Source organism: Flavobacterium sp. J27, assembly GCF_004303025.1.
In the GTDB taxonomy this organism is placed as follows: Bacteria; Bacteroidota; Bacteroidia; order Flavobacteriales; family Flavobacteriaceae; genus Flavobacterium.
On the sequence record NZ_PJQW01000002.1, the window covers coordinates 189,416 to 231,136 of the forward strand.

Genomic DNA, 41,721 nt, shown 5'->3' on the forward strand with positions numbered 1-41,721 from the left:
ATATTGAAAACAATAGTCCTACGACACAAGAAGAATTGGATTTATGGAAAAATGCAGCTCGTTTTAATCCAGATTATTATCCTAAATTCTATAGAGATATTTGGCCTATTTTAAGAAGACCATACGAACAAACTACTTTTACTATGGTTTTTGACCCCAGTGATGGAGGTGATCCCCACAATAGAGGTACTGGTGGTAATTTAAGTCAAACTGCACTATCACAACCTCCACAAAATGGAGAAGATCCTAATTTTAGATTGCGTCAATTTGTATTGGGAATTATGAGAAGAAGTTCGCAAACCAATGAATATGCAGTGGAAGGCAATGCTAAATCGGCAAACAAACCTCGTTTAATGCCTATGCTTTGTGGAAATAATCCGTTAACCAATGTTTCTCCAGATAAGTTTTTAGCCATGCGCCCAACACAGTTGTTTTTCTTAAAACAATGGGCAGCAGGGAAATTTGTTAATGAATGTCAGGAATGGGAAGAAGGAAACCCTACATGTTCTAATCCTTGGGCGTTCCCACCTACAACCGGAATCGGTATCGATAGAGGTGTTTTAGGTAATGCCGTTGGAGGTGCTTTTTGTCCGGGTGCAGAAATGACATGGATTATGAAAAATCCAGCTATTTATAGTGAACCGTATCGCATTAAACATGCGACCTATGTTCCAGGAGCATTAAGTATACCCAAACCAATTGCAGATAAAGATGGAAGTACAGCTCCCAATCTTAAAGCAGGTTTAGAGCCAGGTGATTTAACCAAATATATTGGAGTGCCTTGGCAAGCAGATTTCCATGAATGTACCGATCAAAATGTGGATGTAACCTTTGAAAACTGGAATAATATCTATCCAGATTCAACGGGAGATCCTGTACAACAGCAAATAGCCTATAATATTCCTTGGTGGCCAGCACACAGACCTATGGTTGTATTTGAATCATTAAACGGACCACAAGTGTATTGGGCTTCAGGCATTCCAGATAATAATGCGGGTGATTTACAAATGGTTCAAGCTTGGAAAGACTTAGGCTTCATCGTATCAAGTGGAGAAGGCAATAACAAACAATTTTATCAAGTAGAACGTAATAATGAGGCTTTAGGAGAACCAGTGCAACCTGGAAACCGCATTTTAGGTCTTGATGATACCCGTTCAAAATCAAAAAAATAAACAATATGAGCACAACAAGAAATGGCGTACCAGAAGTTCTTACCGGACTATGGACGTATAGAAGTTTTTTAAGTAATCCAGACGTAACAGCTGATTTTGACAGTTTAGAATTCGGTCGCGGCACCATAAAAATTAATGAAGGTCCCATGCAAACCTTTGATGGATTGATATTTGGTCGGGGTTGGGAATTGAAATTAACCGGTTCCATTGGATACGGTAATCCGTTTACGGTTCAATTTCAAGGAAAAGGAGTAGTAGGAGGAGCGGAATGGATTTATAATTATGTGGGTTATTTTGTACCCAATTGGGTTAATGGAGTAGATCAGAGACCTGCAATAGTTGGTACGATTGTTAGGGTTATACCACATCCAACAGGAGCTGATGGAAATTCAACTGCACCAGCTGGGGTGGTAGCCCAATGGATAGCTGTTAAACAAGATGAAGTTTAAGTAACGATGAGGTATGATGTAATCATAATAGGAGCAGGAGTGGCAGGTTGTGCTACCGCATTGGCTTTAAAAAAAGTGAATAAAGGACTTACAATAGCTATTATGGAACGTAGTACATCATCCGAAAATGTTTTAAAAATAGGGGAAACATTGCCTCCTCAAGCTTCAAAGCAATTGCAAAATTTAGGCGTTTGGGAGGCATTTTTACAATGCAACTTTTCTTTGTCTTATGGAACTTCTTCTTTTTGGGGTTCTCCAGAGGTGTATACTAATGAATATATTTTTTCTCCTTATGGTTATGGCTGGAATTTAGATAGAAATGCGTTTGATCAATTTATGATTGGTCAAGCTAAAGAAAAAGGAATCGTATTTTATTGGAATGCTAGTTGCAGTAATTCGTTACGTCAAAACAATCATTGGACTTTACAATGTGAACACTATCGCGATAAATTGACTTTAAATGCGTCTTTTGTGGTTGATGCAAGTGGCAAAAAAGCCGCTTTTTCTATACTACAAGGCTCGCAAAAAATAAAAGAAGATAAACAAGTAGGAGTATACCGTTTTTATGATATGAAACCAGCTAATAGCTCAAAAATAAAACAAGGTATTGTTGTGGAGACAGATATTAATGGTTGGTGGTATAGTGCTACCTTACCGAATCAGAAATTAGTTTTGGGTTATATGACTGATTCTGATCTTGCTATTGATTTAAAAATGAAGTCAGAAATTAACTTTGAGGCCCAATTAATGCAATGCAATAGTACAGCAAATAGAGTAGCAAATTTATCTCCAAAAATGGCACCTTTTTTAGTAGCCGCGCAAACTCAATACTTGGATTCATCTGTAGGAGAAGGGTGGTTAGCTGTAGGTGATGCGGCTTCTAGTTATGATCCCATTTCTTCTTTAGGTATCTATAAGGCTTTGGTAATGAGCCAATGGGCTAGTTTTGCTATCGTCGATTATTTAAATAATGAAGCTATTGGATTGAAAAAATACAATACATTAGTAAAGCATGATTTTCAAATGTACAGAGAGAAAAGAAAAACCTTCTATTTACAAGAAAAACGTTTTTCTGATGCTGTTTTTTGGAAAAGAAGACATGAAAATAAATTATAAACTAAAAACTAACTAACATGAAACAAAAAAAACATTTATTTAAGATTTCAATCTTATTTGTTACGGTTTTTTTTATCTCTTGCGATAAAAAAACTGATAGATATGATAAAATTGAACAACCATTTGAATTAACAGCTACTATTCCAGTTGATGTAAACCCAGAATTACAGGAAAAATTAAAGAAACAAGGAGATATTTATCAATTGAATGAAGCATTTAATGAGTATAGTTGGAAAGCTATTGTAGCCATTTTTTGGCCACGAGATAAAGAAGGAAATCCAAAACCAAATTTTACTGATGAAGGGAAAGCAACCTGGTTAGGTTGGAAAGAAGCATCACAAGTATACAGAAAGGATGGAGGTACACCTGCACCTTGGGAAAGTCCTAGGGTAAAAGCGGGCTACAATCTAACGGCTAATATGTTAGAAGAAAGTACAGTAAGAGTCTTTTTATCTTCTGAAACACCAACTCATAAAATTAAATCTAAAAATGTAGCAGATGAGACAGATCAGGCTTTTGCGGGAGAATTATTTGATCAAAATGGGAATGTAGTATATTATGAAGTTTTGATGAATAAAGAAGAGTTTGATTATGTTGTTGCAAATAAATTATACAACATTAACGGTCAAATTGCATTTTCTCAAAATGGAACGATAGCAAATTTTCCTGCGGGGGATTATGCAACGACCACTTTAGGAGCTGTAGAGATTAAATTTGCTTGGAAAATTTTAACTGATACAGATCATAAAGAGCGTTATTATAAAAATTTTGGGTATGTTTTTGATACTTCAGGAAATTTAGTAAAGAAAGAGTTAGGAATGATAGGATTTCATATTAGTCAAAAAACACCTACAGGAAAACAATGGGTTTGGTCTACGTTTGAGCATATTGATAATTTAGATCAAAATGTGATGGAAAAAGAAGGAAAAAGAACTGTAATTCATCCTTCTTTAACCAATCCAGAATGTGAAATATGCCCAGTAAATGTTGATGTTACCAATGGTGGAACGACTTATAAACACAATACAGGTAAACACGGTGATTATTGGACTATTTCTGGAGATTCTACTGATAAATATTTTGCCAATAGTGATATTATGAAAACACAGGCAAAAAGAATGGTTGATATTCCTGTACGTGTACAACAGATTAATCAAAAAATTCAAAAGTATTTTAAATCCATAAATAGTGTGTTCCAATATTATCAATTAATTGATACACAATACCCTTTAAATCAAAATATACCACCTAATTCACATACAGAAGAAGGCTATAGATTACCAGGATCTGTTACCAATAAATCGGGAGGAGAACCTAATATTGCACTACTGACAAATATTACGATGGAAACCTTTTTTCAAGGAGGAAATCAGTCTGCTTCAAATTTAATGGAAGCCAATCCATCTAGTGATATTACTATTTTCGGGACAGAAAGTTGTGTTGGATGTCACTCTAGCGCAGGAATTTATGATGGAATTAGTAATGGTCAATTTACAACAGGAGATCAGTTGTCGGGAGATTTTAGTTGGTTACTATCACAAAGAGCAGAATGGGATGAAAAAGTACCAAGACCCATAACACCTGCTAAAAAGTAAGAAAATTTAGTTATTGTCTGTTTATACTAACTTAATTAGTTAGCTATGTTTTCTCAAAAAAGGGTACTTTACATTTAAACTGCTAAAGTACCCTTGAGAAATATAGAAATAAGGAATTTTTATTACGAATGTTGGTCTTTAATAGATAGTTTTTGCAAAATTTTTATCACTTCAATAGAAGAATCAGATGAAGCACCATTTACAAAAACACCTTTTCGACCCGATTTAGATTGAATACCGTACACCCACGATTCATCATCTGGATTGGTATTTCCTTCATATCTATAAATATGATGAATTTCAAAATGGTCAGGGTTTTGTTCTATTTCATGCTCGTTAATATTAAAATCATATTCATACCCCTTTTCTTTTAATAAATTTAGTGCTTCTGCAACTGAAGCATAATGATATCTTTCTGACATAATAGTTTGATTTATACTGTTTGTATCATAAAGTTACCAATTTTACACTCATATATCTATAAAGTAATGTTAAAGTAAGTTTTAATTTATAATTTTAAAATATAAAAAATGTTGTAAGTTTGCACCGCAGACCGCCTTATCGTTCCTGTAATCAGGAGAGGAAAGTCCGGACACCACAGAGTAGCATAATGGGTAACGCCCATCCATCGAAAGGTGAGGACAAGTGCAACAGAAAGTATGTACAGGTAATGCTGTAGTGAAACCAGGTAAACTCTATGCGGTGAAATGCCAAGTATATCAACAACTCTAGCTTCGGTTAGATAAGAGCTACTCGTTCGATGTTGAAGGGTAGGCAGCTTGATTCCTTTAGTAATATTGGAACTAGATAAATGATAAGGCTCCTTTTTGGAGACAGAATCCGGCTTATAGGTCTGCTTTTTTCTTAAATTGTAGCTTTCTTTTTAAAAAATGTTATTTATACGTTAAATAATTAATTTATCATTTTTTAAGGTCTTTTTTTAATTAAATTTATAAAACCAATGTTATAAAGTAAATTATTGGAACTAAAAAGACTATAAAAAATAGACCTATGAAAACTGAAAATTTAAAAATTGAATTAATGAAACGTATTTTAGCCATCGATGATTTAGAAACTATCGAAAGCATCGCTACATTTGTTGATGAAAAATTAGAAAATACGGGAGATAAATTCTATTTTGAAGATGAAGATGAAACACAAAAAGGAATAGAAACTATTCTAAAGATGGTTGAAGAATTTAAATAATTAGAAATTTTCTTCCACATCTTCTTCATCGTATTCTTCTTCGTCAAAATCAAATTCAAAAAAAGAAAATACAGTACCACCATAACTTTTTGAAAAAGAAAAGTTTATTAGATGGTCTAGTTTAGTATGTTTAGAGTGTTCTATAATAAGCATACCTTCTTCGTCTAGAATTTTATTTTCGAAAATCTGTAAGGCAATTTTTTCAAATTCTTCTTGAGATAAGTCATAAGGAGGGTCGGCAAAAATAATATCAAATGAGGTATTACATCTTTCCAAATATTTAAAAGTATCCGATTTAATTGTTGCAATATCTAAATCTAATTCTTGAGATGTTTTTTTTATAAAAGTAATACATCCCATATCAGCATCAATGGCAACAATAGAATTACTACCTCTTGAAGCAAATTCATATGCAATATTTCCAGTTCCAGCAAACAATTCTAAAACTTTTAATCCATTGAAATTGAAGTAGTTGTTAAGGATGTTAAATAAAGCTTCTTTTGCCATATCTGTGGTAGGACGCACGGGCAATTTTTTTGGAGCTTGAATTCTTTTTCCTTTATGTTTTCCAGAAATTATTCTCATGAATGAAAAAGTATAAAGTTATTTCTAATTTCTTCTTCGGATTGATCTAATATGGACACCCAATTAGTTGTATTTAATAATTGACAATTTCTAATAAATTTATATACCATTTTATAATAATCATCAGTTTTAGTAATATTTCCAAACAAATGTAAGGTTATCGTTTCTGGACTAAGTTGTAATTGTTCGTAAGTAAAAAGTATATAATAAATAAAATCTTCAGGAGTGGTATATTCAAAAGAATTAAAAAGCAGTAATTGTTGATTTTTAACTACAACAATTTCAAAATGCCCTTTTTGAATATGTACAAAAACTTCCTTTTCATTATTACCTATTGAAATATCAAGCACTTTTTTAACTAAAATCGAATTTACGTTTTTATAATCAAAAGAAGTATATTGATCTAATAAGAAATTGTTAATATTTACATATGGTACATGTATATTATTAATATTATAATTCTCTATTTTATCAAACATAAAGAAGTCATTATCAAATACTTTTACATTATACTGAAGATAACTTCCTAAGAAGTTAGCATCAAAAAGAACATCTGGCACAAAGGTATTTAAGGTATTATCATGTAATACTACAATTTCATCATAAGCATTAGTTAAAATGGTATAATCAACAAACACTTTCCATAATTGTTCTTCAATAACATTGCTATTAATGTAGCTTACATTATTATAGGCAATTACCTTTTTTGTAATTAAATCGAAGACACAAAAAGAAAGTCCACTCAGAGAAACCTGAATGGACAACTTTTTATAATTTTTTGTTGTAATATCGTTACTCGTTATTACCATATCTTTTTGGCCAATTTCCTGTTAGTGTAACGTCCACTAAAGAACCTAGGATTACTTTGTCACCATTAATTTCGTTAATATCTTCTACTTTGTTTTCTTGAGCTAATAATTCTTGATCAAGATCAGCTAAAAGAGCGTTTTTGTCTATAGTAGCTTCTAAAACTGGTAATTTTGTTTCATTTCTGTAAACAAAACCAGTTTTCATCTCTACAGGAACTTCAAAATCTTTAAATTTTACTGAACTTAAATTTTTATATCTCTCATTACCTTTAAAAAGAGAATCTTTAACAGTTACTGTACCTATTTTATTAATGATTACTGTATCTTTAAAGAAACCACCTGAACCAGTTTGATCCACTATAATGTTAAAAGCTTTATTTTTTTTACGGTCTATGATGGTAGTATCTTTTCTGGTAATAATATCAAAAGTACCATTATCTATAAAAGAAACTAATTTATCGAATGAATCTGCATATTCTCCATTCACTTTTTTGTAACCTAATTGCGCTTTCTTAAGATCAATTAATGTTTGTACAGCTACTCTGTAACGCTCATTTTTAGCTTCATCGAAACGAATTGGTTTCATTACTGAATTATAAATAAGATATGCTAGAAAAAAACTTGCAGCCCAAAGAAGTATTGAAACAACTGGTCTGGCACCACTTGGTAAAAATTTATCTATCAATTTAACCAAGGCAAAAGCGACAAGGCAAGTGCCAATAATTACGGAAAGGATTAGTAACATTTATATTTAATTTTTTAGTTATATGGTACGCAAATCTACAATTTTTTTTTCTTCTCGAAAGAATTTCTTAAAAAAATCATCAGTATATTTGAAAAATTATATAGGCCTATATTAAGAAATGATGAATTCTTCCCTGTTTTACAAAACATTACGTACAAATTTTCCATTCGAACCAACCTTAAAACAAGATGTTTTTTTTCAAAAAGTTGCTGATTTTGTATTAAATAATAATACCGATGAGATTTTTATTCTAAAAGGATATGCTGGAACAGGAAAAACAACAGTTATTTCTACTTTAGTAAATTGTTTAAAAGAAGTTAATAAAAAGTATGTTTTATTAGCTCCTACAGGAAGAGCTGCCAAAGTAATTAGCAATTATGCACAAAAATCGGCATTTACAATACACAAACGCATTTATTTTCCAAAAAAGAGTCAGTCTGGTGGTGTTTCTTTTACGTTACAACAAAATAAGTTTAAAAACACAGTTTTTATTGTTGATGAATCATCTATGATTTCAGATACTTCTCAAGAATCAAAATTATATGAAAATGGATCTCTATTAGACGATTTAATATATTATGTGGATCAAGGTGTAAATTGTAAACTTATATTTATAGGAGATACCGCTCAGCTGCCACCTATTAATTTAGAGGTTAGTCCTGCACTAGATAGTGATAATTTGTCTTTGCATTTTAGAAAAGAAGTGCAACAAATAGAATTAGATGAAGTTATGCGTCAGGCAATTGCTTCGGGTATTTTATTTAATGCTACCGAATTAAGAGAGGAATTAAAATCGCATTTTGTAGAACGATTTGCCTTTCAATTGCAAAATTTTAAAGATATCATTCGATTACAAGATGGTTATGAAATTGAAGACGCTATTTATCAGTCTTTCGAAAAAAATGGTGTAGAGGAGACTGCATTTATTGTACGTTCTAATAAGCGGGCTAATCAATACAACCAACAAATTAGAGCTAAAATTTTAAATAGAGAAGGAGAATTAGCAACAGGTGATTTACTAATGGTGGTAAAAAATAATTATTTTTGGCTGAAAGAAAACTCTGATGCTGGATTTATTGCCAATGGCGATATTATTGAAGTATTAAAAATTAATACTATTCAAGAATTGTATGGTTTTAAATTTGCTAAGGTGACTATTAGAATGATTGATTACCCAAACCAACCTTCTTTTGAAACCATGTTGCTTTTAGATACAATAACTAGCGAATCTCCTTCTTTAACATATGAAGAATCTAATCAACTTTACCAAGAAGTAATGAAAGATTATGAAGAAGAAAAACAACAATACAGAAAATTTTTAAAGGTGAAAAATAATCCTCATTTTAATGCATTACAGGTTAAATTCTCTTATGCAATGACTTGCCATAAATCGCAAGGGGGACAATGGAATACTGTTTTTGTAGAACAACCTTATTTACCAAATGGGATAGACAGAGATTATTTAAGATGGTTGTATACAGCTGTTACTAGAGCAAAAGAAAAATTATATTTGATAGGTTTTAAAGAAGAAAGTTTTGAAAATTAAATTAGAAATGAATTCATTATTTTTTTAAATTAAACTGTATTTTTGAACTATATTTAAAGTAAATGAAAATAATAGCTGTTATTCCTGCACGTTACGCATCTACTCGTTTCCCTGCCAAATTAATGCAAGATTTAGGAGGAAAGACGGTCATTTTAAGAACTTACGAAGCTGCTTTACAAACTCAATTGTTTGATGATGTATTTGTAGTGACTGACTCTGAACTTATTTATAATGAAATAGTTAGCAACAAAGGAAAAGCGATAAGAAGTACTAAAGAACATGAAAGTGGTAGCGATAGAATAGCGGAAGCAGTTGAAAATATGGATGTTGATATTGTAATTAATGTACAAGGAGACGAACCTTTTATAGATGCTGAACCACTTAAAAAAGTGATAGAGGTATTTAAAAATGACACTGAAAAAACGGTTGATTTGGCTTCTTTAATGTTTGAAATAAAGGAGAAAGAAATAATAGAAAACCCTAATAATGTAAAGGTAATTACCGATCAAAATGGTTTTGCATTGTATTTTTCTCGTTCCGTGATTCCATTTCCAAGAGAAGAAAATGTAGGTGTTCGTTATATGAAGCATATTGGTATTTATGCTTTTAGAAAAGAGGCCTTATTAGATTTTTATCGTTTACCAATGTTGTCTTTAGAAGCTTCTGAAAAATTAGAACAATTGCGTTACCTAGAATATGGAAAACGTATCAAAATGGTAGAAACTTCGCATGCCAGTATTGGTATAGATACGCCTGAAGATTTGGAAAAAGCAAGATCTATAATAGCAAAGATGAAATAAGAAAATGAGAAAAGAATTTTCGCTAATTGGTTTAGGTATTGCTAGTTGGCTCGGAATAATAAGCATAGCCTATACCATTCGACTGATTTTAATTGACTTTTTGATTATTGCTAATATAAAATTTCCTTATATTCATTTATCCTATGAACTTTTTTATACTAGTCTATTTATTGGAATATTTTATTTTTTTTTAAATTATTTAAAAACTAAAAATGATTTAAATTATAGTAAGTTAGCTCAAAAATGGGTGATTTTTTTTATTTTAGTACAAATGATTCAATTTTATTGGACATTAGAAATAGGAGATTATATTCTCGAAAATTATCATGATAATTGGAGTAGTTTTAATAATTACAATAAAAAAACGATTTTGAATCTACATGCCTACAGCATTGGAGAAGTTTTAAGATACCTAGGTCTTGCACTTTTGATTTATAAATTTATGAAGGACTAACTTCTTTTTTCAATAATAATAAGTTGGTTATAGTGTTCCACTTTTGAAAATGTTTTGCAGTAAAAATTTTCATTGTCAAACTGTTTAATAAAATTATTATTTCGATCTATATTTTTTTCATTTAAAATCATGGTATTAAATAAGATAAAGCCATTTATTTGAAGTAATTGTTTACAATAATCAACAAATTCTTTTTTAAATAAAAATGATGGCATTGAAGCATCTTCAAAAATATCTATAATGATTAAATCATATTTTTGAGTTTCTCTTTTTACAAATTCTTTAGCATCAGTAATAATGGTTCTGTAATTTTTAATTTTATGTAAACCAAAGAAACGATTCGCAATTTCAATACTATTCTCATCAATTTCAACACCAATAATACTGCCTTTAAATTGAATTTCATCCACTAAAGTCTTAATAACGCTTCCTCCAGCCACACCAAGAACTAAAATAGAATCCATTTTTTTAATTTGGTCATAACCAATGGAAATCAATCCTTTACGAAGTACTTTCTGTAAACTACCATAAGAATAATTTGTGTTTTTTGAATCTAAAACTAATTTTCCATTATTCCATGATACTTCTAAAGACTGACTAATTAAAGATGATTTTTCATAAATTCTAATCGGAAGTATATAACTCAATAAGCGTTTAATCATATAAAAAGTTTCGAATTGTAAATATAATTTTAATTTTACATCAAATTAGCATCTATGAAGCGAAAAATATATCAGTTTCTTTTTACAACAATTTTTGGATGGAAAGTGGAAGGTTCTATTTCACCAGAAATAAAAAAGTGTATCGTTATTGCAGTACCACATACAAGTTGGTGGGATTTTGTTATTGGCGTTTTTGCTAGAGGCATTATTCATGTTGAAATTAATTTTTTAGCTAAAAAAGAACTGTTTGTTTTTCCGTTTAATTATTTTTTTAAATGGATGGGAGGAGCACCATTAAACAGAGGTAAGAAAGAAAATAAAGTAGAAGCTATTGTAAAAATTTTTTTAGAAAGAGAAATTTTTAGATTAGCCATCGCTCCTGAAGGAACACGTAAGAAAGTAGAAGAGTGGAGAACTGGATTTTATTATATGGCATTAAAAGCGAATGCACCTATTATTCCTGGTGTTTTCGATTATGGAAATAAAAAGGTAATTTTTCATAAACCCTTTTATCCAACAGGAAATATTACGGAAGATTTAAAAATTTTGCATTCTTATTATAGTGGGGTTTTAGGTAAGTTTCCAGAAAAAAGTTTTCATCCAAAATAAAATAAAACCAGGATTTGTTTTTTTTCGTAAGTATATTTGAACAAACATTTAAAAAATGCCTTATGAAAAAAACAATTTTATTCTCCGTTTCACTTTTAACTACATTGGTATCTTGTAATCTAGACGAGACAGTTTATTATGATAATGTACCTCAAGTTAAGATATTTACTTCTAGTAACACTTCAGGTAAAATTTCTTATACCAATTTACTAGCTAACAATGCAGCTACTTTTTCATTATCTGTTAATGGTACTGATAATGACGGAATATTTTATGACAATGATGCCGATGAAGTTATTGTCGCATCAAGAACGAATAATAGACTTGAAAGATATTCAGGTTTAAAAAATAGCGTAAGTTCAAATGTAGATAATTTAACCTTAGATAATTTTAGTTCCAATACAGATTTTACCAATCCTAGAGAAATAGCGGTTACGGGTGATAAAATTATTGTTACTCAAGATCAAGCAGCCAGTAATGGAAATACAAATAAATTATTTGTTTATCAAAAAACAAATAGTGGGTTTACATTGTTAAATCAATATACGGTTGATTTTAAGTTATGGGGCATTCATGTTAATGGAAATGATTTATATGCAATTGCAGATTTGACCAGCGATTTAGTAGTGTTTACTAATTTCTTCTCTTTACCATCTGGCTCTATTACTCCTACTAAACGAGTAACTATTGAAGGACTTACCAGAACACATGGTATTACTTTTTCAAACCAAGATAATGTAATGATTCTAACAGATGTGGCTGATGCAGCAAGTGATTCAGATGGAGGAGTTGTTATAATTAATAATTTTACGAATGTGCTGAATTCAACTTCAAATATGGGAACAATTGCTATGAATAACCAAATTAGAATTTATGGATCAGAAACTATGTTAGGAAATCCTGTGGATGTAGCTTATGATTATGTAACAAATAGAATCTTTGTTGCAGAAAGAGCAAATGGTGGAGGAAAAGTATTAGCCTTCGTTTACCCAACAGTGTCGGGTAATTTAGCACCAATTTCATCAAGAACCGAACTTGGTGTAGCTGGAATTTATTTAGTTAGAAAATAATAATATAATGTTTTTTTGAATTAGTACTTTAGTTGATTGTAGAAAGCGTTATTCTTAATTGAATAACGCTTTCTTTATTTTTTAGAGGTATATTTTTTAAAAGTACCATCAGTATAGAAAAAAACAATATAATCAACATCTTGCTCTTGAAAGTTCAAATTTTCAATATTTGATTTTTTTAGAGAATTATTTTCAAATACGGGAGTATTTACATTTGAATCTATTTCGCTAAATAAATCTGTTGAATTATTCAATACCTTTTTTTCTTCTTGTACTTCTTTAATTTGATTTTCAAAAATAGGGGTAACATTTTGTTCTTCAATTTTACTTACAGATTTTGGAAAAGTTCCCTTACCATTCAAAATCCAATATAAATCTACATCAGGAAAAATTTCAATTACTTTAAGTATAAAATCTAAACTTGGTTTATTTCTACCAGAGAGAAGATGAGATATACTAGAACGTTGTACATCAATTTTATCTGCAAATGCAGAGGCAGATAGACCATAATAATCTAGAATTATCTGAAGTCTTTTTATGAAATCATCAATGTTTACCATTGTAAATTAATTAGCGTTTCAAAGTGATTACAAATGTAACAAAAAAGAATAAAACAAACAAATTCCAATAAGTTACATTTGTAAACAAAGATTTTAGTATAAAAGTAAAGATTTAAATAAAAATACTTAAATAATTGATTAACAAATATATAAACTAATTTATGTTTATAATTGTAAATTGTGTAAAACAAAAGAATAATGAGTTTATAGAACTATACAACAGTGTTTACAAAGATAAACAAACAGTATTTTTTTTATGTTTACAAATGTAAATGATAAGTTGTTTACATTTGTAATCTAATAATTAGGTATGAAAAGTTTACAATTAGCAACACAGTATTATGAATCAAATTTAAATGGTCGTTATGTAACAAATAGTCATATCAAACCTTTGTTAGATAAACTTTCAAATCATTTTGAAATACAATTTGTAGGTTTGTCTGTTCAAAAAAGAGATATTTATAGCGTTCAATTTGGAAATGGGCCAATTAAAATTTTGGCTTGGTCACAAATGCATGGCAATGAATCGACTACTACAAAAGCCTTGTTTGATTTCTTTAATTATTTATCTTCAAACGAAGATATAGCAAAAAAATGGAGTACTACTTTTACTTTATTGTGTATTCCAATTCTTAATCCTGATGGTGCAGAGGCTTATACGAGGGTAAATGCAAATCAAATTGATTTAAATAGAGATGCTTTTGCTATTACACAACCTGAAAGTAAATTGCTAAGAAGTTTATATGAACGGTTTCAGCCAGATTATTGTTTTAATTTGCATGATCAACGAACTATTTTTGGTACAGAAGGTTTTAAAAAACCAGCAACAGTTTCCTTTTTATCACCGGCTTTTGATGAAACAAGAAGCTTTAATACAATAAGAGATAAGGCAATTTCTATTATTAATTCTATGAACATCGATTTACAACAATATATACCCAATCAAATAGGGCGATTTGATGATTCATTTAATATTAATTGTGTTGGTGATTACTTTACATTTAGACAAACACCTACCATTCTTTTTGAAGCTGGTCATTTTAAAGAGGATTATTCTAGAGATATTGTTAGAAAATTTATTTTTTGTTCTTTTTGGAGTGCTTTAAATGCTATAAACGAAAACGTTATAGTTGATAATAATTTGGAGAATTACTTGAATATTTCTCAAAATTCTAAGTGTTTTTACGATTTTCTTTATAAAAATGTTAGAATTATTGATAATTCTCAAGAAAAATTAATTAACTTTGCCGCTCAATTTACTGAGATATTAAAAAATGGAAAGATTCATTTTGAAGCAAAAATAGTTCAAATTGATAATTTGGATAATTATGCGGGTCATTATGAGTTTGATGCAAAAGGAGAATTTTTTAATGCCACTTATGGTAATCAACCTGTTATTGATAAAATAGCAGATTTTTCTTTAAGTAATGGTATTAAATTTATTAATGGGGTACAATATCAACAGCTATAAACCGTTTAAATACAAATAAATTTATATAATTCTCTTATGAGTAAGTTTCGTTTAGATGAAGTTGATCATCAAATCTTAGATATGTTGATTGACAATACAAGAGTTCCGTTCACAGATATAGCTAAAAAGTTATTAATATCTGCTGGAACAGTGCATGTTAGGGTAAAAAAGATGGAAGATGCAGGAATTATTCAAGGTTCTTCTTTAACTTTAGATTATGAAAAATTAGGATATTCTTTCATTGCTTATGTGGGTGTATTTCTTCATAATACTTCTCAGACTAAGTTTGTTTTAGAAAGAATCAATCAAATTCCTTATGTAACCGTTGCACATGTTACTACTGGGAAATTCAATATTTTTTGTAAGATTAGAGCAAGAGATACAAAACATGCTAAAGAAGTTATCTTCATGATAGATGATATTGATGGCGTTTATAGAACAGAAACAATGATTTCTTTAGAAGAAAGTATTAATGATAAGAAAAGGTTAATGCATACTATTTTTAAAGAACTTTAATATTTTAACAATCCCGAGTTTTCTCGGGATTTTTTATTCTTATTATGATAACATTCAACCAAAACGAATTTGCTCCATTTTATGCAAATTACATCACGAAATCACTATTACATACAGATGTATTGGAGGGATTAAAAAAACAAAAGGAAGATATACCTTCTTTTTTTAAATCTATACCTGTTGAAAAACTAGAATATAGATATGAGGAAGGGAAATGGACACCAAAGGATATTTTATTGCATATAATTGATACAGAAAGAATTTTTTCATACAGAGCACTGCGTATTTCTCGTAATGATATGACTCCTTTATCAGGTTTTGATGAAAATGAGTATGTACCTTTTGCAAATGCAAGTACAAGAACTTTACAAAGTTTATTAGAAGAATATGAATCGGTTAGGAATGCTACATTGTCATTGTTTGTAAACTTGTCAGAAGAACAAATGTTACGAGTAGGACATGCTTCAAATAGTACAGTATCTGTTCGTGCTATAGGAAGTATTATTATTGGCCATGAATTGCATCATGTAAGCGTTATTCAAGAGCGTTATTTATAAAAAAAATAATAAAATAAAAAAGGCATGTTATTTCAACATGCCTCTTTTTTTATTAATCTTCTTCAGAATCTTCTTCTTCGTCCTCTGGTTTGTCTTCCATTTCATCTGTATCATCATCCTCGTCATCGTCGTCATCTAAATCGATACCTTTAATTGGATCTAAAACAGGTACATCTATTGTGTCATCGATATCATCGTCTTCATCAAAGTTTTCAATTCTATCAGCTAGTTTCGTACTCACTTTAACTAAGTAAATAGTATCTTCGGTGCGCACTTCTACAGCTTCAATAGCTTCATTCTTAGCGTTTTTAAAACGGATAATGTCGGATTCGTCATATCCTTCTGGAAATTTCTCAACTAGTAGTGTTAAAATTTCGTTTGTCAATTTTGCGTAATCAACAATAACTCTTCTCATTGGGTTGTTTTTATTCATAGATATTTTTCAAAAGTAATATCCTATTTCAAATTATCAAACAATTTTTGTAAAAAAAATAAAAAAAATTATTGACCTAAAATATAGGCAAAAATTAGAGGTGCTACAATAGTCGCATCTGATTCAACAATAAATTTAGGCGTATGAATATCTAATTTTCCCCAAGTAATTTTTTCATTTGGAACTGCTCCTGAATAAGAGCCATAACTTGTTGTAGAATCTGAGATTTGACAAAAATAACTCCAAAATGGAATATCATGCATTTCCATATCTTGATATAACATTGGTACCACACAAATTGGAAAATCACCTGCAATTCCACCACCAATTTGGAAGAAGCCAACACCTTTACCAGTACTGTTTTTTGGATACCAATCCGCTAACCACATCATGTATTCAATACCACTTTTCATAGTTATGGCTTTAAATTCTCCTTTAATACAATAAGATGCAAAAATATTTCCCATGGTACTATCTTCCCATCCAGGAACTACAATTGGTAGGTTTTTTTCTGCAGCAGCGACCATCCAAGAATCTTTAGGGTCAATCTCATAATATTGCTCTAAAACACCTGAATTAATCATTTGGTACATAAATTCATGAGGAAAATATCTTTCTCCTGATTTGTCTGCTCTATTCCAAATATCGTATAAATGCGATTGTAGTCTTCTGAAAGCTTCTTCTTCAGGAATACAAGTATCTGTCACACGATTATAGTGATTTTCTAATAAATCCCATTCTTCTTGAGGTGATAAATCTCTGTAGTTTGGTACCCTTTTATAAGAATTATGGGCCACTAAATTCATGATATCTTCTTCTAAATTTGCTCCAGTGCAAGAAATAATATGAATTTTATCTTGGCGAATCATCTCTGCTAATGATTTTCCTAACTCAGCTGTACTCATTGCACCTGCTAAAGTTACCATCATTTTTCCGTTATCTAATAGATGTTCTTCATATCCTTTTGCTGCATCTACTAATGCTGCAGCATTAAAATGAAGGTAATTTTTTTCAATAAATTGACTAATTGGTCCTTTACTCATTTTTGCTTTTATTTATTTTTATTATAACCTAAAATATTTAATACTTCTTCAGCATTTTGCTGTTCTGAGAACACTTCGGTTGCTATAATTCCGTTTTTGTCTCGATCAATTAATATGTGTTTGGGTTGCGGAATTAAACAGTGGTGTAATCCTCCAAAACCACCTATAGTTTCTTGATATGCCCCTGTGTTAAAAAAACCGATATATAAAGGTTTTTCTTTATTATATTTAGGTAAATATACCGCATTCATATGTTGTTCAGAATTGTAATAATCATCACTATCACAAGTCATACCTCCTAATAAAACTCTTTCGTAGGTGTCATTCCATCTATTTACTGCTAACATTACAAAACGTTTGTTAATAGCCCAAGTATCTGGTAGGGTAGTAATGAAAGAGGAATCTATCATGTTCCAATACTCTCTATCGTTTTGTTGTTTTTGGTATAAGACTTCATAAATTGCTCCTCCAGATTCACCCACAGTAAACGAACCAAATTCGGTAAAAATATTGGGAACATCTATTTCTGCTTCATCACAAGCAATTTTGATTTGATTTAAAATTTCATCAATCATATATTGATAGTCATATTCAAATGCTAAGGAGTTTTTAATTGGAAAACCACCACCAATATTTAAGCTGTCAAGAGTTGGACATTCTTTTTTAAGTGCAATATAAACTTTCATACACTTTAAAAGTTCGTTCCAATAATAAGCAGTATCTCTAATTCCAGTATTGATAAAAAAGTGAAGCATTTTAAGCTCTAATTTTTTATTTTCTTGAATTTGTTTTCTGTAAAAAGGTAAAATGTTTTTGTAACCTATGCCTAAGCGAGAGGTGTAAAATTCAAATTTTGGTTCTTCTTCAGCTGCAATTCGGATACCGATTTTAATTTTACTTTTAATTTGTTCTTGTAATAAGTCTAATTCTTCATAATTATCAATAATAGGAATGGTATTTCTATGACCATTATTGATTAATCTTGCAATATTTTCAATATATTGATCTCTTTTGAAGCCGTTACAAATTACAAATGTGTTTTTGTTGATTTTTCCTTCTTCAATTAGATTTTCTACTATATTTATATCAAAAGCTGAAGAAGTTTCTATATGAATATTGTTTTTAAGAGCTTCATTTAAGACAAATTCGAAATGAGAACTTTTAGTACAATAGCAATAGAAATATTTTGCATCATAATCATGTTTTTCCATGGCATTACGAAACCAAGTTTTGGCTCTTTTTATATTCTTAGAAATCTTCGGTAAATAGGTAAATTTCAATGGAGTTCCATATTCTTCAACTAATTTCATTAAGTCGATACCATGAAATAATAGCGTATCTTTATTTAAAGTGAATTCTTCTTGCGGAAAATAAAAAGTTTGGTTAATTAAATCGTAATATTTAGTATTCATTTTGAAAAATAAGATTTTAAAGTTTGTAAAAAATAATATGCTAACTAGAAGTTGCTTTTTTTTACACTCTAATATTTGAAAATTGAATTAAAAGTTTTTCTCTAAATGTTTTAGAAAAAACAAAGGTGTCAATAAAAGAAAAAGTAGCCCATAAAATAGATAAACTGACAGAAAAATCAGTCATACTATTTGTGCTACTATCTTTCGTAAAACGAGAAAATGGGTGTTCTTTCATTCCCACAAAGGTAAAAAAATATTGTTACCAAATAATAATCATAATATTAAAATTAATTAAGATTTATAATCTTCAAAAGCTTTGTAAATCAGATTGTTTTCACAAGTTTCATTAATTTTACAGTTACCAATTTTATCTAATAAGGCAAATTGAACGGTACCAAATTCATTTTTTTTGTCATAAATAAGTAAATCAATACAATTTTTGATGTCATTTTGATCAAAAGTTACTTTGTCATAAACGTCACTTAAAATGTATTTAATTTCATAATGTTCTTCAGGAGTTAGTAATCCTTTTTCTTTGGAAATATAGCTTTCTAAAATCATTCCAATAGCAATAGCTTCTCCATGAAGTAAGCTTTTTTTATTTTCATTTTCTAAGAAATAACTTTCAATGGCATGACCTAAAGTATGCCCAAAATTTAATGCTTTTCTAATGCCATTTTCAGTTAAATCTTGTGAAACAATCTGGTTTTTTATTTCAACTGATTGATGAATTAAATTATCTAAATCATCTGTGCTTAAATTAGATAGATTTTTTAGTTTGTCCCAATATCTTTTATCGTAAATTAAACCATGTTTCAACATTTCCGCAAAACCTGAACGCATTTGTTCGCCGGAAAGACTTTCTAAAAAATGCGTATCTATGATAACGGCTTTTGGTTCTCTTATAATCCCAATTTGATTTTTTAGATTGCCTAAATCAACTCCGTTTTTACCTCCAATTGAAGCATCAACCATAGATAATAAGGTAGTTGGTATATTGATGAAATCGATACCTCTTTTGAAGGTGCAAGCAATAAAACCACCAATGTCGGTAATTACACCACCTCCTAAATTTAAGATGATACTTTTACGATCGCCACCTAGTTCGGTTAACGAATGCCAAACTTGCAAACAGGTTTCAATATTTTTGTGTTCTTCACCAGCTTCTAGTTCAATAATTTCAATTTCAATTTCAGTAGTTAATTGAGCTAAAAAATTGGGTAAACAATAATTTGAAGTGTTTTCGTCAACAATGATAAATAATTTAGAATAGTCTTTAGGATTTAAAACAGCTTGTAAATACTCGTATCCATTTTCGTTAAAAAAAACCTGATAATTATTGGCTTGAATGGTTTGCATGGTAATAGATTTCAATTTATTGCAAAATAAGGCAATTTTTATTTAAAATTACAATGGTGTAAAGTATATTTGTAGCACTAAAACTAAGCCAAATAATGGAAAAAATATTTAATAACACAGAAGTTGCTTTTTCACTGAAAAGTGATACAGAATTAGAGAGAGCTTATTTCTTGTTTAAATTAATTGAAAGTCAACCACTTGTAAGAATAGGGACAGCGGTAACTAATTTTGCTTTAAAAGCGCATTTGCCAGTAGAAGGCTTAATTAGAAGTACTGTTTTTGATCATTTTTGTGGTGGTATAAATGAAAGAGATTGTCTTTCGGTGGTGGATAAAATGTTTACCAAAGGGGTTTCTTCTGTATTAGATTATTCTGTTGAAGGTAAAGAAGAAGAAAATCAATTTGACGCTGCTTTAGAAATGACATTAAAAACAATTGAATTTGCAAAAGAGCGTTTAGCCATTCCTTTTGCTGTTTTTAAACCGACTGGTTTAGGTCGTTTTGCATTATATCAAAAAATAGGTGAAGGTAAATCTTTTACAACTGAAGAACAAGAAGAATGGAATAGAGTAGTAGTTCGTTTTGATACAGTTTGTAAAATGGCTCATGACAAAGATGTAGCTGTTTTAATTGACGGTGAAGAAAGTTGGATGCAAGATGCAGCAGATGATTTGGTTACAGAAATGATGCGCAAGTACAATAAAGAAAAAGCGATTGTTTTCAATACCTTGCAATTGTATCGTTGGGATCGAATGGAATATTTGATAAAACTAAATGCCATTGCCAAAGCTGAAGAATTTTATGTAGGTATGAAATTAGTACGAGGAGCCTATATGGAAAAAGAAAATGCTAGAGCAGAGGAAAAAGGATATAAATCACCTATTTGCCATAGCAAACAAGCCACAGATGAAAATTATGATACTGCCATTATGTACATGTTAGATCATATAGATCGCATGGCAATCTTCGCAGGAACGCATAATGAGAATAGTTCGTACCGTTTAATGGAATTAATGAATGAGAGAAATATTGTTAAAAACGATTCACGTATCTTTTTCGGACAATTATATGGAATGAGTGATAATATTAGCTATAATTTGGCAGCAAATGGTTATAATGTGGCTAAATATTTACCATTTGGACCTGTTCGTGATGTAATGCCTTATTTAATACGAAGAGCAGAAGAAAATACTTCTGTTGCAGGACAAACGAGTAGAGAACTCGATTTAATTAAAAAAGAAAGAGCACGAAGAAAATTATAAAACGAAATCCCTTGAAAAAGGGATTTTTTTATGTTGTAAAATTATCGTTCATGAATTGTTTTTTGTATTTTTAGTTTACCAATAAACAACAAAAATGAAAAATACTACTTCTAATGAGCCCTTTATCATTGCAATTCCAGTATATGACGGTGTAGATTATATGGATATCGCTGCTCCAAGAGAAATATTTGGTTGGTTAGCAAAAGATCCTAGTTTTGAAAGAGATGTAAAAATTTACTATGTATGTGGAAATCAACCTACTTTTACAACCATTAACGGAGTAAAAATAGCTGTTGAAGCCACTTTTGATGACGCTTTTGTACAAAAACCACATTTAATTTGGGTTCCTGGTGGAGATGCAGATGTATTGGCAGCTATCATTTCAGACAAAGAATCGCCATTTACAGCTTATGTCACTCAAGCAGGTTCTCAAGCAGAATGGGTATGTTCCGTTTGTGAAGGAGCCGTTTTGCTTGCGAATACAGGTTTGTTAAACGGACATACAATTACGACGCATTGGGCATTTGTGAATTGTTTTGGAAACTATCCAGAAGTTAAAGTAGCTGAAGGACATCCTAGATATGTGAAATCGGGAAATAGAGTTACGGGTGGAGGAATTTCTTCCGGATTGGATGAAGCCTTGTATTTAGTGGAACTCATTGCAGGAAAAGAACGTGCTATTTCGGTGCAAAGAACGTTGCAATATTATCCTAAACCACCGGTTCATAGTAGCATACCAGAAGCAGGGGTTTGTCCTGTGTTTAATTTGGTTACTGGTAAATAAGACTATATTATTTTGATGCGAATGTATTGAGCTTTTTTATTTGTGTTTCCATCAGAAGTCCAAAAAATATTTGAGTTTATTGCTGCGAGATATAAATAGCCATCTGTATTCCAAAAGAAATCATGAGATTCTACTGGCATCCATTTATCAAAACTTACAAGAAGGACTTTTTGAATATTAGACTCATTAATACTATAAATTTCTATATCTGCTGATGTATCATAAGGGTTTGCGAAAATACATATGATCATTTTTTTGTCTGGAGAAATATAAGGGTAATCCAAGAGATTAGTTTCTTCTGCTGTTATTTTATCCACAAATCGAAAATCTGAATTTTCCCAATAAGAACCAGATATTAAATATTTATTTAAAAAGTTAATTTGTCCAATATATTCAAATTCTTGTCTTTGTTCTTCTGCATCTGGTTTGTCTGAGTAGGTAACTGTTTTATTTTGACATTTTAATTCAATAGTTCCATTTTTTTTCTTTATTTCATTGGTGTCTGCTATTAAAAAATCAATTTTCTGTTCTTTTTTACTGTTGTAAAAGTCTTTATCAATAAGTTCAATGGTAAGATATTCTTTAATTTGTTTTTCGTAATTGGATTTTACTTCTTTTTCCTTTATAATTAGATAATTGTTACTATATAAATCAGAAGAAGAAATTTTAATTTGCTCAATAGAACCTGTTTTGATCTTTGGTACATATACTTTTTCCCATTGTATGAGTTGTATTGTTTTTCCATCTTGAATAAATTCTCTACGTATTCTTTCTCTAATTCCTAGCCATATACCATTATCCTCAATAACATCTAATTTCTCAGCATACATGTAATTATGAACTGTTTTTGAGTTATTGTCTTTCTCTTGTTTGGCTTCAATATTATTTTTACTTGTAACGTAAACTTGAGAAAGAACTTTAGTGTTTTCAAAATCAATGGGTTTGCCTTTATCTATTATTTGTTCAGGGTGAGAAATGGAATCTAAATTGATATCGATATTTGTTTTTTTTGTGTTTGATTCTTTACAAGATATAAGGAATATAATGCAACTTATTAGTAAAAAAAAATAATTTTTATTCATTTTATTGATAAAAGGTAAAGGTACGTTTATTTAAGTGGTGAAATGTAGTAAAATTTATTTTATTAGAAGTATTGAAAATAAAAAAGCACGAATAAAATTCGTGCTTGTCATTATAATTGGAACCTGATTATATTGTCGTGATTACATCTTCTTTTGCTCTTCTCGATTTTGGTTTTATTTGGGGTTGATTGGCATCCTCAGTATCTCTATAACCAATAGCTACAGCTACTAAGGTATGATGCTTTTCAGATTGCAAAATGGCATTGTATTTTTCGGGTTCAATACCTTCCATAGGTGTAGAGTCGATATTCATTGCAGCACAAGCACTTAAGAAAACTCCTAAAGCTAAATATACTTGTTTGTCAAACCATGCTTTTATTTCAGCTTCTGGTAAAGGTTTTATAAATTGATTGTAATAACCTACTGCACCTTCTGGTAATGTAGCTTGAATTTGTTTTTCAAACTCTGCAATACTATCAATTCGGCTAAAAATAACTAGCGTATCACAATTAATTACTTTGGTATCATTAAAAAAAGATGCTTTGGCTAATTCGTTTTTGGTTTTTTCATCACTTACAAATGTAAATTTCCAAGGTTGACTGTTTATAGAAGACGGACTCAGTCTTACAATTTCTTTTAACTGATCTAAAGTGTCTTTTTCGATTTTTTTAGAAGCATCGTATTTTTTTGTAGTGTAGCGCTCTTGTATAGCTGCAATAAAACTCATATTTTTGTGATTTGATTTATACTATATTTTTTATAGTTACAAAAGTAAGTATAGTATTTTTGTTGTGCAATAACGGTCAAAAAGGATAGTTTAAATTTAATAAAAAATGAAAGTATGTATACAGTAAAAGGAAAAGAATATCCTTGTTGTACCAGTGTTACGATGGGAATTATTGGTGGGAAGTGGAAATCGGTTATTTTATTTTATTTGATTAAAGAACCGTTACGTTACAATGAACTAAGAAAAAAAATGAAAGATGTTACCGAGCGCACCTTGAGTTTACAGTTAAAAGACTTAGAAGCTGATGGGGTAATTCAAAGGCAGGTATATACTACAAAGCCCCCTTTAAAAGTGGAATATTCATTAACCGATTTTGGAAAAACGCTTATTCCACTTTTGCAAGAAATGGCTAAATGGGGTAATTATGTAGTGAAAAATGAATTGGAAACCACTATATAATTATTTTTTAGAACTCATTATAAAGGTTATTTTTCCACCATTCATAATTTCATCGTGGGTAATGTAATAACGATTTAACGTTTTTCCATTCAGGATAATTCTTTTTACATATGGATTAGTTTCAGATTGATTTTGAGTAGCAACTTCAAATGTTTTTCCATTTTCTAAATGAATAATAGCATTGGTAATTAAGGGACTACCAATAGCATATTCTAAAGAACCTGGAGCCACTGGATAAAACCCCATAGCACTAAAAATATACCAAGCACTCATTTGTCCGCAATCGTCATTTCCTCCTAAGCCATCTGGTGTAGGTTTGTATTGCATTTTTAATATTTGACGTACTCTTTCTTGTGTTTTCCAAGGTTGGTCAGCCCAATTATACAAATAAACCACATGATGCGCAGGCTCATTTCCATGTACATAACCTCCTATAATTCCATCTCTTGTAATGTCTTCGGTTTCTGCGAAGAAAGCATCTGATAAATGCATGGTAAAAAGGGTGTCTAATTTTTTACCAAATTGTTTTTTACCTCCCATTATGGTAACCAATGCATCAGGGTTATGCGGGACAAAAAAGCTATAATTCCAACTGTTTCCTTCAATAAATCCTTGTCCGTGCGTGCTATAAGCATCAAAGTCTTTTTTGAATGTTCCATTGTCTAATTTGGGTTCCATAAAACCTGAAACCGGATTGAAATTATTTCTCCAATTTTCGGAACGTTGTATAAACTCGTTGTAAATAGCAGTCTTATTTAATTTTTTTGCCAATTGTGCAATAGTCCAATCGTCATAAGCATACTCTAATGTGTTGGAAACCGAAATACCACTTTTTTCGGCTGGAATATATCCTTTGTCGATATAGTAACCAATTCCTTCATAATTGCGCTTCCTTGCTGTAATAACACAAGCATTTAAAGCAGCTTCTGCATCACCTGCATACGTTCCTTTTAAGATAGCATCGGCAATTACGGAAACACTATGATAACCACTCATACACCAATTGTCATTCGCATGGTGACTCCAAATAGGAAGCATATGTAAACTACTTTGGTCATAATGAGCTAACATAGAAGCCACCATATCTGCATTTCTTTTGGGTTGGAGAACATTAAATAAAGGATGTAAGGTTCTATAGGTATCCCAAAGTGAAAAAGTAGTATAATTGGTAAAACCATTCGCTTGATGTACATCTTGGTCTAACCCTTTGTATTCTCCATTTCTGTCTTGATAAACACTAGGTGTAATAAAAGCATGGTACATAGCTGTGTAGAAGTTGGTTTTATCATCAGGAGATGCATCAACCTGGATTTTATTTAATTCTTGATTCCAATCATCTTGTGTTTGTTTTTTAACTTTTTCAAAATCCCAATGCGGTATTTCTTCTGTTAAATTTTGAAGTGCATTCTTTTGACTTACAGGTGATAAAGCAAATTTTATTTTAACTTTTTCATTTGCTTCTGTGTCAAAATCAAAAAACATTCTTATTTTTTTACCCGCTATTTCTGGGAAATTATCTTCTTGGTCAAATTTCCTCCAAAAACCGCGATATACTTGCTTTTCATCAAAATTTTTCTGACCATAATTTTTAAAAGGCTTGGAGAAACTCATAGCAAAATAGACTGTTCTGGTTCTAGCCCAACCATTGGTTTGTTTATAACCTGTTATCAAGGTATCATTTACAACTCTTACGTAAGTCCAAACACTTTTTTCGTCATAATTGTAAATTCCAGCCATTAAATCTAGAATAATATGTGCTTGATCTGTTTTTGGAAAGGTATATTGATGCATACCTACTCTGGTAGAAGCCGTTAATTCTGCTGTAATATCGTAATCATCAAGTTTCACTTTGTAATATCCTGCTTCGGCAACTTCATTTTCATGAGAAAAAGAAGATCTAAACCCTTTTAATGGTGTTGCAGCTGTTCCAGGATTTAATTGTAATTTTCCTGTGGTTGGCATGATTAAGAAATCTCCTAAATCAGAATGACCAGTGCCACTGAAATGCGTATGACTAAAACCAACTATAGTTTTGTCGTCGTACTGATAACCTGCACAATATTTATATACATCAGGATTGTATTTTCCATTTACAGCATAAGGAATGGTATCGGTATCAGGACTCAATTGAACCATTCCGAAAGGAGCAGTAGCACCAGGATAAACGTGTCCCATGCGTTGTGTTCCAATAATTGGTTTTACAAATGGAATGAGGTTTTTTGTGGTTTGTTGACCAAAAATAAGTAGTGTAAAAAAACAGCTAATAGCTGAAAATAATGTTTTCATGATTTAATTGTTAGTAGATAATGAAAAAGGAAAAGTATCGGTTGTTGTTCCTCTTTTTGTATTAGGTGTGTTGTTCATAATGAAATTAAAAGTACCGCCTTTTAAGATGTCCTCATGGCTAATCCAATTATTTTTATATTCTTTTCCGTTTAATTTAATTTTATCAACATATTTGTTATCTGAATTAGAATTAGGCGCTTCAATGGTAAATGTTTTACCATTTTCAAGATGTAACGTTACTTTTTTAAATAAAGGTGAACCTAATATGTATTGATTCGTTGCAGGACAAACAGGATAGAAGCCTAATGCAGAAAAAACATACCAAGCAGAGGTTTGACCATTATCTTCATCACCGCAATAGCCATCTGGAGTAGGTTTGTACATGCGTTCCATTACTTCTCTAACCCAATATTGTGTTTTCCAAGGTTGGCCAGCATAATTGTATAAATAAATCATATGTTGAATGGGTTGGTTTCCATGCGCATATTGTCCCATATTAGCTATTTGCATCTCACGGATTTCATGAATAGTACCACCATAATAACTGTCATCAAAGATTGGAGCCATTTGAAAAACAGAATCTAGCATAGTAGTAAATTCTTGATGTCCTCCCATTAATTGGGCTAGACCTTCAATATCATGAAAGACACTCCAAGTGTAATGCCAACTGTTGCCTTCTGTAAAAGCATCGCCCCATTTTAAAGGATTAAAAGGTTTTTGAAAATTTCCATCTTTATTTTTTCCACGCATTAATTTTGTTTCAGGATCAAAAAGATGTTTGTAATTCTTACTTCTATTTTTATATAAATCAATTTCTTTTTGTGGACGATTTAATAATTTGGCCAAACGGCTAATGGCGAAATCATCATAGGCATATTCTAAGGTTCGTGCGGCACTTTCATTAATGTCAACATTGTAAGGAACATAACCTAATTCATTATAATATTGAACTCCTTTTCTTCCTGTAGCTTGTGGACCTTCATTGTTAGCGCCATGAAGTAGTGCTTCATATAGTTTTTCGATATCATAACCACGTAAGCCTTTTACGTAGGCATCAGCTACCACAGAAGCCGAGTTATTACCAATCATAATGTCACTATAGGATGGACTGCTCCATTCGGGTAACCAACCACCTTCTTTATAATCATTTAGTAATCCTTGTTGCATTTCTTTATTAATGGAAGGGTACATTAAATTTAAAAAAGGGTATAAGGCTCGGAAGGTATCCCAGAAGCCTGTTCCAGCAAAACGATATCCTGGTATCGTTTTACCAGTATAGGGACTATAATGAACTATGTTTCCATTGGCATCAATTTCATACATTTTCATTGGGAAAAAGAGGGTGCGATAAAGGGTAGAGTAGAAGGTTCTTATTTGGTCTGTTGTGCCTCCTTCAATTTGTATTTTTTCTAGAGTTGTATTCCAAATATTCTTGGCTTTTTGTTTGACGGTATCAAAGTTATCGGAACCAATTTCTTTTAGATTTTGTTCTGCTTGTTCAAAACTAATAAAAGATGAGGCAACTTTAGCATGAATAACTGTGTTTTTGTTTTTCGTTATAAAATGAACAAGACTGCTAATATGAGATCCAGAAAGTTCATTGCCTTTAATTTTAGTTTTATCATTCCAAAGAGAAGTAGTTGTAAAAGGAGTATCAAAAACGATAACAAAATAATTTTTGAAATTATTTAATTTTCCTCTTGTATATCTCGAGCTGTAACCAATAATTTTATTTTCGGAAGGAATAATTTTTAGGTACGAACCTCTATCATAGGCGTCAATGGCTACAAAAGCACTATCTGTTTTAGGAAAAGTAAATCGAAATGACGCGGCTCTTTCTGTAGGGGTAATTTCAGTAGTAACATCATAATCAGCAAGATAAACACTATAGTAATAAGGTTTTGCTATTTCAGATTTATGACTGAACCAACTGCCTCTTTCTTCTTCATCAACGGTACCTTTTCCTGTCATTGGCATCAAAGAAAAAGGACCGTAATCGTTCATCCAAGGAGAAGGTTGATGTGTTTGCTTGAAACCTCTAATTTTATTGGCATCATAAGTGTATTGCCAACCATTACCATTATTTCCAGTTTGTGGTGTCCAAGCATTCATTCCCCAAGGTAAAGCAATGGATGGATAAGTGTTTCCGTTACTTAATTCATAGCTACTATCTGTTCCCATTAATGGATTTATCCATTCCACAAGATCTGTTGGTTTTGAAACTTGTTGTGCATTACATGATAAAGCAATTAAAAAAATTACTTTAACTATTTTTTGTGTCATTAAAGAGAGAATTTATTAATTTGTTTTTCAAATATACTTAATTCTCTCCTTTTGTTTGTAAGGAAGTGTAGTGAAGTTGTACTATTGTATAGTTAAAATGTATTTATTATAATTATTCTCTATACGTTATGATAAACGTTTTTTACTTATACTAATCTAATTTTTAAAAATATTAACTCCGAATGAAGTGAAATTGAGAATTAGGAGGTGTTGAACGATGATTTTCATCAATTATCATCTCTATAAATATCATTTCTTTTTTACTAAGAGTAGTAATTCGGGCAGTTCTTCCATTAGTTTGTAATTCAATATATTTTCCTTGTTTGTTATAGCTCCATTTTCCAGGGTTTTCAGGATTGCTTAATAAAAAATAAGAATAATCACGATTGAATTGTACTTTAAAATCTGCATTAATTTGTATGGGATTACCCTGAATTGTTGCAAAACTCAAGCTCCAAGTATGGCATAATGTTGTAATTACCTCTTCTTCAGTTAGATTGATATTTTGTGATTGAATAAATGAAAAACGGCAGAAAATAAGTAAAAAGAGTAAGTATTTTTTTATCATATAATAGGGTTTATAAAGTTAATAGTAGATTTGAGAAAAGCTTGTCTTTAAATATACAACATTTTTTTATTTATTCTTTACAAAAGAATAGAATGATTGTAAACAAAAAAATCCTACAGAAATGTAGGATTTAATTTTTTTGTTATAGAATATGTTTTCTTAAGATATTTAAGATGGTATTTTTAGTATTGTTTAATTGGATATATATGTATAATTGTATTCGATTAAGTATATAAACAAAAAATCCTACATTTCTGTAGGATTTAATTTCTGTGGGCGATGAGGGGTTCGAACCCCCGACCCCCTCGGTGTAAACGAGGTGCTCTGAACCAGCTGAGCTAATCGCCCCAATAAATCGCAAACGTTATTACCGTATTAACTAACATTACTTTATTTAGTAAAAGTGTTCGTTGAACTTGTTTGCGAGTGCAAATATACAAGGTTTATTTATATCTGCAAGTGTTTTTTTGAAAAAAATTATTTTTTTTCAATCTTTTCTAGTACTACTTTTGAAGGGTAGTTAATCATGGTAATGTTAATTTCTTCATTTTGAGTTGTTTTGCCTTCAACTAAGTAAATTTTACCGTTTTTATATGGTTTATTACTTTTTGAAAAATCGACATCGCCATATTTTAAAGAAGCTTTTATATCGTCTAAATTAATCCATTCTTCTGCTAAAATTGTTTTTGCTTCTGGAGTTATTTCTAAAGATTTACTTCTTAAATCTTGTAAAACACGACAATTTGGTAAATAACAAAATTCAACACCTTTTGCATCTGCTTTTGCTCCTAAAAATTTGATAACAAAAAATAAGCCTAATAGTAGACCAAAAAGATAATATGCTAATTTATATTTAAGTTTCATATTGAATTTTTTTGCAAATATAGTATTTTGGTCTGCATTAGCGATAGGAATGACATCCTTTTATCCTAATAAAAGGATAAAAGATAGAATGGATAGCGCGACCTCGTTCATTAGAAAACGAGGGAATGCCCTAAAAAACAATTAGATTAATGTCTCGATGTTCTAAATTGAACCAATCTGCTATAGATTTATTGGTTAGTAAACCATGGTAAAAATAAATTCCGTTTTTTAATCCTCTGTTGCAACGAATGGCACTTTCTATACCACCATCGTCTGCAATTTGAAGTAAAAATGGTGTAATGATATTACTAATCGATAATGAAGCTGTTTTAGAATATCTAGAGGGAATATTTGGAACACAATAATGAATGACATTGTTTTTTATGAATGTAGGCTTTTCATGAGTGGTAATTTCAGAGGTTTCAAAACAACCACCTGTATCAATACTAACATCTACAATTACAGCACCTTTTTTCATATGTTCTACCATTGTTTCAGTAACAACTATAGGAGTTCTGTTTTTACCACGCATGGCACCAATGGCTACATCACATCTTCGTAGTGCTTTTAATAAAGATTTTTCTTGTATTGTTGAAGTAAAAATTCTTTGATTGAGTGTGTTTTGTAAACGTCTTAATTTTGTAATCGAATTGTCAAATACTTTTACACTAGCTCCAAGTCCTAGAGCAGTTCTCGCAGCATATTCTGCTACGGTTCCAGCACCTAAAATAACAACTTCAGTAGGAGGAACACCGGTTATATTTCCAAATAATAACCCTTTACCAATGTTTTGATTAATCATTAATTCGGCAGCAATATGTATAGATGCAATTCCAGCAATTTCAGATAAAGATTTTACAGCTGGATAAGAACCGTCTTCGTCTTTTATAAATTCAAATGCTAATGCAGTAATTCTTTTTGTAGCTAATGCTTCAAAGTAGCCTTTACGTTGGGTTTTTAATTGTATAGCAGAAATAATGATGGTTTGTGGGTTCATCATTTCTATTTCTGGTAACGTAGCTGGCTCCACTTTTAAAATAATAGGACAACTAAAAACTTTTTTAGGATCGTTAGTTATTTCTGCACCAGCATCAGAATATTCTTTATCGGAATAACTTGAACTTTCTCCAGCACCAGCTTCAATCATGACACGATGTCCATGAGATGTCATAGAACTGACAGCATCTGGTGTTAAGCAGATACGTCTTTCCTGATACGAAGTTTCTTTTGGAATTCCAATGAATAGTTCACTCTTGTGCTTAGTAATTTCCAATTTCTCTTCTTGAGGAAGCAATTGCATTTTTGAAAACGGACTAAAAGTTGACATGTTGTTTTTTGTAAAGTTGAGCCAATTTAGGAATAATTTTAAAAATTAGAAAAAGAATCTGTAAAAAAGAATAAAGAGAAAATAAAATGTTTTTTCTCTGTTTTTAATTTGTTAAGATTAATTCTCTGGAACCATTTTTATTTAGTTTCATATGAATACTAGCATGGTCAATAGGAATTAAACTAGGTGTTTTTTCTGGCCATTCTATAAAACACCAATGACCCGAATAAAAATATTCATCAATACCCATATCATAAGCCTCCTCTTCACTATTTAATCTGTATAAATCAAAGTGATAAATGATTTCTCCTGTTTCAGTTTCATATTCGTTAACCAATGAAAAAGTAGGGCTACTTGAATTATTTTTAACACCAAGTTGTTTAACCAATTCTTTAATAAGTGTGGTTTTTCCCACACCCATTTGAGCATGGAAAGTGATTACCTTTTTTAATCTTGGTGTAGCTAATAGTTGTTGTACTACCTCTTGAATTTGATCTAGAGTAAAGTTTATTGTCATATAATTTTAGCAATTTTGTACTTTATAAAACCACAGAATCTTATCAATGGGAATCTGTGGTTTTTTATATTACTTCGGTTCTAATACTAAAAACGGAATAATCATTTCTTCTAATGAAATACCTCCGTGTTGATAAGTATTTCTATAATAACTTACATAATGATTGAAGTTATTAACATAGGCTAAAAATAAATCGTTTTTTGCAAATATAAAAGAACTACTCATGTTTAATGCTGGAAGACCAATCTTTTTAGGATCTTTTACAGCATATACATCTTTGTCTTCATAGGTTAAGCTTCTTCCTGTTTTGTATCTTAAATTTAAACTGGTGTTTTTATCACCAATAACTTTAGATGGATTTTTGCAGTTTATTGTTCCGTGATCAGTAGTTATTATTAGTCTAAATCCTTGTTTTTGGGCTTGCTGTATCATGTCTAATAGAGGTGAGTTTTTAAACCAACTCATGGTTAGTGAACGGTAAGCCTTGTCATCTGAAGCTAATTCTTTTACTACTTCCATTTCTGTTTTGGCATGAGAAAGCATATCCACAAAATTATATACAATTGTGGTTAAATCATTCGATTTTAAGGCTTTAAAGTTTTCGGCTAATTTTTTCCCATCTTTAAAATTAGTAATCTTATAATATTCCTGTTTTATATTTAAACCTAAACGTTTTAATTGTTCGGTTAGAAATTCTCCTTCATATAAATTTTTACCTCCATCATCTACATCGTTTTTCCAATATTGAGGAAACTTTTTTTCCATTTCTAAAGGAGTTAAACCTGAAAAAATAGCGTTTCTAGCATACTGAGTTGCCGTAGGTAGGATAGAAAAATAACTAACTTCTTTTTCTAATTTATAATGATTGTTTACAATATTTTCAAATGCTTTCCATTGATCGTAACGTAAATTATCAATGACAACAAATAGAATTGGTTTGTCTTTTTTTCTGATTTCTGGAGCAACTAATTCTCCAAAGAGTTTGTGGGAAAGAATGGGTTTATCATTTTTTTCGTCAAACCAATCTTCATAGGTACGCTCTATGAATTTTCCAAACTGAACATTAGCTTCAGTTTTTTGGCTTTCTAAAATTTCTACCATACCTTGATCGGAAATGTTTTCAAGTTCCATTTCCCAGTATATTAGTCTCTTATATAATTCAACCCAATCTTCAAAAGTACGAACCATTGCCATGTCCATCGCAATTTTTCGGAATTCTTTTTGGTAATCTAAAGTTGTTTTTTCAGAAACTAAGCGAGAATGATCTAAATTCTTTTTTAAACTTAAAAGTATTTGATTTGGGTTTACTGGCTTTATCAGATAATCTGCTATTTTTGAACCAATAGCTTCCTCCATGATATATTCTTCTTCGCTTTTTGTAATCATAATTACAGGAACTGAAGATTTTTTTTCTTTAATCTCTGATAGCGTTTCAAGACCACTTAATCCAGGCATATTTTCATCTAAAAAAACAATATCAAAATTATTTTCTTCAAATAAATCAATCGCATCTTGCCCGTTATTACAGGTCGTTACTTCGTAATTTTTCTTTTCTAAAAAAAGGATATGTGGCTTTAAAAGATCGATTTCATCATCAACCCATAAAATTTTTATTTTGTTCATTTATTTGATTTTTTTTGCAATTTACTATTTAATAAACGAGTATTGTATTAAAAATTGTATAAAAAGAAATAGTTTAAAGAAATTTTAACGACTTAGTACAACTATTATATTTGATAGTAGGTATCTAAGTATGGATCGATTGAAAGTTTCAACTTTATTAGATGTTAATAAAAAGTAAAATAGTGTGTTTTTAAATTGTTGATTATTATTATTTTACATTAAGTGAAAAGGTTTAATTAACTATTCTTAAAAAAAGCATAGATTTTGTATTTAAAGATGAAATCTTTCTAAATCAGAATTATATAAATTGAATAATCGGCAATAACTACAAAAGTTTTATATTTGTTATAAATTTTAATTTCGTGAACGCTACAAATAAGCTTAAAATATTTAATGATCCTATTTATGGATTTATCAGTATTCCTAATTCTTTAATATATGATCTTATACAACATCCTTATTTTCAAAGATTAAGACGTATTTCTCAAATGGGAATGACTTATTTAGTATATCCTGGAGCCCATCATACACGATTTCACCACGCGTTAGGCTGTTTGCATATCATGCAAAAAGCGGTACAAACGTTAAAATTTAAAGAGGTTGCTATCTCTGATGAAGAGGAGAACGCATTATACATTGCTATTTTATTACACGACATTGGTCACGGACCTTTTAGTCACGCTATGGAGCACAGTATTGTTGAAGATGTGCATCATGAGCAATTATCCTTATTATTCATGGAACAACTAAATAAAGATTTTAATGGAAAACTATCTTTAGCAATTCAAATATTCAAAGGAGAATATCATCGAAAATTTATGTTGCAACTTATTTCTAGTCAATTAGATATGGATAGAATGGATTATTTAAGGAGAGATAGTTTTTACAGTGGTGTTGCAGAAGGAAATATTAATAGTGAACGTTTAATACAAATGATGCATGTTCAAGATGATCAATTAGTTATTGAAGAAAAAGGTATTTATTCAGTTGAAAAATTTTTAGTAGCCAGAAGATTAATGTATTGGCAAGCGTATCTTCATAAGACTTCGGTTGTTGCAGAATTAATTCTTACCAAAATTTTAAAAAGAGCGAAAGAATTAACGCATAAAGGAATGCATTTGGAATGTAGTAAACCGTTGCAATTTTTTATGAAAAATAAAGTCGAATTATCTGATTTTACAACTGAAATTTTAAATACATTTTCTCAATTAGATGATTATGATGTGTTGAGTGCCATAAAAGCTTGGCAATTTCATGAAGATTTTGTGTTGTCTGAGCTATGTAGAATGATTATTAATCGCGATTTGTTAAAAATTAAGATGTTAGAAGAAAAACCCTCAGCAACAATTTTAGATTCTTACAAAAAGGCTTATTTGAAAATTCATCCTTTATCTGATAAAGAAATCGATTATTTTGTTTTTAAAGGAAAAATTAAAAATCAAGCTTATAGTAAAGAAAGTGAGCCTATTAGAATATTAAAAAAAGACAAGAGTATAGAAGATGTAGTGCAAGCTTCAGATCAGTTAAATTTAAAGGCTTTATCTAAACCAGTTACTAAATATTTCATATGTTTTCCAAAAGTAACATTAGAAGCATAAGTATTTAATTTAATTTTATATTTTTGTCAAGATGGAATTGAGTCAAAAAAATGACATTTAATGATTGTGTATTTCCGTTTAAAAGAATGGATAACTTAATAGAAATTAATGAAATTTACAGCAGAACAAATAGCAGGTATCTTAGAAGGTGAAGTAGTAGGTAATCCTAATGCAGAAGTTTCTAAACTTGCAAAAATAGAAGAAGGAATTGAAGGTTCTTTAACTTTTTTAGCCAATCCTAAATATGTCAGTCATATATATACAACTAAAGCTACAATTACAATTGTTAACAAGACATTTACTCCTGACCAAAGTATATCTACAACACTAATTAAGGTAGAAGATGCCTACAAATCTTTTTCAAAATTACTAGAATATTACAATCAGGTTAAATTAATGAAGTCTGGTATAGAGCAACCTTCTGTTATTTCTGATGAAGTAGTGTACGGAGAAGGTTTATATTTGGGAAGTTTTTGTTACATTGGAAAAAATGTTACCATAGGTAAGAATGCCAAAATATATCCGAATAGTTTTATTGGAGATAATGTGGTTATCGGAGATAATTGTGTGTTTTTTGCTGGTGTTCGAATTTATTCAGAAACAGTTATAGGCAACAATTGTACCATTCATTCGGGTTCTATTATAGGATCGGATGGTTTTGGTTTTGCACCTCAAGAAGATGGGACCTATCAAAAAGTGCCACAAATTGGAAATGTTATTATTGAAGATAATGTTGAAATAGGAGCTTGTACAACTATAGATAGAGCTACTTTAGGATCAACTATTATTAGAAAAGGGGTTAAATTAGACAATCAAATTCAAATCGCTCATAATGTTGAAATAGGCGAGAATACAGTTATAGCCTCTCAAACAGGTGTTGCTGGTTCCACTAAAATAGGAAAAAATTGTATGATAGGAGGTCAAGTAGGAATCGTGGGACACATCACAATTGGAGATAATGTAAAAGTACAGGCTCAATCTGGAATTGGAAAAAGCTTACAAGATGGAGAAGTAGTGCAAGGCACACCAGCATTTAATTATTCCGATTTTACAAAATCGTATGTGCATTTCAAGAATCTCCCAAAGATTGTATCAGATATAGACAAACTAAAGAAAAACAATTAATTTAAAAATCATGGTTAAACAAAAAACCATTGCAAACGAAGTTTCATTAAAAGGTGTCGGTTTACACACCGGACAATTGGTAGAAATGACTTTCAAACCTGCTCCAGTTAATAACGGTTTTACATTTGTAAGAGTTGATTTAGAAGGGCAACCAATTATTGAGGCAGATGCGAATTATGTGGTTAATACACAAAGAGGAACAAACCTTGAGAAACGAGGTGTAATGATACAAACTCCTGAGCATGTACTTGCAGCTTTAGTAGGATGTGATTTAGACAATGTAATTATTGAATTAAATGCTTCTGAACTTCCAATTATGGACGGTTCATCAAAGTATTTTGTGGAAGCTATTGAAAAAGCGGGCATTGAAGAGCAAGAGGTAGAAAGAAAAGTATATGTTGTTAAAGAAGTAATTTCTTATTTAGACGAAGCTTCTGGAAGTGAAATTACAATTATTCCAAGTGACAATTATACTATTACTACTATGGTAGATTTTGGTACCAAGGTTTTAGGAACTCAAAATGCAACTTTAAAAAGTATCGATGATTTTAAAACAGAAATTGCAGATTGTAGAACATTTAGTTTCTTACATGAGTTAGAATCATTATTAAATAACGGATTAATAAAAGGAGGCGATTTAAATAATGCAATAGTATATGTAGACAAAGAAATTTCTGCAGATACCATGGAAAATTTGAAAAAAGCATTCAATAAAGAATCTATTTCGGTTAATCCAAACGGAATTTTAGATAACCTTACGTTGCATCATCCAAATGAAGCAGCTAGACATAAATTATTAGATATTGTTGGTGATTTAGCATTAATAGGGAAGAGAATACAAGGAAAAGTAATTGCAACAAAACCAGGACATTTTGTAAACACTCAATTTGCAAAAAAATTGTCTAAAATTATTAAAATAGAAGAGAGAAATCAGGTTCCTGTTTATGATTTGCATAAAGAACCTTTGATGGATATCCACCAAATTATGAGAATGTTGCCACATAGACCACCATTCTTATTAATAGATAAAATACTCGAACTTACAGATTCTCATGTAGTTGGTTTAAAAAATGTTACTATGAACGAACCTTTCTTTGTAGGACATTTTCCAGACGCACCAGTTATGCCAGGTGTTTTAATTGTTGAAGCAATGGCACAAACGGGAGGAATTTTAGTATTGAGTACGGTTCCAGATCCTGAAAATTATTTAACTTACTTTATGAAAATAGATAACGTTAAATTCAAACAAAAAGTATTACCAGGAGATACTTTAGTATTTAAATGCGATTTAATTGCTCCTATTAGAAGAGGTATTTGTCATATGCAAGCAAACGCTTACGCTAATGGAAGATTAGTAGCAGAAGCAGAACTAATGGCACAAATTGCAAAAAAACAATAAAAAATATTTTAAATTAGAAAAAGATGAATCAACCATTAGCATATGTACATCCAGGAGCCAAAATAGCACGAAATGTAGTTATTGATCCATTTACTACTATACACAATAATGTAGTAATTGGTGAAGGAACTTGGATAGGTTCTAATGTTACTATCATGGAAGGAGCCAGAATAGGAAAGAATTGTAATATCTTTCCTGGAGCAATCATTTCTGCTATTCCTCAAGATTTAAAATTTGGAGGTGAAGATTCTCTAGTAATTATTGGAGACAATACAACAATTAGAGAATGTGTAACGATTAACAGAGGAACTATAGCTTCAGGACAAACTAAAATAGGGGATAATTGTTTAATTATGGCAACAGCTCATATTGCTCATGATTGTCATATTGGTAACAATGCAATCATTGTTAATGGAGTTGCTTTAGCAGGACATGTAACCATAGGAGATTTTGCAATTATAGGTGGTTTAGCAGCAATTCACCAGTTTATTTCAGTGGGTGAGCACGCCATGGTTTCTGGTGGTTCATTGGTTAGGAAAGACGTACCTCCTTATACAAAAGCAGCAAAAGAACCTCTATCTTATGTAGGAATTAATTCTGTAGGATTAAGAAGAAGAGGTTTTTCCACAGAAAAAATAAGAGAAATTCAAGATATTTATAGAATTTTATACCAAAAAAACTTCAATACAACACAAGCATTAAGTATTATTGAAGCAGAAATGGAAGCTACTCCTGAAAGAGATGATATTATTCAATTTATCAGAAACTCTTCTAGAGGAATTATGAAAGGTTATACTGGAAGCACAATTTAAAAAGTTATTTAAAAATTAATTATATAAAAATGGCAAGTACATCAGATATTAGAAATGGACTTTGTATTAAACACAATCACGACATTTATAAAATTATAGAGTTTTTACATGTAAAACCGGGTAAAGGACCAGCTTTTGTAAGAACAAAATTAAAATCATTAACGAATGGTAAAGTATTAGACAATACTTTTTCTGCGGGTCATAAAATTGATGTAGTAAGAGTTGAAACACATACGTTTCAATATTTATATGCAGAAGGGAATGATTTTCACTTTATGAATACTGAAACATTTGAACAAATCACTTTAAGTAGAGATGTTTTGGATGCTCCAGATTTATTAAAAGAAGGAGAAAATGTAATGGTTCAAATTAATACAGAAACAGATATGCCTTTGTCTGTTGATATGGCAGCTTCTGTAGTTTTAGAAGTAACTTACACAGAACCAGGCGTAAAAGGGAATACCGCAACAAATGCTACTAAGCCAGCTACCGTTGAAACGGGAGCAACGGTTAATGTACCGTTATTTATTAACGAAGGAGATAAAATTAAAATTGATACAGCTTCAGGAAAATATATGGAGCGTGTCTAAAAATAGTAATTAGTAATTAGTGAATAGTACTTAGTAACTACTATTCACTATTCACTTTTAAACTAATCACTACAAATGAAATTCCAAAAAAAACATACACTTAAAGAAATTGCAACCATTATTAATTGCAATTTTATTGGTCCTGAGGATTTTCCTGTTTTAGGAATGAATGAAATTCATGTGGTTGAAGAAGGAGACATTGTTTTTGTGGATCATCCAAAATACTATGATAAAGCACTCGAATCCGCTGCCACCATCGTTTTAATCAATAAGGAAGTTGCATGTCCTGAAGGGAAAGCACTGTTAATTTCTGATGATCCTTTTCGAGATTTCAATACATTATCAAAACACTTCCGACCTTTTACAAATGCTTCTGTATCCATTTCAAATTCTGCAACTATTGGTGAAGGAACAATCATTCAACCAAATTGTTTTGTTGGCCATAATGTAACTATTGGAAAAAATTGTATTATTCATTCTAATGTCTCAATTTATGATAATTCCGTGATTGGTGATAATGTAATTATTCATGCGGGAACCATTATTGGAGCTGATGCTTTTTATTACAAAAAGCGTCCTGAAGGGTTTGACCAATTATTATCTTGTGGTAGAGTAGTAATTGAAGACAATGTAGGAATAGGTGCGCTTTGTACTATAGATAAAGGAGTTACAGGAGATACTACTATAGGATTAGGAACAAAGATTGATAATCAAGTGCATGTAGGACACGATACACTTATTGGAAAAAAATGTTTAATAGCCGCACAAGTAGGCATTGCTGGCTGTGTTGTTATTGAAGATGAAGTTACTTTATGGGGACAAGTAGGTACTACTAGTGGAATTACAATTGGTTCCAAAGCAATTATTATGGGACAAACAGGTGTAACCAAATCATTAGAAGGAGGTAAAACCTATTTTGGTACGCCAATGGAAGAGTCTCGTGAAAAATTAAAACAATTGGCAAACATTAAAAAAATACCTCAAATTTTAGATAAATTAAAAGAAAATGACAAATAAAGAGCAAATTCAAAAATTTTATCTTGAAGATGGAATTAGAAATGTAGCTGCCTTAGAAGAATTTCTCCATGATGATGTAATTTTAGAATGGAGTAGTTCTGATGGTGTTTTAAACTTATCAAAACAGGCAATATTAAATTTGGCTTTAGAATTAAAGCAAAATTATGATATTTCAATTGTTGAAATAACGCATTTAATAGAAGAAAACAACACAGTTGTAGTAAAATACAATCAAAAAATAGCTACTATTGAAAATCCTTCTGAGTTAATTCCAATAGCTAAATTTATAGTAATATGGGAATTTTTAGAAAATAAATTATTCAGAGGATATCAAATCAGTCAACCAGTATAATTTTACAAAAATAAAACTTAAAAAGTTCCTGTTTTTTTTACAAAAAACTTACTTTTGCAACACAATTTAAAAAATAATATAATAATCATATCATGAGTGTTCTAGTTAATAAAGATTCAAAGATAATTGTTCAAGGTTTCACAGGGAGTGAAGGAACTTTCCACGCTTCTCAAATGATTGAGTATGGTACAAATGTAGTAGGAGGTGTTACACCAGGAAAAGGTGGAAGTACCCATTTAGATAAACCTGTTTTCAACACAGTTCAAGAAGCTGTTGAAAAAGCAGGAGCTAATACATCAATTATTTTTGTTCCACCAGCTTTTGCTGCTGATGCAATTATGGAAGCTGCTGATGCAGGTATAAAAGTTATCATTTGTATTACCGAAGGTATTCCTGTAGCAGATATGATTAAAGCATACGATTATATTAAATCAAGAGATTGCCGTTTAGTAGGACCAAACTGTCCAGGAGTAATAACTCCAGAAGAAGCAAAAGTAGGTATCATGCCAGGTTTTGTATTTAAAAAAGGAAAAGTAGGTATCGTTTCTAAATCTGGTACATTAACATATGAAGCTGCTGATCAAGTAGTAAAACAAGGGTTAGGTATTACTACAGCTATTGGTATTGGTGGTGACCCAATTATTGGTACTACAACTAAAGAAGCTGTTGAATTATTAATGAATGATCCAGAAACTGAATGTATCATCATGATTGGTGAAATTGGAGGTCAATTAGAAGCTGATGCAGCTCGTTGGGTAAAAGCTGATGGTAACCGTAAACCTGTTGTAGGTTTTATTGCAGGTGAAACGGCTCCAAAAGGAAGAACTATGGGGCATGCTGGTGCAATTGTAGGTGGAGCAGATGATACAGCAGAAGC

Annotated in this window: 44 protein-coding genes, 1 tRNA gene and 1 other RNA gene; 25 read left to right on the forward strand and 21 right to left on the reverse strand. The window is 30.7% G+C overall.

Annotated elements, in window-relative coordinates; translation table 11 throughout:
• The 4 genes from CX675_RS02875 to CX675_RS02890 form a co-directional block, all read left to right on the forward strand.
• The coding region (locus CX675_RS02875; RefSeq protein WP_205728594.1) for a LodA/GoxA family CTQ-dependent oxidase at positions 1–1,172 on the forward strand (1,172 nt) is incomplete at its 5' end.
• 5 nt (positions 1,173–1,177) lie between these two features.
• A complete protein-coding gene (locus CX675_RS02880) occupies positions 1,178–1,621 on the forward strand; it encodes a hypothetical protein (protein ID WP_130733715.1) in 444 nt (147 codons plus the stop codon).
• Positions 1,622–1,627: 6 nt separating this feature from the next.
• Positions 1,628–2,737 carry an NAD(P)/FAD-dependent oxidoreductase gene (locus tag CX675_RS02885; protein WP_130733716.1) on the forward strand — a complete coding sequence of 370 codons (1,110 nt, stop codon included), beginning with the start codon at positions 1,628–1,630 and terminating at the stop codon, positions 2,735–2,737.
• A gap of 17 nt (positions 2,738–2,754) precedes the next feature.
• A complete protein-coding gene (locus CX675_RS02890; protein ID WP_130733717.1) occupies positions 2,755–4,332 on the forward strand; it encodes a hypothetical protein in 1,578 nt (525 codons plus the stop codon).
• A gap of 122 nt (positions 4,333–4,454) precedes the next feature.
• Here CX675_RS02890 and CX675_RS02895 read toward each other — a convergent pair whose 3' ends face one another.
• On the reverse strand, positions 4,455–4,754 hold the full coding sequence (locus tag CX675_RS02895; RefSeq protein WP_130733718.1) for a hypothetical protein: 300 nt from the start codon (positions 4,752–4,754) through the stop codon (positions 4,455–4,457).
• A gap of 123 nt (positions 4,755–4,877) precedes the next feature.
• On the opposite strand from CX675_RS02895, the gene rnpB reads away from it, so the two are divergent.
• Positions 4,878–5,196, forward strand: an RNA gene (gene rnpB / locus CX675_RS02900) — RNase P RNA component class A.
• Positions 5,197–5,343: 147 nt separating this feature from the next.
• Positions 5,344–5,538, forward strand: coding sequence for a hypothetical protein (locus CX675_RS02905; RefSeq protein WP_130733719.1), 195 nt, complete (start codon positions 5,344–5,346; stop codon positions 5,536–5,538).
• Here the strand turns inward: CX675_RS02905 and rsmD are convergent, their stop codons facing one another.
• Genes rsmD through CX675_RS02920 form a run of 3 tightly spaced genes read right to left on the reverse strand, consistent with a single transcriptional unit; the run spans position 5,539 to position 7,677 of the window.
• On the reverse strand, positions 5,539–6,123 hold the full coding sequence (gene rsmD / locus CX675_RS02910; RefSeq protein ID WP_130733720.1) for a 16S rRNA (guanine(966)-N(2))-methyltransferase RsmD: 585 nt from the start codon (positions 6,121–6,123) through the stop codon (positions 5,539–5,541).
• Positions 6,120–6,932, reverse strand: a complete 813-nt coding sequence (locus CX675_RS02915; RefSeq protein WP_130733721.1) for a DUF3822 family protein — start codon at positions 6,930–6,932, stop codon at positions 6,120–6,122. Before CX675_RS02915 ends, rsmD begins: the two co-directional genes overlap by 4 nt.
• Complete coding sequence (locus CX675_RS02920) at positions 6,916–7,677, reverse strand: hypothetical protein (RefSeq protein WP_130733722.1); 762 nt, start codon at positions 7,675–7,677, stop codon at positions 6,916–6,918. The genes CX675_RS02915 and CX675_RS02920 overlap by 17 nt, the downstream gene beginning before the upstream one ends.
• A gap of 121 nt (positions 7,678–7,798) precedes the next feature.
• Between CX675_RS02920 and CX675_RS02925 the strand changes: the two genes are divergently transcribed.
• The 3 genes from CX675_RS02925 to CX675_RS02935 all read left to right on the forward strand — a co-directional run bounded on the left by CX675_RS02925 (position 7,799) and on the right by CX675_RS02935 (position 10,477).
• A complete protein-coding gene (locus CX675_RS02925) occupies positions 7,799–9,223 on the forward strand; it encodes an ATP-dependent RecD-like DNA helicase (protein WP_130733969.1) in 1,425 nt (474 codons plus the stop codon).
• Positions 9,224–9,285: 62 nt separating this feature from the next.
• Positions 9,286–10,023, forward strand: a complete 738-nt coding sequence (gene kdsB / locus CX675_RS02930) for a 3-deoxy-manno-octulosonate cytidylyltransferase (RefSeq protein ID WP_130733723.1) — start codon at positions 9,286–9,288, stop codon at positions 10,021–10,023.
• Between the two features lie 4 nt (positions 10,024–10,027).
• Positions 10,028–10,477: a hypothetical protein gene (locus CX675_RS02935; RefSeq protein ID WP_130733724.1), complete on the forward strand. Its 450-nt coding sequence runs from the start codon at positions 10,028–10,030 to the stop codon at positions 10,475–10,477.
• On the opposite strand, the gene CX675_RS02940 is transcribed toward CX675_RS02935, so the two are convergent.
• Complete coding sequence (locus tag CX675_RS02940) at positions 10,474–11,139, reverse strand: spermidine synthase (RefSeq protein WP_130733725.1); 666 nt, start codon at positions 11,137–11,139, stop codon at positions 10,474–10,476. The two genes, CX675_RS02935 and CX675_RS02940, sit on opposite strands and share 4 nt — an antisense overlap.
• Positions 11,140–11,193: 54 nt before the next feature.
• On the opposite strand from CX675_RS02940, the gene CX675_RS02945 reads away from it, so the two are divergent.
• Both CX675_RS02945 and CX675_RS02950 read left to right on the forward strand, forming a co-directional pair.
• Entirely contained in the window at positions 11,194–11,748 is a 555-nt protein-coding gene (locus CX675_RS02945) for a 1-acyl-sn-glycerol-3-phosphate acyltransferase (protein WP_130733726.1), read from the forward strand.
• A 62-nt stretch (positions 11,749–11,810) separates the two neighbouring features.
• Positions 11,811–12,818: a hypothetical protein gene (locus tag CX675_RS02950; RefSeq protein WP_130733727.1), complete on the forward strand. Its 1,008-nt coding sequence runs from the start codon at positions 11,811–11,813 to the stop codon at positions 12,816–12,818.
• Positions 12,819–12,892: 74 nt separating this feature from the next.
• Here CX675_RS02950 and CX675_RS02955 read toward each other — a convergent pair whose 3' ends face one another.
• Positions 12,893–13,378: a helix-turn-helix transcriptional regulator gene (locus tag CX675_RS02955; protein WP_130733728.1), complete on the reverse strand. Its 486-nt coding sequence runs from the start codon at positions 13,376–13,378 to the stop codon at positions 12,893–12,895.
• A gap of 310 nt (positions 13,379–13,688) precedes the next feature.
• Here CX675_RS02955 and CX675_RS02960 point away from each other — a divergent pair, with 310 nt between their 5' ends.
• The 3 genes from CX675_RS02960 to CX675_RS02970 are packed head-to-tail and all read left to right on the forward strand — an operon-like array spanning position 13,689 to position 15,922.
• Complete coding sequence (locus tag CX675_RS02960) at positions 13,689–14,849, forward strand: M14 metallopeptidase family protein (protein ID WP_130733729.1); 1,161 nt, start codon at positions 13,689–13,691, stop codon at positions 14,847–14,849.
• Positions 14,850–14,885: 36 nt separating this feature from the next.
• On the forward strand, positions 14,886–15,365 hold the full coding sequence (locus CX675_RS02965) for an Lrp/AsnC family transcriptional regulator (protein ID WP_130733730.1): 480 nt from the start codon (positions 14,886–14,888) through the stop codon (positions 15,363–15,365).
• Positions 15,366–15,409: 44 nt separating this feature from the next.
• A complete protein-coding gene (locus CX675_RS02970) occupies positions 15,410–15,922 on the forward strand; it encodes a DinB family protein (RefSeq protein ID WP_130733731.1) in 513 nt (170 codons plus the stop codon).
• 52 nt (positions 15,923–15,974) lie between these two features.
• Here the strand turns inward: CX675_RS02970 and CX675_RS02975 are convergent, their stop codons facing one another.
• The 5 genes from CX675_RS02975 to aroB all read right to left on the reverse strand — a co-directional run bounded on the left by CX675_RS02975 (position 15,975) and on the right by aroB (position 20,169).
• The gene (locus CX675_RS02975) at positions 15,975–16,337 is read right to left on the reverse strand and encodes a DNA primase (protein WP_130733732.1); all 363 of its coding nucleotides are present in this window, start codon (positions 16,335–16,337) and stop codon (positions 15,975–15,977) included.
• 86 nt (positions 16,338–16,423) lie between these two features.
• Complete coding sequence (locus CX675_RS02980) at positions 16,424–17,398, reverse strand: deoxyhypusine synthase family protein (RefSeq protein WP_130733733.1); 975 nt, start codon at positions 17,396–17,398, stop codon at positions 16,424–16,426.
• A gap of 8 nt (positions 17,399–17,406) precedes the next feature.
• Positions 17,407–18,810, reverse strand: a complete 1,404-nt coding sequence (locus CX675_RS02985; RefSeq protein WP_130733734.1) for an arginine decarboxylase — start codon at positions 18,808–18,810, stop codon at positions 17,407–17,409.
• Between the two features lie 61 nt (positions 18,811–18,871).
• Positions 18,872–19,045 (reverse strand): hypothetical protein, encoded by a 174-nt coding sequence (locus CX675_RS19705; RefSeq protein ID WP_165395959.1) that lies wholly within the window; start codon positions 19,043–19,045, stop codon positions 18,872–18,874.
• Positions 19,046–19,101: 56 nt separating this feature from the next.
• Entirely contained in the window at positions 19,102–20,169 is a 1,068-nt protein-coding gene (aroB, locus tag CX675_RS02990) for a 3-dehydroquinate synthase (RefSeq protein WP_130733735.1), read from the reverse strand.
• Positions 20,170–20,264: 95 nt separating this feature from the next.
• Here aroB and CX675_RS02995 point away from each other — a divergent pair, with 95 nt between their 5' ends.
• Positions 20,265–21,431: a proline dehydrogenase family protein gene (locus tag CX675_RS02995; RefSeq protein ID WP_130733736.1), complete on the forward strand. Its 1,167-nt coding sequence runs from the start codon at positions 20,265–20,267 to the stop codon at positions 21,429–21,431.
• 94 nt (positions 21,432–21,525) lie between these two features.
• Positions 21,526–22,215, forward strand: coding sequence for a DJ-1/PfpI family protein (locus CX675_RS03000; RefSeq protein ID WP_130733737.1), 690 nt, complete (start codon positions 21,526–21,528; stop codon positions 22,213–22,215).
• Between the two features lie 2 nt (positions 22,216–22,217).
• On the opposite strand, the gene CX675_RS03005 is transcribed toward CX675_RS03000, so the two are convergent.
• Together CX675_RS03005 and CX675_RS03010 are read right to left on the reverse strand one after the other, a co-directional pair.
• Positions 22,218–23,297 carry an SH3 domain-containing protein gene (locus CX675_RS03005; protein WP_130733738.1) on the reverse strand — a complete coding sequence of 360 codons (1,080 nt, stop codon included), beginning with the start codon at positions 23,295–23,297 and terminating at the stop codon, positions 22,218–22,220.
• 127 nt (positions 23,298–23,424) lie between these two features.
• Entirely contained in the window at positions 23,425–24,024 is a 600-nt protein-coding gene (locus CX675_RS03010) for an NAD(P)H-dependent oxidoreductase (protein ID WP_165395960.1), read from the reverse strand.
• A gap of 114 nt (positions 24,025–24,138) precedes the next feature.
• Here CX675_RS03010 and CX675_RS03015 point away from each other — a divergent pair, with 114 nt between their 5' ends.
• Positions 24,139–24,483: a helix-turn-helix domain-containing protein gene (locus tag CX675_RS03015; RefSeq protein ID WP_130733739.1), complete on the forward strand. Its 345-nt coding sequence runs from the start codon at positions 24,139–24,141 to the stop codon at positions 24,481–24,483.
• On the opposite strand, the gene CX675_RS03020 is transcribed toward CX675_RS03015, so the two are convergent.
• The 8 genes from CX675_RS03020 to CX675_RS03055 all read right to left on the reverse strand — a co-directional run bounded on the left by CX675_RS03020 (position 24,484) and on the right by CX675_RS03055 (position 33,951).
• On the reverse strand, positions 24,484–26,769 hold the full coding sequence (locus CX675_RS03020; protein ID WP_130733740.1) for a GH92 family glycosyl hydrolase: 2,286 nt from the start codon (positions 26,767–26,769) through the stop codon (positions 24,484–24,486).
• Positions 26,770–26,772: 3 nt separating this feature from the next.
• Positions 26,773–29,052 (reverse strand): GH92 family glycosyl hydrolase, encoded by a 2,280-nt coding sequence (locus CX675_RS03025; protein ID WP_130733741.1) that lies wholly within the window; start codon positions 29,050–29,052, stop codon positions 26,773–26,775.
• A 172-nt stretch (positions 29,053–29,224) separates the two neighbouring features.
• On the reverse strand, positions 29,225–29,620 hold the full coding sequence (locus tag CX675_RS03030) for a hypothetical protein (RefSeq protein WP_130733742.1): 396 nt from the start codon (positions 29,618–29,620) through the stop codon (positions 29,225–29,227).
• Positions 29,621–29,893: 273 nt separating this feature from the next.
• Positions 29,894–29,968, reverse strand: a tRNA-Val gene (locus CX675_RS03035).
• A gap of 129 nt (positions 29,969–30,097) precedes the next feature.
• Entirely contained in the window at positions 30,098–30,484 is a 387-nt protein-coding gene (locus CX675_RS03040; RefSeq protein WP_130733743.1) for a DUF4258 domain-containing protein, read from the reverse strand.
• Positions 30,485–30,614: 130 nt separating this feature from the next.
• A complete protein-coding gene (locus CX675_RS03045; RefSeq protein ID WP_130733744.1) occupies positions 30,615–31,811 on the reverse strand; it encodes an alanine dehydrogenase in 1,197 nt (398 codons plus the stop codon).
• Positions 31,812–31,914: 103 nt separating this feature from the next.
• Positions 31,915–32,328, reverse strand: coding sequence for a tRNA (adenosine(37)-N6)-threonylcarbamoyltransferase complex ATPase subunit type 1 TsaE (gene tsaE, locus CX675_RS03050; protein WP_130733745.1), 414 nt, complete (start codon positions 32,326–32,328; stop codon positions 31,915–31,917).
• Between the two features lie 69 nt (positions 32,329–32,397).
• Positions 32,398–33,951, reverse strand: a complete 1,554-nt coding sequence (locus tag CX675_RS03055) for a PglZ domain-containing protein (protein ID WP_130733746.1) — start codon at positions 33,949–33,951, stop codon at positions 32,398–32,400.
• A 362-nt stretch (positions 33,952–34,313) separates the two neighbouring features.
• On the opposite strand from CX675_RS03055, the gene CX675_RS03060 reads away from it, so the two are divergent.
• From CX675_RS03060 to sucD, 8 genes are all read left to right on the forward strand, one after another.
• Entirely contained in the window at positions 34,314–35,549 is a 1,236-nt protein-coding gene (locus tag CX675_RS03060; RefSeq protein WP_130733747.1) for an HD domain-containing protein, read from the forward strand.
• A gap of 108 nt (positions 35,550–35,657) precedes the next feature.
• The gene (gene lpxD, locus CX675_RS03065; protein WP_130733748.1) at positions 35,658–36,674 is read left to right on the forward strand and encodes a UDP-3-O-(3-hydroxymyristoyl)glucosamine N-acyltransferase; all 1,017 of its coding nucleotides are present in this window, start codon (positions 35,658–35,660) and stop codon (positions 36,672–36,674) included.
• A gap of 10 nt (positions 36,675–36,684) precedes the next feature.
• Positions 36,685–38,073 carry a bifunctional UDP-3-O-[3-hydroxymyristoyl] N-acetylglucosamine deacetylase/3-hydroxyacyl-ACP dehydratase gene (locus tag CX675_RS03070; protein ID WP_130733749.1) on the forward strand — a complete coding sequence of 463 codons (1,389 nt, stop codon included), beginning with the start codon at positions 36,685–36,687 and terminating at the stop codon, positions 38,071–38,073.
• Positions 38,074–38,096: 23 nt separating this feature from the next.
• Positions 38,097–38,885, forward strand: coding sequence for an acyl-ACP--UDP-N-acetylglucosamine O-acyltransferase (lpxA, locus tag CX675_RS03075; RefSeq protein ID WP_130733750.1), 789 nt, complete (start codon positions 38,097–38,099; stop codon positions 38,883–38,885).
• A gap of 29 nt (positions 38,886–38,914) precedes the next feature.
• Positions 38,915–39,475: an elongation factor P gene (gene efp / locus CX675_RS03080; protein WP_130733751.1), complete on the forward strand. Its 561-nt coding sequence runs from the start codon at positions 38,915–38,917 to the stop codon at positions 39,473–39,475.
• Positions 39,476–39,550: 75 nt separating this feature from the next.
• Positions 39,551–40,492, forward strand: coding sequence for a UDP-3-O-(3-hydroxymyristoyl)glucosamine N-acyltransferase (locus CX675_RS03085; RefSeq protein ID WP_130733752.1), 942 nt, complete (start codon positions 39,551–39,553; stop codon positions 40,490–40,492).
• On the forward strand, positions 40,482–40,844 hold the full coding sequence (locus tag CX675_RS03090; RefSeq protein WP_130733753.1) for a nuclear transport factor 2 family protein: 363 nt from the start codon (positions 40,482–40,484) through the stop codon (positions 40,842–40,844). The genes CX675_RS03085 and CX675_RS03090 overlap by 11 nt, the downstream gene beginning before the upstream one ends.
• Positions 40,845–40,936: 92 nt before the next feature.
• Positions 40,937–41,721 (forward strand): succinate--CoA ligase subunit alpha (sucD, locus tag CX675_RS03095; protein WP_240723578.1); only part of this gene is annotated, 785 nt, incomplete at its 3' end.

Bases quoted from the DNA above. Each gene is read 5' to 3' on its own strand.
- CX675_RS02880 (WP_130733715.1), top strand. From the start codon at position 1,178: ATGAGCACAACAAGAAATGGCGTACCAGAAGTTCTTACCGGACTATGG.
- CX675_RS02885 (WP_130733716.1), top strand. From the start codon at position 1,628: ATGAGGTATGATGTAATCATAATAGGAGCAGGAGTGGCAGGTTGTGCT.
- CX675_RS02890 (WP_130733717.1), top strand. From the start codon at position 2,755: ATGAAACAAAAAAAACATTTATTTAAGATTTCAATCTTATTTGTTACG.
- CX675_RS02895 (WP_130733718.1), bottom strand. From the start codon at position 4,754: ATGTCAGAAAGATATCATTATGCTTCAGTTGCAGAAGCACTAAATTTA.
- CX675_RS02905 (WP_130733719.1), top strand. From the start codon at position 5,344: ATGAAAACTGAAAATTTAAAAATTGAATTAATGAAACGTATTTTAGCC.
- rsmD (WP_130733720.1), bottom strand. From the start codon at position 6,123: ATGAGAATAATTTCTGGAAAACATAAAGGAAAAAGAATTCAAGCTCCA.
- CX675_RS02915 (WP_130733721.1), bottom strand. From the start codon at position 6,932: ATGGTAATAACGAGTAACGATATTACAACAAAAAATTATAAAAAGTTG.
- CX675_RS02920 (WP_130733722.1), bottom strand. From the start codon at position 7,677: ATGTTACTAATCCTTTCCGTAATTATTGGCACTTGCCTTGTCGCTTTT.
- CX675_RS02925 (WP_130733969.1), top strand. From the start codon at position 7,799: ATGAATTCTTCCCTGTTTTACAAAACATTACGTACAAATTTTCCATTC.
- kdsB (WP_130733723.1), top strand. From the start codon at position 9,286: ATGAAAATAATAGCTGTTATTCCTGCACGTTACGCATCTACTCGTTTC.
- CX675_RS02935 (WP_130733724.1), top strand. From the start codon at position 10,028: ATGAGAAAAGAATTTTCGCTAATTGGTTTAGGTATTGCTAGTTGGCTC.
- CX675_RS02940 (WP_130733725.1), bottom strand. From the start codon at position 11,139: ATGATTAAACGCTTATTGAGTTATATACTTCCGATTAGAATTTATGAA.
- CX675_RS02945 (WP_130733726.1), top strand. From the start codon at position 11,194: ATGAAGCGAAAAATATATCAGTTTCTTTTTACAACAATTTTTGGATGG.
- CX675_RS02950 (WP_130733727.1), top strand. From the start codon at position 11,811: ATGAAAAAAACAATTTTATTCTCCGTTTCACTTTTAACTACATTGGTA.
- CX675_RS02955 (WP_130733728.1), bottom strand. From the start codon at position 13,378: ATGGTAAACATTGATGATTTCATAAAAAGACTTCAGATAATTCTAGAT.
- CX675_RS02960 (WP_130733729.1), top strand. From the start codon at position 13,689: ATGAAAAGTTTACAATTAGCAACACAGTATTATGAATCAAATTTAAAT.
- CX675_RS02965 (WP_130733730.1), top strand. From the start codon at position 14,886: ATGAGTAAGTTTCGTTTAGATGAAGTTGATCATCAAATCTTAGATATG.
- CX675_RS02970 (WP_130733731.1), top strand. From the start codon at position 15,410: ATGATAACATTCAACCAAAACGAATTTGCTCCATTTTATGCAAATTAC.
- CX675_RS02975 (WP_130733732.1), bottom strand. From the start codon at position 16,337: ATGAGAAGAGTTATTGTTGATTACGCAAAATTGACAAACGAAATTTTA.
- CX675_RS02980 (WP_130733733.1), bottom strand. From the start codon at position 17,398: ATGAGTAAAGGACCAATTAGTCAATTTATTGAAAAAAATTACCTTCAT.
- CX675_RS02985 (WP_130733734.1), bottom strand. From the start codon at position 18,810: ATGAATACTAAATATTACGATTTAATTAACCAAACTTTTTATTTTCCG.
- CX675_RS19705 (WP_165395959.1), bottom strand. From the start codon at position 19,045: ATGAAAGAACACCCATTTTCTCGTTTTACGAAAGATAGTAGCACAAAT.
- aroB (WP_130733735.1), bottom strand. From the start codon at position 20,169: ATGCAAACCATTCAAGCCAATAATTATCAGGTTTTTTTTAACGAAAAT.
- CX675_RS02995 (WP_130733736.1), top strand. From the start codon at position 20,265: ATGGAAAAAATATTTAATAACACAGAAGTTGCTTTTTCACTGAAAAGT.
- CX675_RS03000 (WP_130733737.1), top strand. From the start codon at position 21,526: ATGAAAAATACTACTTCTAATGAGCCCTTTATCATTGCAATTCCAGTA.
- CX675_RS03005 (WP_130733738.1), bottom strand. From the start codon at position 23,297: ATGAATAAAAATTATTTTTTTTTACTAATAAGTTGCATTATATTCCTT.
- CX675_RS03010 (WP_165395960.1), bottom strand. From the start codon at position 24,024: ATGAGTTTTATTGCAGCTATACAAGAGCGCTACACTACAAAAAAATAC.
- CX675_RS03015 (WP_130733739.1), top strand. From the start codon at position 24,139: ATGTATACAGTAAAAGGAAAAGAATATCCTTGTTGTACCAGTGTTACG.
- CX675_RS03020 (WP_130733740.1), bottom strand. From the start codon at position 26,769: ATGAAAACATTATTTTCAGCTATTAGCTGTTTTTTTACACTACTTATT.
- CX675_RS03025 (WP_130733741.1), bottom strand. From the start codon at position 29,052: ATGACACAAAAAATAGTTAAAGTAATTTTTTTAATTGCTTTATCATGT.
- CX675_RS03030 (WP_130733742.1), bottom strand. From the start codon at position 29,620: ATGATAAAAAAATACTTACTCTTTTTACTTATTTTCTGCCGTTTTTCA.
- CX675_RS03040 (WP_130733743.1), bottom strand. From the start codon at position 30,484: ATGAAACTTAAATATAAATTAGCATATTATCTTTTTGGTCTACTATTA.
- CX675_RS03045 (WP_130733744.1), bottom strand. From the start codon at position 31,811: ATGTCAACTTTTAGTCCGTTTTCAAAAATGCAATTGCTTCCTCAAGAA.
- tsaE (WP_130733745.1), bottom strand. From the start codon at position 32,328: ATGACAATAAACTTTACTCTAGATCAAATTCAAGAGGTAGTACAACAA.
- CX675_RS03055 (WP_130733746.1), bottom strand. From the start codon at position 33,951: ATGAACAAAATAAAAATTTTATGGGTTGATGATGAAATCGATCTTTTA.
- lpxD (WP_130733748.1), top strand. From the start codon at position 35,658: ATGAAATTTACAGCAGAACAAATAGCAGGTATCTTAGAAGGTGAAGTA.
- CX675_RS03070 (WP_130733749.1), top strand. From the start codon at position 36,685: ATGGTTAAACAAAAAACCATTGCAAACGAAGTTTCATTAAAAGGTGTC.
- lpxA (WP_130733750.1), top strand. From the start codon at position 38,097: ATGAATCAACCATTAGCATATGTACATCCAGGAGCCAAAATAGCACGA.
- efp (WP_130733751.1), top strand. From the start codon at position 38,915: ATGGCAAGTACATCAGATATTAGAAATGGACTTTGTATTAAACACAAT.
- CX675_RS03085 (WP_130733752.1), top strand. From the start codon at position 39,551: ATGAAATTCCAAAAAAAACATACACTTAAAGAAATTGCAACCATTATT.
- CX675_RS03090 (WP_130733753.1), top strand. From the start codon at position 40,482: ATGACAAATAAAGAGCAAATTCAAAAATTTTATCTTGAAGATGGAATT.